Origin of the sequence: Plantibacter sp. CFBP 13570, assembly GCF_014841395.1 — a bacterium.
GTDB classification, from domain to species: domain Bacteria; phylum Actinomycetota; class Actinomycetes; order Actinomycetales; family Microbacteriaceae; genus Plantibacter; species Plantibacter auratus.
The window spans coordinates 57,101-104,217 of sequence record NZ_JACYTW010000007.1 but is presented as its reverse complement, the minus strand read 5'-3'; the positions used below and the strand labels follow the sequence as shown (position 1 = coordinate 104,217).

Annotated in this window: 43 protein-coding genes, 3 tRNA genes and 1 pseudogene (1 of these 47 cut by a window edge); 4 read left to right on the top strand and 43 right to left on the bottom strand. The window is 69.1% G+C overall.

The annotated features are described in order from the left end of the window. Positions 1-104 precede the first annotated feature (104 nt). The 26 genes and pseudogenes from fmt to IFT89_RS04355 form a co-directional block, all read right to left on the bottom strand. Positions 105-1,034, bottom strand: coding sequence for a methionyl-tRNA formyltransferase (gene fmt / locus IFT89_RS04480; RefSeq protein WP_202938336.1), 930 nt, complete (start codon positions 1,032-1,034; stop codon positions 105-107). Between the two features lie 28 nt (positions 1,035-1,062). Further along, positions 1,063-2,997, bottom strand: a complete 1,935-nt coding sequence (locus tag IFT89_RS04475) for a primosomal protein N' (RefSeq protein WP_307783431.1) — start codon at positions 2,995-2,997, stop codon at positions 1,063-1,065. A 26-nt stretch (positions 2,998-3,023) separates the two neighbouring features. Continuing rightward, entirely contained in the window at positions 3,024-4,217 is a 1,194-nt protein-coding gene (gene metK, locus IFT89_RS04470; protein ID WP_064293843.1) for a methionine adenosyltransferase, read from the bottom strand. A 203-nt stretch (positions 4,218-4,420) separates the two neighbouring features. After that, positions 4,421-4,678, bottom strand: coding sequence for a DNA-directed RNA polymerase subunit omega (gene rpoZ, locus IFT89_RS04465; RefSeq protein WP_056005756.1), 258 nt, complete (start codon positions 4,676-4,678; stop codon positions 4,421-4,423). Positions 4,679-4,746: 68 nt separating this feature from the next. After that, positions 4,747-5,625, bottom strand: a complete 879-nt coding sequence (gmk, locus tag IFT89_RS04460; RefSeq protein WP_191941313.1) for a guanylate kinase — start codon at positions 5,623-5,625, stop codon at positions 4,747-4,749. Between the two features lie 28 nt (positions 5,626-5,653). Next, entirely contained in the window at positions 5,654-6,499 is an 846-nt protein-coding gene (pyrF, locus tag IFT89_RS04455; protein ID WP_085510885.1) for an orotidine-5'-phosphate decarboxylase, read from the bottom strand. Then, complete coding sequence (gene carB / locus IFT89_RS04450) at positions 6,496-9,786, bottom strand: carbamoyl-phosphate synthase large subunit (protein ID WP_086473290.1); 3,291 nt, start codon at positions 9,784-9,786, stop codon at positions 6,496-6,498. The genes pyrF and carB overlap by 4 nt, the downstream gene beginning before the upstream one ends. Continuing rightward, positions 9,786-10,952: a glutamine-hydrolyzing carbamoyl-phosphate synthase small subunit gene (gene carA / locus IFT89_RS04445; RefSeq protein WP_085510883.1), complete on the bottom strand. Its 1,167-nt coding sequence runs from the start codon at positions 10,950-10,952 to the stop codon at positions 9,786-9,788. Before carA ends, carB begins: the two co-directional genes overlap by 1 nt. Before the next feature lie 2 nt (positions 10,953-10,954). Next, complete coding sequence (locus IFT89_RS04440) at positions 10,955-11,542, bottom strand: PH-like domain-containing protein (RefSeq protein WP_124769343.1); 588 nt, start codon at positions 11,540-11,542, stop codon at positions 10,955-10,957. Continuing rightward, a complete protein-coding gene (locus IFT89_RS04435; protein ID WP_374190788.1) occupies positions 11,542-12,909 on the bottom strand; it encodes a dihydroorotase in 1,368 nt (455 codons plus the stop codon). The genes IFT89_RS04440 and IFT89_RS04435 overlap by 1 nt, the downstream gene beginning before the upstream one ends. Next, positions 12,902-13,861, bottom strand: coding sequence for an aspartate carbamoyltransferase catalytic subunit (locus IFT89_RS04430; protein WP_071260160.1), 960 nt, complete (start codon positions 13,859-13,861; stop codon positions 12,902-12,904). Before IFT89_RS04430 ends, IFT89_RS04435 begins: the two co-directional genes overlap by 8 nt. Further along, positions 13,858-14,403, bottom strand: a pseudogene (gene pyrR, locus IFT89_RS04425) (bifunctional pyr operon transcriptional regulator/uracil phosphoribosyltransferase PyrR); the annotation flags it as partial. The gene IFT89_RS04430 and the pseudogene pyrR, both read right to left, overlap by 4 nt. Before the next feature lie 68 nt (positions 14,404-14,471). Then, positions 14,472-14,882, bottom strand: a complete 411-nt coding sequence (locus IFT89_RS04420) for a VOC family protein (protein ID WP_244650592.1) — start codon at positions 14,880-14,882, stop codon at positions 14,472-14,474. A gap of 2 nt (positions 14,883-14,884) precedes the next feature. After that, positions 14,885-15,301 carry a transcription antitermination factor NusB gene (nusB, locus tag IFT89_RS04415; protein WP_064293834.1) on the bottom strand — a complete coding sequence of 139 codons (417 nt, stop codon included), beginning with the start codon at positions 15,299-15,301 and terminating at the stop codon, positions 14,885-14,887. Beyond that, positions 15,298-15,861 carry an elongation factor P gene (efp, locus tag IFT89_RS04410; protein ID WP_056005785.1) on the bottom strand — a complete coding sequence of 188 codons (564 nt, stop codon included), beginning with the start codon at positions 15,859-15,861 and terminating at the stop codon, positions 15,298-15,300. The genes nusB and efp overlap by 4 nt, the downstream gene beginning before the upstream one ends. A 116-nt stretch (positions 15,862-15,977) precedes the next feature. Continuing rightward, positions 15,978-16,421, bottom strand: coding sequence for a type II 3-dehydroquinate dehydratase (locus IFT89_RS04405; RefSeq protein ID WP_194644610.1), 444 nt, complete (start codon positions 16,419-16,421; stop codon positions 15,978-15,980). Positions 16,422-16,473: 52 nt separating this feature from the next. After that, positions 16,474-17,571 carry a 3-dehydroquinate synthase gene (gene aroB, locus IFT89_RS04400; protein ID WP_079705926.1) on the bottom strand — a complete coding sequence of 366 codons (1,098 nt, stop codon included), beginning with the start codon at positions 17,569-17,571 and terminating at the stop codon, positions 16,474-16,476. Further along, positions 17,568-18,086 (bottom strand): shikimate kinase, encoded by a 519-nt coding sequence (locus tag IFT89_RS04395; protein WP_079705925.1) that lies wholly within the window; start codon positions 18,084-18,086, stop codon positions 17,568-17,570. Before IFT89_RS04395 ends, aroB begins: the two co-directional genes overlap by 4 nt. After that, on the bottom strand, positions 18,079-19,293 hold the full coding sequence (gene aroC, locus IFT89_RS04390) for a chorismate synthase (protein ID WP_064293830.1): 1,215 nt from the start codon (positions 19,291-19,293) through the stop codon (positions 18,079-18,081). Before aroC ends, IFT89_RS04395 begins: the two co-directional genes overlap by 8 nt. 92 nt (positions 19,294-19,385) lie before the next feature. Continuing rightward, entirely contained in the window at positions 19,386-20,285 is a 900-nt protein-coding gene (locus IFT89_RS04385) for a shikimate dehydrogenase (protein ID WP_202938333.1), read from the bottom strand. Positions 20,286-20,301: 16 nt separating this feature from the next. After that, positions 20,302-21,870 carry an endolytic transglycosylase MltG gene (mltG, locus tag IFT89_RS04380; RefSeq protein ID WP_307783429.1) on the bottom strand — a complete coding sequence of 523 codons (1,569 nt, stop codon included), beginning with the start codon at positions 21,868-21,870 and terminating at the stop codon, positions 20,302-20,304. Positions 21,871-21,883: 13 nt separating this feature from the next. Continuing rightward, positions 21,884-22,354, bottom strand: coding sequence for a Holliday junction resolvase RuvX (gene ruvX, locus IFT89_RS04375; RefSeq protein ID WP_138947071.1), 471 nt, complete (start codon positions 22,352-22,354; stop codon positions 21,884-21,886). Between the two features lies 1 nt (position 22,355). Further along, entirely contained in the window at positions 22,356-25,010 is a 2,655-nt protein-coding gene (gene alaS, locus IFT89_RS04370) for an alanine--tRNA ligase (protein WP_192004912.1), read from the bottom strand. Positions 25,011-25,079: 69 nt separating this feature from the next. Next, on the bottom strand, positions 25,080-25,313 hold the full coding sequence (locus tag IFT89_RS04365) for a hypothetical protein (protein ID WP_202938332.1): 234 nt from the start codon (positions 25,311-25,313) through the stop codon (positions 25,080-25,082). Positions 25,314-25,473: 160 nt separating this feature from the next. Beyond that, positions 25,474-26,103, bottom strand: coding sequence for a 30S ribosomal protein S4 (gene rpsD / locus IFT89_RS04360; protein WP_137241687.1), 630 nt, complete (start codon positions 26,101-26,103; stop codon positions 25,474-25,476). A gap of 222 nt (positions 26,104-26,325) precedes the next feature. After that, positions 26,326-27,777 carry a replication-associated recombination protein A gene (locus IFT89_RS04355; protein WP_082915828.1) on the bottom strand — a complete coding sequence of 484 codons (1,452 nt, stop codon included), beginning with the start codon at positions 27,775-27,777 and terminating at the stop codon, positions 26,326-26,328. A gap of 184 nt (positions 27,778-27,961) precedes the next feature. Between IFT89_RS04355 and IFT89_RS04350 the strand changes: the two genes are divergently transcribed. The 3 genes from IFT89_RS04350 to IFT89_RS04340 all read left to right on the top strand — a co-directional run bounded on the left by IFT89_RS04350 (position 27,962) and on the right by IFT89_RS04340 (position 30,903). After that, positions 27,962-28,768, top strand: a complete 807-nt coding sequence (locus IFT89_RS04350; protein ID WP_079705920.1) for a peptidylprolyl isomerase — start codon at positions 27,962-27,964, stop codon at positions 28,766-28,768. Positions 28,769-28,901: 133 nt separating this feature from the next. Beyond that, positions 28,902-30,131, top strand: a complete 1,230-nt coding sequence (locus IFT89_RS04345; RefSeq protein WP_369808437.1) for a DUF349 domain-containing protein — start codon at positions 28,902-28,904, stop codon at positions 30,129-30,131. Positions 30,132-30,225: 94 nt separating this feature from the next. After that, a complete protein-coding gene (locus tag IFT89_RS04340; protein ID WP_202938331.1) occupies positions 30,226-30,903 on the top strand; it encodes a hypothetical protein in 678 nt (225 codons plus the stop codon). Here IFT89_RS04340 and IFT89_RS04335 read toward each other — a convergent pair. From IFT89_RS04335 to thrS, 12 genes are all read right to left on the bottom strand, one after another. Next, positions 30,890-33,145: a RelA/SpoT family protein gene (locus tag IFT89_RS04335; RefSeq protein ID WP_079705918.1), complete on the bottom strand. Its 2,256-nt coding sequence runs from the start codon at positions 33,143-33,145 to the stop codon at positions 30,890-30,892. The two genes, IFT89_RS04340 and IFT89_RS04335, sit on opposite strands and share 14 nt — an antisense overlap. Positions 33,146-33,193: 48 nt before the next feature. After that, a complete protein-coding gene (gene secF, locus IFT89_RS04330) occupies positions 33,194-34,234 on the bottom strand; it encodes a protein translocase subunit SecF (protein WP_086473302.1) in 1,041 nt (346 codons plus the stop codon). Next, positions 34,234-35,985, bottom strand: coding sequence for a protein translocase subunit SecD (gene secD, locus IFT89_RS04325; RefSeq protein ID WP_064293819.1), 1,752 nt, complete (start codon positions 35,983-35,985; stop codon positions 34,234-34,236). Before secD ends, secF begins: the two co-directional genes overlap by 1 nt. 64 nt (positions 35,986-36,049) lie before the next feature. Then, positions 36,050-36,433 (bottom strand): preprotein translocase subunit YajC, encoded by a 384-nt coding sequence (locus IFT89_RS04320; protein WP_244650591.1) that lies wholly within the window; start codon positions 36,431-36,433, stop codon positions 36,050-36,052. A 72-nt stretch (positions 36,434-36,505) separates the two neighbouring features. Beyond that, positions 36,506-37,537, bottom strand: a complete 1,032-nt coding sequence (gene ruvB / locus IFT89_RS04315; RefSeq protein WP_079705916.1) for a Holliday junction branch migration DNA helicase RuvB — start codon at positions 37,535-37,537, stop codon at positions 36,506-36,508. Next, positions 37,534-38,160, bottom strand: a complete 627-nt coding sequence (gene ruvA, locus IFT89_RS04310) for a Holliday junction branch migration protein RuvA (protein WP_064293816.1) — start codon at positions 38,158-38,160, stop codon at positions 37,534-37,536. The genes ruvB and ruvA overlap by 4 nt, the downstream gene beginning before the upstream one ends. Beyond that, the gene (gene ruvC, locus IFT89_RS04305; RefSeq protein WP_064293815.1) at positions 38,157-38,789 is read right to left on the bottom strand and encodes a crossover junction endodeoxyribonuclease RuvC; all 633 of its coding nucleotides are present in this window, start codon (positions 38,787-38,789) and stop codon (positions 38,157-38,159) included. The genes ruvA and ruvC overlap by 4 nt, the downstream gene beginning before the upstream one ends. 96 nt (positions 38,790-38,885) lie before the next feature. Beyond that, positions 38,886-39,647, bottom strand: coding sequence for a YebC/PmpR family DNA-binding transcriptional regulator (locus tag IFT89_RS04300; protein ID WP_079705914.1), 762 nt, complete (start codon positions 39,645-39,647; stop codon positions 38,886-38,888). 99 nt (positions 39,648-39,746) lie between these two features. After that, the gene (gene pdxT / locus IFT89_RS04295) at positions 39,747-40,343 is read right to left on the bottom strand and encodes a pyridoxal 5'-phosphate synthase glutaminase subunit PdxT (RefSeq protein ID WP_202938329.1); all 597 of its coding nucleotides are present in this window, start codon (positions 40,341-40,343) and stop codon (positions 39,747-39,749) included. 30 nt (positions 40,344-40,373) lie between these two features. Further along, positions 40,374-41,279 carry a pyridoxal 5'-phosphate synthase lyase subunit PdxS gene (pdxS, locus tag IFT89_RS04290; protein ID WP_079705912.1) on the bottom strand — a complete coding sequence of 302 codons (906 nt, stop codon included), beginning with the start codon at positions 41,277-41,279 and terminating at the stop codon, positions 40,374-40,376. A gap of 97 nt (positions 41,280-41,376) precedes the next feature. After that, entirely contained in the window at positions 41,377-41,937 is a 561-nt protein-coding gene (locus tag IFT89_RS04285) for an HIT family protein (RefSeq protein ID WP_079705911.1), read from the bottom strand. Then, entirely contained in the window at positions 41,934-43,856 is a 1,923-nt protein-coding gene (gene thrS, locus IFT89_RS04280) for a threonine--tRNA ligase (protein WP_213014169.1), read from the bottom strand. Before thrS ends, IFT89_RS04285 begins: the two co-directional genes overlap by 4 nt. A 193-nt stretch (positions 43,857-44,049) precedes the next feature. Between thrS and IFT89_RS04275 the strand changes: the two genes are divergently transcribed. Next, positions 44,050-44,733, top strand: a complete 684-nt coding sequence (locus IFT89_RS04275; protein ID WP_202938328.1) for a lysoplasmalogenase — start codon at positions 44,050-44,052, stop codon at positions 44,731-44,733. A 96-nt stretch (positions 44,734-44,829) separates the two neighbouring features. Here IFT89_RS04275 and IFT89_RS04270 read toward each other — a convergent pair. The 5 genes from IFT89_RS04270 to IFT89_RS04250 all read right to left on the bottom strand — a co-directional run. After that, positions 44,830-44,901 (bottom strand) — tRNA-Val (locus IFT89_RS04270). Between the two features lie 21 nt (positions 44,902-44,922). Beyond that, positions 44,923-44,993 (bottom strand) — tRNA-Cys (locus IFT89_RS04265). A gap of 56 nt (positions 44,994-45,049) precedes the next feature. Then, positions 45,050-45,121, bottom strand: a tRNA-Gly gene (locus IFT89_RS04260). A gap of 355 nt (positions 45,122-45,476) precedes the next feature. After that, positions 45,477-46,748 carry an HNH endonuclease signature motif containing protein gene (locus IFT89_RS04255; RefSeq protein ID WP_137241691.1) on the bottom strand — a complete coding sequence of 424 codons (1,272 nt, stop codon included), beginning with the start codon at positions 46,746-46,748 and terminating at the stop codon, positions 45,477-45,479. Between the two features lie 294 nt (positions 46,749-47,042). Then, positions 47,043-47,117 carry the end of a hypothetical protein gene (locus tag IFT89_RS04250; protein WP_202938327.1) on the bottom strand. It continues 465 nt past the right edge of the window, so 75 of the gene's 540 nt are visible here — the last part of the coding sequence; its start codon lies beyond the right edge, outside the window; its stop codon occupies positions 47,043-47,045.

Genomic DNA, 47,117 nt, shown 5'->3' with positions numbered 1-47,117 from the left:
GGTCGCCGAGTCACGCGGACGCGTGGGACGCTGGCGTCCGCGTCGGGGTTCCTCGTCGCGTGGCCGTCGGTCGCGGCGTCGCTGGCCCTCGGGCTGCTGGCCGCTCACGCGGTGACCAGCCGATCGGTTCCAGCGGACGCGCCGCGCCACCAGTCGGCGGCGGGCATCGCCGTGCGCCCGGCCGGCTGCACCTGCAGCAGTTGCAACGGTGTGTCCGCCGTGCCGACCAGGACGAGGCCGTCGATGGACGCGATCGTCCCGGGCGCCGGTGGGTCCGTCGGCATGGTCGTCGCGGGGACGGCACGGTGCACCTTCAGCCGTGACTCGTCGAGGAGGGTGAACGCGCCCGGTTCGGGCGTCACCCCGCGGATCTGCGACCACACGTCGGCGACGGGGCGGTCCCAGACGATCCGACCGTCCTGGCCGTCGAGCTTCGGCGCGAGCGACACCTCGCCCTGCTGCGGGGCCGCGACCGCGGTGCCGGCGGCGATGGCGGCGACGACCTCCGCGGTGAGCGGTGCGCCGAGCTCGGCGAGGCGGTCGAGGAGCTCCCCCGAGGTCTCGCGCTCGCCGATCGGCGTCTCCACGGTCGCGAAGACGTCTCCGGCGTCGAGAGCCGGTACGAGCTGGAAGACCGACGCACCGGTGACCGCGTCTCCGGCCATCACGGACCGCTGGACGGGCGCCGCGCCGCGCCAGGCCGGCAGCAATGAGAAGTGCAGATTGATCCAACCGTGTGCCGGCGCGGACAGGAGGGGTTCACGGACGAGCCCGCCGTACGCGACGATCACGCCGAGTTCCGCACGGAGCGCGACGATCCGCGCGGTCGCGTCGTCGTCGAGCCGTGCAGCGCGGATGACCGGGAGCCCGAGCCGTTCGGCGGCCGCTGCCACCGGCGACGGGGTCAGGACCCGCTTGCGGCCGAGCGGGGCGTCGGGTCGGGTCACGACGGCCGCGATCTCGTGCCCGGCCGAGACGAGGGCGTCGAGCGTCGGTACGGCGACGGCGGGGGTGCCGGCGAAGACCAGCCTCATGCGGTTCGGACTTCGTGGACGGGGTGGATCATGACAGCATCTCCGGATCGTCGAATCGTACTCTGAGTGTAGGCGGGGCTTTCGGTGCTCGCCTGCCGGGGGTCGGACGTCGACGCTTCGCCGCCTGCGCGACGACGGTCGCCCGCAACTGCTCGGCGACCGCCCTGGCGTGGCCGTAGTCGACCCGCAGGATCGCGACGCTGTCGCCCGCTTCGTCGACGGTCGGGCCGAGCACGCGGCTCCGGTACTCGGTGGGTAGCGCGGCGAGAGCGGCATCGACGGCGTCGCGGGTGCCGGTGAGGGTCGCGCTCCGGACCGCGGGAGGGAACCCGAGCTCTCTGCGTTCGGCGAGCTCCTCGCTCGCGAACCGCGGCTGCTGCCACAGGGCGAAGGCGTTCGCCACGGGGGCCTCGACGCCGATCAGCAGCACCGGTGCACGCGCAGCGGCCAGGGCTGCGGCGTTCGACCACCACCGCAGGCAGTCCTCGGCGACGCGGAGCGACTCCCGCGCCAGCATGCGGTCGGCGTCGACCAGGAGGACGGCGGCATAGCCGCCCGCTGCGACGGGCTCCGCGCCTCGGGTCGCGATCACCAGCGCCGGCTCCGGGCCGACCTCGAACTTGGGGGCGTCGCCGTCCGACACCACGACCCGGTATCGGGGGAACGCCCGGCCCAGCTCCTCGGCGGTCCGGCCGGTGCCGGCGGCCGTGACGCGGAACGCGGTGTCGTGACAGGTCTCGCAGGACCACCCGGCCGCGAGGTGACCGCACCACCGGCAGGAGGGTTGCGAACGGGCTGTGGCGAGTTGGAGTGGACCGTGGCACACCGAGCAGTGGGCCCTCGTCCCGCACCGTCGACAGGCGAGGTGCGGCGCGTACCCCGGCCGCGCGACCTGGACCAGCACGGGTCCGTGATGCAATGCCTCGTCGACCGCGCGCCACGCGCTCGACGGGATCCTCGCCTGGCTCGTCATGGCGTCGTCGCCGCTCGCCCGGGACACGACGACTCTCGGTCGTACCGGCGGGGTCGGTGCGACCTCGCGCAGCCAGCCGAGTTCGACGAGTCGCTGCGTCTCGGTACTGCGTGAGTGCGCGGCGAAGACGAGGGCGGAGCCGCTCATCTCCTGCCGGGTCAACGCGACGTCGCGGGCGTGCACATAGGGGGCGAGCTGCTCCTGATGGAGGGGGTCGCCGTCGTCCCAGAGGGCGATGAGTCCGAGGTCGTGCGCCGGTGCGTAAACGGCCGACCGGTTGCCGACGACGATCCGGGGTACCGGATGCAGTCCGTCCAGGTAGGCGCGGTAGCGAGCAGCCGGGGTCTGCTTCGCGTCGGCCCTCGCGACCGCGTCACCGACACCGAGGTCGTCGAGCGCCGCCAGGAGGTGTTCGACGTCCCGGTAGTCGGGGACGCACAGGATCGCACTCCTCCCCTCGGACAGCTGGTTCACGGCGAGAGCCGCCAGCGTGAAGGACCAGTCGGGGAGCCAGACGCCCGCGCTCGTCGCGGTCAGGGTGGGGATCGCGCTGATCGCGTACCGCTCCCCCGGCGCGAGACGGTCGAGGGTGCCAGGGGCGAAGCCCGGGACGGTGCGCCGCTCGACCGACGGAGGCTCCGGCGGGGTCGCGGCGGTCCAGGTCTTCTCCACCCGGACCTGTCGCGGCGGAATGGCGAGACGCAGGACGTCCATCGCGCTCCCGGCGCTGCGATCCGCGACACGGCGTGCGAGCGTCCACAGGGTCGGGGTCAGGACCGGTACCGACGACACGACCGAGCTCAGCGGGCTGAGCGCTCCGCCGAACTCGCTCGAGTCGGCAAGGTCCACGATGAACCCGTTCGCCGACCGTCCGGCCGAGCGCAACGGCACCGAGACGCGCGCGCCGAGCACGGCGTCATCGGCCAGGTCGTCGGGGATGGCGTAGTCGAACAGGTGGTCGAGCTGTGGCAACGGGGAGTCGAGTACCACCCTGGCGACCCTCGCGCCGACCACGGCTACAGCCCGGCTGCTGACCGCAACGCCTCCACCCGGTCGAGACGCTCCCACGTGAAGTCGGGGAGCTCGCGGCCGAAGTGCCCGTACGCCGCCGTTGCGGCGTAGATGGGGCGGATGAGGTCGAGGTCGGCGATGATCGCGGCCGGACGGAGGTCGAAGACGTCGCGGATCGCGCGCGTGATGTCCGCCTCCGGCACATGGGCCGTCCCGAAGGTCTCGACGTAGAGCCCGACCGGCGCGGCCTTGCCGATGGCGTAGGCGACCTGCACCTCGAGACGTTCGGCGAATCCGGCGGCGACCGCGTTCTTCGCCACCCAGCGCATGGCGTATGCGGCCGAGCGGTCCACCTTCGACGGGTCCTTCCCGCTGAAGGCCCCACCGCCGTGTCGAGCCGCTCCACCGTAGGTGTCGATGATGATCTTGCGTCCGGTGAGCCCCGCGTCGCCCATCGGGCCACCGACGACGAAGATGCCGGTCGGGTTGATCAGGTGGGTCACGTTCGAGCTGTCGAGTTCGACCGTCGCGAGGACCGGTTCGATGACGTGACGCTGGACGTCGCGACGCAGCTGCTCCGTGGAGACACCCGGATTGTGTTGCGTGGAGACCACGACCGTCTCCACGGTCTTCGGGAGGAAGCCGTCGTATCCGATGGTGACCTGGGTCTTGCCGTCCGGGCGCAGATAGTCGAGCTGGCCGGACTTGCGGACCTCGGCGAGTCGCTCCGCGAGACGGTGTGCGATCCAGCTGGGCAGCGGCATGTACTGCGGTGTCTCGGTGGTCGCGAACCCGAACATGATCCCCTGGTCGCCGGCGCCCTGGAGGTCGTAGGCGTCGACACTGGACTGTTCGCGGGACTCAAAGGCATGGTCGACTCCGGCGGCGATGTCGGCGGACTGCGAGCCGATCGACACGCTCACGCCGCAGGAGTCGCCGTCGAATCCGATGTCGGACGAGGTGTAGCCGATGGACCGGATGCGCTCGCGGACGATCGTCGGGATGTCGACGTAGCCGCTCGTGGAGACCTCACCGGCGACATGGACGAGCCCGGTGGTGACGAGCGTCTCGACGGCGACTCGACTGCGCGGATCCACCTCGAGGAGCGCGTCGAGGATGCTGTCCGAGATCTGGTCGCAGATCTTGTCGGGATGCCCCTCGGTCACGGATTCGGAGGTGAACAGGCGCAGCTCGGTCATGCGGTCTCCCGTCGGAAGTGGTGGTGCGATGGTGGAGGGATCGGCCGTCGCGGTGTTCCGGGGCCCGACCGTTCATCACTCTAGTCGAGGCCTCGGACACGTCGTCCGTCCGTGACGCGGGGCGTCGGCGGCGGCGGGAACGGGCCCGACACGACGAATCCGCCGGTCGTCTGGCGCCCGGCGGATTCGTCGTGGTGAAGCGGTTATTCGGCGATCGGCTTGATCTGGAGCTTGTCCTCGTTGATCTCGTGCATCGCGATCGAGAGCGGCTTGTCCTCGACGGACGAGTCGACCAGCGGCCCGACGTTGTCGAACAGGCTGCCCTCGTGGAGGTCGGCGTAGTAGTCGTTGATCTGGCGCGCGCGCTTGGACGCGAAGATCACGAGTGCGTACTTGGACTCGACCTTGGTGAGCAGGGAGTCGATGGGCGGATCGATGATGCCCTTGAGCTTGTCAGCCATGCAGGTTCACACTCCTCGTGTGGTTGTGTTCGGGGAAGATCGGATCGATGCGGGGTGCGCGTCGGACGTCAATCCCCGTGAATCTTCATCAAGTCTACGACCTCTTGGGCCGCGCGGGCCACGTCGTCGTTGACGACACGGTGGTCGAACTCGTCCGCGGCGGCCAGTTCGACCTTCGCGGTGCGCAGTCGGCGCTCCCGTTCCTCCTCGTCCTCGGTGCCCCGTCCGACCAGTCGACGGACGAGTTCGTCCCAGTTCGGCGGCAGCAGGAACACCAGGGTCGCCTCCGGCATCGCCTCCCGGACCTGCCTGGCACCCTGGATGTCGATCTCGAGCAACGCGCTGTCGCCGGCCGCGAGCGCTCGCTCGATCGGCTCGCGTGGCGTGCCGTAGCGGTACGCGTTGTGGACCGTGGCGTGCTCCAGCAGGCGGTCGCCCTCGATGAGGCCGTCGAACTCGTCGTCGGTCACGAAGTAGTAGTTCACCTCGTGCTGCTCCCCCGGCCGGGGCTTGCGTGTCGTGGCCGAGACGGAGAGGTGGACCTCCGGGTAGTGGTCGCGGATGTAGGCGGCCACCGTCCCCTTGCCGACGGCCGTCGGGCCGGCGAGCACGACGAGTCGGCTGCGCGCGGTGCCCGGGTAGCGTTCGGCGATGAAGGCGCGGAGGCGATCCCGCTGCAGTCGGCCGAGACCGCCGAGGCGCTTGACCGAGGAGATGCCGAGCGATTCGAGGATCCGCCCCAGTTTGGTGACGCCGACACTCGGGATGCTGAGGAGGTACTCGGTGATGCGGATGCCGCCCTCGATGCCGTCCGGATCGGCGGTCGCGGCGTCGAGCACCTCCAACGGGGTGCGGGCGCCGGAGGCGATGGACGCCTTGACGGTCGCGCGGGCGCGGCGCTTGCGAACGGCCTCACGTGAGGCGGCGGCCCGGTCGACCTCCGGCATGTTCCTGCCGGGCTGGTCCTGCTCCTGGTCAACCACGGGCGCTCCTCACGGCTGCGACGGAACGTTCGACGGCGTCCGCGATCCCCGAGGGTCCGGCGGCGAGGATGCTCCGGGACTCGGAGACGATGACACCCGGTGCGAGGTCGCCGTAGATGGATCCGAGGTCGGCGACCGCAGCTCCCTGGTGGCCGAAGCCGGGTGCCAGGATCGGGAGCGTGGTCGTCGGCGGTACCTCCGTCAGGCCGAACTCCTCGAGACGGAGCGTGGCTCCGATGACCGCACCGATCGAACCGGTCGCCCCGGGGTGGTGCCGTGCGTTCCAGTGGTCGATCTCGTCGAGCATCGACGCCGCGACGGTGAGGCCGGCCCTGTCCTCGGCGAGCTGGACGTCGCGACCCTCCGGGTTCGAGGTCGCCGTCAGCACGAACACGCCCTTGCCGTGCTGCTCGGCGAGCTCGAGTGCCGGCTGCAGTGAGCCGAAGCCGAGATAGGGGTTCACGGTGAGGGCGTCGACCTCCAGCGGTGAACCGGGGGTCAGCCACGCTTCGGCATAGCCCTCCATGCTCGTCCCGATCTCACCGCGCTTGGCGTCGCCGATCACGAGGAGCCCGGCGTCGCGTGCCGCGGCGAGGACCCCTTCGAGGGCGATGTACCCGGCCGACCCGAACCGTTCGAAGAACGCCACCTGCGGCTTGACGATCCCGGCGCGACCGGCTGCGGCTTCGACGACGGCGAGGCCGAAGGCCCCCGCGCCGGCGGCGGTGTCGGGCAGTCCCCACGCCTCGAGCAGGAAGCGGTGCGGATCGATGCCGACGCAGAGTCGGCCCGACCGGACGAAGACCTCGTCCAGTCGGGTTCCGAACGAAGCCGTCACGAGCGCGCAGCCCGATCGAGTGCGTACTCCTGGAGCGAGCGGACCTCGAAGCCCCCGCCGAGCGCCTCGAAGGAGCCGACCGCGGCGGTGAGCTGCGCGATCGTCGTGAAGAGCGGCTTGTCGGCCGCGACGGCGGCCGCGCGGATCTCGTAGCCGTCCGCGCGAGCCGACCGGCCACTCGGGGTGTTGATGACCATGTCGACCTCGTCGCGGTTGATCAGGTCGACGATCGAGTCGTCCTCGCCCGCGGCCGTGGTCTCGCTGTACTTGCGCACCGTCCGGGCACTGATGCCGTTCCGGTTCAGCACCTCGGCCGTGCCGTCGGTCGCGAGGATGTCGAACCCGAGCTGCTGGAGGCGCAGCACCGGCAGGATGATCGAACGCTTGTCGCGGTCGGAGACCGAGACGAACACCGTTCCGCTCGACGGCAGGCCGCCGTAGGCCGCCTCCTGGCTCTTCGCGAACGCGCGCGGGAAGTCCTTGTCGATGCCCATCACCTCGCCGGTGGAGCGCATCTCCGGGCCGAGCACGCTGTCGACGATCTGGCCGTCCTTCGTGCGGAAGCGCTTGAAGGGCAACACGGCCTCCTTGACCGACACCGGGGAGTCGATCGGTACGCGGGATCCGTCGACCGGGGGCAGGAGCCCCGAGTCCTTGAGCTCGGCGACCGTCGCGCCGGTCATGATGAGTGATGCGGCCTTCGCCAGCGGGATGCCGAGCGCCTTCGACACGAACGGCACCGTGCGGGACGCACGCGGGTTCGCCTCGATGACGTAGAGGATGCCGGCGCCGATCGCGAACTGGACGTTCAGCAGACCGCGCACGCCGATCCCCTGGGCGATCGCGAGCGTCGCGTTCCGCACGCGGTCGATCTCGGCGCGACCGAGCGAGACGGGCGGGAGGGTGCAGCTCGAGTCGCCGGAGTGGATACCGGCCTCCTCGATGTGCTCCATGACGCCGCCGATGTAGAGCTCCTCGCCGTCGAACAGGGCGTCGACGTCGATCTCGATCGCGTCGTCGAGGAAGTGGTCGACCAGCAGCGGCTGGGCCGGGCCCACGATGCCCTGGTCCTCGATGCGCACGAAGTAGTCGGTGAGCGAGGCGCTGTCGTAGATGATCTCCATGCCGCGTCCGCCGAGCACGAAGCTCGGGCGGACGAGGACCGGGTAGCCGATCTCCTCGGCGACGCGCAGTGCACCCTCGATCTCCACCGCGGTGCCGTTCTTCGGTGCGACGAGGCCGGCGGCGTCCAGGATCTCCTGGAACTGGCCGCGCTCCTCGGCGAGGTCGATGGCGGTCGGCGTGGTGCCGAGGATCGGGACGCCTGCGGCCTCGAGACCCTTCGCGAGCCCGAGCGCCGTCTGGCCACCGAGCTGGACGACGACACCGACGAGTTCGCCCGACTCGCTCTCGGCGTGGATGACCTCGAGGACGTCCTCGAGCGTGAGCGGCTCGAAGTAGAGCCGGTCGCTCGTGTCGTAGTCCGTCGAGACGGTCTCCGGGTTGCAGTTGATCATGATGGTCTCGAAGCCGGCGGCCTGCAGCGCGAAGGACGCGTGCACGCAGGAGTAGTCGAACTCGATGCCCTGGCCGATGCGGTTCGGGCCGGACCCGAGGATGACCACCTTGCGGCGGTCGCTCGCGACCACCTCGGTCTCCGTGTCGTAGCTCGAGTAGTGGTACGGGGTGAGCGCCGGGAATTCGCCGGCGCACGTGTCGACCGTCTTGTAGACCGGGCGGACTCCCAGGATGTGCCGGACCTCGCGCACCTCCTGCTCGCCGAACCCGCGCAGCTGACCGATCTGCGCGTCCGAGAAGCCGTGGTTCTTCGCGGTCCGGAGCACCTCGGTGTCGAGGCGTTCCGCCGCGGCGATCCAGTCGGCGACGTCGTTGATCAGGACGATCTGGTCGATGAACCACGGGTCGATCTTGGTGGCCTCGAAGACCTGCTCGGCGGTGGCGCCCTTGCGGAGCGCCTGCTGCACGACGACGATGCGGCCGTCGGTCGGGGTCTTCATGACCTCGAGCAGCTCCTCGACACTGCGGGACTCGTCGCCCCAGTGGAAGCTGGAGCCGCGCTTCTCGAGCGACCGCAGCGCCTTCTGCAGTGCGGTGGCGTAGTTGCGTCCGATGGCCATCGCCTCACCCACCGACTTCATGGTGGTCGTGAGCGTCGGATCGGCGGCGGGGAACTTCTCGAACGCGAAGCGCGGCACCTTCACGACGACGTAGTCGAGCGTCGGCTCGAAGCTCGCGGGCGTGACCTTCGTGATGTCGTTCGGGATCTCGTCGAGGCGGTACCCGATGGCCAGCTTCGCCGCGATCTTCGCGATCGGGAAGCCGGTCGCCTTCGAGGCGAGGGCACTCGAGCGGGAGACGCGCGGGTTCATCTCGATGACGATGATGCGGCCGTCGGCCGGGTCGACCGCGAACTGGATGTTGCAGCCGCCGGTGTCGACGCCGACCGCGCGGATGATGTCGATACCGATGTCGCGGAGCTTCTGGTACTCGCGGTCCGTCAGCGTCAGGGCGGGAGCCACCGTGATGGAGTCCCCGGTGTGCACGCCGACCGGGTCGACGTTCTCGATCGAGCAGACGACGACGGTGTTGTCGGCCGTGTCGCGCATGAGCTCGAGCTCGTACTCCTTCCAGCCGAGGATCGACTCCTCGAGGAGCACCTCGGTGGTCGGGCTCTGGTGGAGGCCGTCGCCGACGATCCGGCGGAGCTCCGTCTCGGTGTACGCGAAGCCCGAGCCGAGGCCGCCCATGGTGAACGAGGGGCGGACGACCAGCGGGTAGCCGAGGTCCTCGGCGTAGCCGACGGCCTCCTCGACGGTGTGGGCGATGTAGGAGCGGGCCACGTCCGCGCCCGCGTCGAGCACGAGCTGCTTGAAGATCTGGCGGTCCTCGCCCTTGTTGATCGCCTCGAAGTTCGCGCCGATGAGCTCGACGTCGTACTTCTCGAGGATGCCGTGCTCGTGCAGCTGGATCGCGGCGTTCAACGCCGTCTGGCCGCCGAGGGTCGGCAGGATCGCGTCGGGCTTCTCCTTCGCGATGATCGTCTCGATGACCTGCCAGGTGATCGGCTCGACGTAGGTCGCGTCGGCGAAGTCGGGGTCGGTCATGATGGTCGCCGGGTTCGAGTTGACGAGGATGACGCGGACGCCCTCCTCGCGCAGCACGCGGCACGCCTGGGTGCCCGAGTAGTCGAACTCGGCGGCCTGCCCGATGACGATCGGCCCGGAGCCGATGACGAGGACGCTGTTGATGTCGTCGCGCTTGGGCACTAGTTGTTCTCCTTGGTGCTGGAAGTGGTGGCGTGGCCGGTCACGAGGTCGCGGAACCGGTCGAACAGGTAGACCGCGTCGTGCGGACCCGAGGCGGACTCGGGGTGGTACTGGACCGAGAACGCGGGGATGTCGATGCAGTTGATGCCCTCGACGACCTCGTCGTTCAGGCTGTAGTGGCTGACCTCGGCGAGGCCGAACCCGGCGGGCGTCTCGTGACGGCCCTCGATCGGCAGGTCGACCGCGAAGCCGTGGTTCTGCGAGGTGATCTCCACCCGGCCGGTCGCCTTGTCGAGGACCGGCTGGTTGATCCCGCGGTGACCGAACGGCAGCTTGTAGGTCTCGAAGCCGAGCGCGCGGCCGAGCAGCTGGTTGCCGAAGCAGATGCCGAAGTACGGCACGCCCGCGCGGAGCACGTCCTGCAGGAGGGCGACGTGCGCGTCGCTCGCAGCCGGGTCACCGGGGCCGTTGGAGAAGAACAGGGCGGACGGTTCGAGCGCGAGGACCTCGGCCGAGGTCACCGACTGCGGCAGCACCACGACGTCGAAGCCGCGAGCGGCGAGGTGGTTGAGCGTCGACGTCTTGACGCCGAGGTCGAGGACCGCGACGGAACCGACGCGCTCGCCCACCGCCGGTACGGTGTACTGCTCGGTCGTGGAGACCTGGCTCGACAGGTTCAGACCGGCCATCTGCGCGCCGGCTCGGACGAGACTGAGCTGCTCGGCGCCGGACAACTCGAAGTCCTCGCCGGAGAACACGCCGCCGCGCATGGAACCGGCGGAACGGATGTGCCGGGTCACCGCGCGGGTGTCGATGCCGCTGATGCCCACGACGCCGTCCTGGACGAGTTCGTCGTCGAGCGAGCGGTCCGCTCGGAAGTTCGAGACGACGCGCGACGCGTCACGCACCACGTATCCGGCGACCCAGACGCGGGCGGACTCCATGTCCTCGCGGTTGACGCCGGTGTTGCCGATGTGCGGCGCGGTCATCAGGACGATCTGTCCGGCGTAGGACGGGTCGGTCAGCGTCTCCTGGTAGCCGGTCATGCCGGTGGCGAAGACGACCTCGCCGAGCGTGCGGCCGGTCGCGCCGTAGGCGTGCCCGACGTAGCGGTTGCCGTCCTCGAGGACGAGTACCGCTGGACTGGGTGGGGTGAAGGAGGTCATGGTCAAGCCCTCTCGTGAGGCGGTGGGGTGGAGTCGTCGGCCGAGGTGATGTCGGCGACGGTGTCTGGGGTGCCGGTCGGCCGGAGTCCGGCGTCCGCGGCGGGGATGAGGCTCGTGACGGTGTCGATGATGCGGGCGCGGTCCGCCTGCTCGAGGACGCGGAAGGTGCTGTCCGCGATCACCGTCGGGACGGGGCGCCAGCTCAGGCGGATGAGCCCGCCCGGCTCGACGACCCGGTCGATCGTGAGGTTGGTCTGGTCGACGCCGACGATGCTCGTCGCCGGGATGAACGTCGGCCGCTCCCCCGGGACGTCGACGACGACTCCGGCGGCACCGAGTTCGAGCGTGACCCGGGATCGGTAGCGCAGTCCCTGCAACGCCAGCCGTTCGAGCGGCTGGTCGTGCTTCGACGTCGCGACGTAGAGGACCTCGACCGTCAGTGACGGGACCGGCCGCGGGTCGGGGAGCTCCGCGAGGGGACCGACCTGGGCGTCGCGCGCGACGCGGCGTCGCCAGGCGAAGGCCATGAGGGCGAGGATGCCGAGGAGGACGAGGGCGACGAGGACGGCCGCGAGGATCCGCCCGTCCATCAGTGCTCGACCTCGGCGGATCGCGCGGCACGGCGTGCTGCGGCCGCGACCTGCTCCGTCGGGAGCACGGCGCCGTCCAGGACGGTCGCGTAGCCCCGGTGGAAGGTGGCGACGACGCGGCCGGGCAGCTCCAGGCCGAGGTAGGGCGAGTTCACGCCCTTGCCGGCCAGGTCGGCCGTGCCGAACGGACGGGTGGCGGCGGTGTCGTAGAGCACGACCTCCGCCGGAGCGCCGGCCTCGATCGAAGCCCCCTGCCCGGTGATCCGTCCGATCCTCGCCGGCGTCGCCGAGAGCACCCGGGCGACGTCGTTCCAGTCCAGGAGCCCGGTCGCGACCATCGACGAGTGCACGACGGAGAGGGCGGACTCGAGGCCCACCATGCCGTTCGCGGCGGCGTCCCACTCGCAGTCCTTGGCCTCGACCGGGTGCGGTGCGTGGTCCGTCGCGACGATGTCGATCGTGCCGTCCGCGAGGGCCTCGCGCAGCGCCTGGACGTCCTCCGCCCGTCGCAGCGGCGGGTTCACCTTGTACCGGGCGTCGTAGCTCGCCACCAGCTCCTCCGTGAGCAGCAGGTGGTGCGGCGTGACCTCGGCCGTGACGGGGATACCGCGGGCCTTCGCCCAACGGATGACGTCGACGGAACCGGCCGTCGAGACGTGGCAGATGTGGAGTCGGGAACCCACGTGCTCGGCGAGGAGCACGTCGCGGGCGATGATCGACTCCTCGGCGACCGCCGGCCACCCGGTCAGCCCGAGTTCGCCGGAGAGGGCGCCCTCGTTCATCTGCGCGCCGACGGTGAGCCGGGGTTCCTGCGCGTGCTGGGCGATCACGCCGTCGAAGGCCTTCACATACTCCAGCGCACGGCGCATGAGCAGCGGGTCGGACACGCAGAGGCCGTCGTCCGAGAAGACCCGGACCTTGGCACGCGAGGAGGCCATGGCGCCGAGTTCGGCGAGTCGTTCCCCGCCGAGTCCGACCGTCACGGCACCGATCGGCTGCACCGTGGCGTAGCCCGCGCGTTCACCGAGCGACTGCTCCTGCTCGACGACCCCGGCCGTGTCCGCCACCGGCGAGGTGTTGGCCATCGCGAACACCGCGGTGAAGCCGCCGGCGGCTGCGGCACGCGTGCCGGTGAGCACCGTCTCGCTCTGCTCGAACCCGGGTTCCCGGAGATGCGTGTGGAGGTCGACGAGCCCGGGGAGAGCGAGGAGGCCGTCTGCATCGACGACGGTCGCGCCGACGGCGCTCAGCCCGGAGCCGCGTTCCGCGATCCGTCCGTCGCGCAGGAGGAGGTCGGTGCGCGTCCCGTCGGCGAGCGTCGCTCCGGTGATCAGGGTGACGTCGTGGTTCGAAGTGGGCTCAGACACGGGTGGATTCCTCTCGATCGCCGGACAGCAGCAGGTACAACGCGGCCATCCGGACCGACACCCCGTTGGCGACCTGTTCGAGGACGGTCGACCGGGGTGAGTCGGCTGCCCCGGACGAGATCTCCAGACCGCGGTTCATCGGCCCGGGGTGCATGACAATGCTAGCCGGATCGAGGCGGGCGAGCCGCTCGTCATCGAGCCCCCAGCGCCTGGAATACTCCCGGCTGTTCGGGAAAAAGGCGGCATGCATGCGTTCGGACTGGATCCGGAGCATCATCAGCACGTCGGGACGCTGGGCGATCGCGTCGTCCAGGTCGTAGCGGACGGTGGCCGGCCAGGGGCCGAGGTCCACCGGAAGCAGTGTCGGCGGGGCGACGAGGGTGACCTCGGCGCCGAGCGTGTCGAGCAGCCAGACGTTCGAGCGGGCGACCCGGGAATGCAGGATGTCGCCGACGATCGTCACCGCCACCCCGTCGAGCGCGCGACCGCGGGACCGCTCGCCGTGGAGGCGCTTGCGCATCGTGAACGCGTCCAGGAGGGCCTGCGTCGGGTGCTCGTGCGTCCCGTCCCCCGCGTTCAGGATGCCGGCGTCGATCCAGCCGCTGTCGGCGAGGGTCTGCGGCGCACCGGAGGCGGAGTGTCGGATCACGACGGCGTCGGCATGCATCGCGGCGAGGGTCTGTGCGGTGTCCTTCAGGCTCTCTCCCTTCGAGACGCTCGACCCCTTCGCGCTGAAGGTGATGACGTCTGCGGACAGCCGTTTGGCGGCAGCCTCGAACGAGATGCGCGTGCGGGTCGAGTCCTCGAAGAAGAGGTTGACGACCGTCTTCCCACGGAGGGTCGGGAGCTTGCGGACCTCACGGAACTGCGTCTCGGCCATGTCCTCCGCGACGTCGAGGATCTCGATCGCCTCGTCGCGGGTGAGGGTCTTCGTCGACAGCAGGTGCCTCATTCGCCGCTCCCCTCGATCGTCACCGAGTCGTCACCGTCGAACTCCGTGAGCCGGACGAAGATGCGTTCCGCCTGCGAGGAGGGCAGGTTCTTCCCCACGAAGTCGGGTCGGATCGGGAGCTCGCGGTGCCCGCGGTCGACGAGCGCGGCGAGCCGCACGACGCGCGGGCGGCCCAGGTCGGTCAGGGCGTCGAGGGCGGCGCGGATCGTGCGTCCCGAGTACAGGACGTCGTCGACGAGGACGACCGTGCGCCCGTCGATCCCCTGTGGCGGCAGCGTCGTGGGTTGCGGTGCACGGGTCGGGTGCTTCGCCAGGTCGTCGCGGTACATCGTGACGTCGAGTGCACCCGAGACGATGGTCGCGCCCGAGATCGAGGAGATCGTGGCGGCGATCCGCTTCGCGAGGATGACTCCGCGCGTCGGGATGCCCAGGATCACGAGGTCGTCTGCTCCGCGGTTGGACTCGAGGATCTCGTGGGAGATCCGAGTCAACGCCCGCGCGATGTCAGCTTCGTGCAGCACGGTACGTGCGCTCATCGCCGACTCCCTTCTCCGCCTCTCTGGACGGTCTTAAAGGTTGTCTTGGTCAACACCCGAGCCTAGCAGTCGGATCAGGCCTCGTAGAGCTCCAACGGGAGGCCGTCGGGATCGAAGAAGAACAGCATCTTCCGCGAAGTGTGGGGGTCGATCCGGACGTCTTCGACGCGGACACCCAGCTCCACCAGACGGGCGTGGCCGGCGTCGACGTCGTCGACCGCGAAGGCGAGGTGCCGCAGTCCGAGCGCTTCGGGTCCGGATGCGCGCGCCGGCGGGTCCGGGAAGGAGAACAGCTCGATGAGGTATTCACCGTTCAGGGCGAGGTCGCCCATCCAGGAGTCGCGCTCGGCCCGGTACACCTCGGTGAGCAGCTCGCAGCCGAGCACCGAGGTGTAGAAGCGCTTCGAGGCCTCGTAGTCGCTGGCGATGATCGCGATGTGGTGCACGCGCTTCACCGGCAGGGCCGGACCGGTCTCGTCGCTCATCGTCACCGCGGGTTGATCTGCGAGATCTTGCCGAGCAGGCCGTTGATGAAGCCGGCGGAGTCGTCGGTCGACAGCGTCTTGGCCGCCTCGACCGCTTCGTCGATGGCCACGCCGTGCGGCACCTCGTCGTTGAACAGGATCTCCCAGATCGCGATCCGGAGGATGGCCCGGTCGACCGTGGGCATCCGCGCGAGCGTCCAGCCCTGCGCGTACGTCTCGATCTGTTCGTCGATCTCCTCGGCGTGGTCACCGACGCCGTCGACGATCTCCCGCGCGTACAACCAGGAGGCCTGGCGGTCGGGCTCGCTGACGGCGCGAGAGGCTTCCGCGGAAAGGACTTCAGCGAGGGTCTGCTGACGGACGTCGGCCTGGTACAGCAGATCGAGGGCGCGCTTGCGCGCCTTGGTACGAGCGCTCACTCGTTGACGCGACCGAGGTAGTCACCGGTGCGGGTGTCGACCTTGACCTTGGTGCCGGTCTCGAGGAAGAGCGGGACCTGGATCTCGTAGCCGGTCTCGACGGTCGCCGGCTTCGTGCCACCGGTCGAGCGGTCGCCCTGGAGCCCCGGTTCCGTGTAGGTGACCTCGAGGATGACCGACGCGGGGAGCTCGACGTACAGCGGGTTGCCGTTGTTGAGCGCGACCGTGACGTCCTGGTTCTCGAGGAGGAAGTTCTTGGTGTCGCCGACGACGACGGCGGGGATGGTGATCTGGTCGTAGTCGCTCTTGTCCATGAAGACGAAGGAGTCGCCGTCCGCATACAGGTAGGTGAAGTCGCGGCGGTCGACGTTCTCGACGTCGATCTTCGTGCCGGCGTTGTACGTCTTGTCGACGACCTTGCCGGTCATGATGTTCTTCATCTTGGTGCGGACGAACGCGCCACCCTTGCCCGGCTTGACGTGCTGGAACTCGATCACCGTCCAGAGCTGCCCGTCGATGTTCAGGACGATGCCGTTCTTGATGTCAGCGGTAGAAGCCATGCGCGAGAATGTCCGTTCGTGGAAAGTGTGCGGCCGGATACGACCCAACGAACGAGTGTAACCGCTGCGAGGACCCGTGACCAACGCGCCCGTGGTGGATCAGGGCGCCGCGCATGTCACTCGGCGCTGCGGCGCACCACGAGGTCGAGGGCGAGGCGGTACGAGTCGAAGCCAAAACCGGCGATCACGCCGGTCGCGACACCGGAGATCACGCTCGTGTGACGGAAGGCTTCGCGGGCGTGCGGATTCGAGAGGTGTACCTCGACGAGCAGGAGGCCAGCCTTCGTGACCATGGCCGCAGCGTCGCGGAGCCCGTAGCTGTAGTGGGTGAACGCCGCGGGGTTGAGGATCACGGACGTGCCGGCGTCGACGGCCTCGTGGAGCCAGCCGATCAGCTCGCCCTCGTCGTCCGTCTGACGCAGGTCGATCCGCGTCCCGTCGCCCGCGTCGGCCTCGAGCATGGTGCGCAGCGCTTCGAGGTCGGCCGAGCCGTAGACGTCGGGTTCACGGCTGCCGAGGCGTCCGAGGTTCGGTCCGTTGAGGACGAGCACGGTGGTCATGAGTCGAGGGTATCCGTTCGGGACGAGCGCTCGCGGAGCGCACCGGCGTCGGTCAGGAGCCGATCTCCTGGTAGGCGGCGAAGAGCAGCGAGGTCTCGGGCCCCTGGAGCACGGTCGGCTTGGCGAGGTCGTCGAGCACGATGAACCGCAACATCGAACCACGCGTCTTCTTGTCGCGCTGCATCGTCGCGAGCAGCGTGTTCCAGCGGCCAACCGGATAGGCGATCGGCAGGCTGAGCAGCTCCAGGACACGACGGTGGCGGTCGACGACTTCGTCCGACAGTCGGCCGGCGAGGCGGGACAGCTCGGCGACGTACATCATGCCGATCGCCACCGCGGCACCGTGTCGCCACTGGTACCGCTCGGCGTGCTCGATGGCGTGCCCCAGCGTGTGCCCGTAGTTGAGGATCTCGCGGAGCCCCTGTTCGGTGAAGTCCTCGCTGACGACGTCGGCCTTCATCCGGATCGCGAGCTCGATGCAGCGGCGGAAGGCGGGCGTGTCGGGGTCGGTCGCGGCGTCGACGTCGGCCTCGATGAGGTCGAGGATCTCCGGGTAGCGGATGAACCCGGCCTTCGCCACCTCGGCGAACCCGGCGAGGATCTCGTTCTTCGGGAGGGTGTCGAGCGTGTCGAGATCGCAGACGACGGCGGCCGGGGCGTAGAAGGCGCCGACGAGGTTCTTGCCTTCCGCGGTGTTGATGCCCGTCTTGCCGCCCACGGCCGCGTCGACCATGCCGAGGACCGTCGTGGGGACCTGCACGAGGCGGACGCCGCGCAGCCAGGTGGCGGCGACGAAGCCGGCGAGGTCGGTGACCGCGCCACCGCCGAACCCGATGACCGCGTCGGAGCGCGTGAAGTCGGCCTGCCCGAGGACTCCCCAGCAGAACGCGGCGACCTCGACCCGTTTCCCGGCCTCGGCGTCCGGCACCTCGGCGAGCAGTACCTGGTACCGGTCGCTCAGGGTCTCGCGGAGCTTGGCCGCCTTCTCACCCAGCGTCGCCGGGTGGACGATGAGGACCCGCTGCACGCCGGTCCCGAGGGCGTCGACGAGCACGTCCTCCAGCCCTCTCCCGATCGTGATGGGGTACGGGGAGGATCCCGTCACCTCGATGACGGTCCGCTCGGTCGGGGTGGTCGGTTCGGTGCTCATGCAGGCTCCTTCACCCAGGCGACGAGCTCGTCGACGATGCCTGAGATGGGTCGGTGCGAGGTGTCGAAGGTGACATCCGCGAGTCGTTCGTACACGGGACGCCGGGCGGCGGCGATGCGCGACCACGCGCCGGGGTCGTCGCGGAGCAGTGGACGCTTGTCGAGGTTGGCCCGTGCCAGCACGGCCTCCTCGGTGACCGTCAGCAGCACGACGCGTGCATCGGCGAGCTCACGCTGCGTGTCCTCGTCGAGGACCGCTCCCCCGCCGAGCGACACGATCGCCGGCTGCTCGAGCGCGGCGGCGACGGCCGCCCGCTCCAGGGCGCGGAAGTGAGGCTCGCCGTGTTGCTCGAAGATGCGCGCGATCGCGCCGTGCTCGCCGGACACGACGCTGTCGGTGTCGACGAACGGCAGGCCCAGGCGCTTCGCCAACTGCTTGCCGACCCGGCTCTTCCCCGACCCCATCGGTCCGATGAGGACGACGGGGAGTCGGAGATCGGCGGCCTGCTCAGGCATCGGCGCTGGAGGCGTGGTCGCCTCGCGTGCGCAGGTTCGACGGGATCGCTGCCAGGTATCCGTCGAGGTTGCGCTTCGTCTCGGGGACCGAGTCGCCACCGAACTTCTCGAGCACCGCTTCGGCGAGGACCAGCGCCACCATGGCCTCGGCCACGACACCGGAGGCCGGGACCGCGCAGACGTCCGAGCGCTGGTGGTGCGCGGTGGCGGCCTCGCTCGTCGCGACGTCGACCGTGCGGAGCGAGTGCGGGACGGTCGCGATCGGCTTCATGCCGGCACGGACGCGGAGGACCGTACCGGTGGTCATGCCGCCCTCGGTGCCGCCGGCGCGGTCGCTCTGTCGGGCGATGCCGTCGCTCTCCTGGACGAGCTCGTCGTGGGCCGCGGAACCGCGACGTGTCGTCGTGAGGAAGCCGTCGCCGACCTCCACGCCCTTGATGGCCTGGATGCCCATGAGCGCTGCTGCGAGCCGTGCGTCGAGTCGTCGGTCCCAGTGGACGTAGGAGCCGAGCCCCGGCGGGAGCCCGTAGGCCAAGACCTCGACGATGCCGCCGAGGGTGTCGCCGTCCTTCTTGGCCGCGTCGACCTCGGCGACCATGCGCTCCGAGGTCGCCTTGTCGAAGCAGCGCAACGGATCGGCGTCGAGCGCGTCGACGTCGGCCGGGACCGGCAGCGGGCTGTCTTCGGGAACGCGCACCGGGCCGATCGACAGCGTGTGGCTGACGAGGGTGATGCCCAGCTCGCCGAGGAAGGAGCGCGCGACGGCACCGAGGGCCACGCGCGCAGCGGTCTCGCGTGCGCTGGCGCGTTCGAGCACGGGACGCGCCTCGTCGAAGCCGTACTTCTGCATGCCCGTCAGGTCGGCGTGCCCGGGACGCGGACGGGTGAGCGCGGCGCTGCGGCCACGAGACTTGTCGGAGATCTCGGTCGGCTCGGGGCTCATGACCTCGGCCCACTTCGGCCACTCGGTGTTGCCGATGCGGATCGCGATCGGGCTACCCATGGAGAAGCCGTGGCGGACGCCGCCGGACAGGTTGAGCTCGTCCTCCTCGAACTTCATGCGGGATCCTCGGCCGTAGCCGAGCTTCCGTCGGGCGAGGTCGGCGCGGACGCCGTCCATGGAGATGGGGACGCCGGACGGGAGTCCCTCGAGGACGGCGATGAGTTCCGGGCCGTGAGACTCTCCGGCAGTGAGCCAACGAAGCATAGTCCTATCCTTCCATAGAGCCGGGACGCGACCGTGCGCCTTCGGTCGACGGCCCGGCGGGTGTGCAGGTGGGCCGGATGCGTCCGGAGCGGTCAGTGCGAGGCGACCGGCGCCCCGGTGTGATCGAGGTGGACCGTGTCGAGCATCGCCCCGAGCACCGTCGTCTCGTCCTCGAGCGGCAGGAGCGGATCGCCGAGGACGAAGATCCGGACCTGGAGCAACGCCTGGTGCACGAGCATCGACAGCCCACTGAGGACCGACCCGCCGGCCTGCGACCACGCCTCCGCGAGCACACTCGGCCACGGGTCGTAGGCGACGTCGAGGAGGAGCGCGCCTGGAGCACGGGACAGGACCGGACCCGGTTCGGTGAGGGCGCCGCCGGGAAGGGTGCTGATCACGAGTGGTGCGTCAGGCGTCTCACCGTCGAGCGGCCCTGAGGCGAACCGCAGCCCCAGCCGGCCGGCGAGGTCCTCGAGTGGTCGCGCCTGAGCTGGTCGTCGGAGCGCCACGTGGACGTGCTCGGCACCGAGGTCCGCCGCCGCCATGATCGCCGAGGAGGCCGTCGCTCCCCCGCCCAGGACGACCGCGGACGCGATCGTGTCGACGCCGGCCGCCCCGATCGCGCGGACGATGCCGCCGACGTCGGTGTTGAACCCCTCGATCCGACGGGATCCATCCTCGGCTCGGCGGAGACGCAGCGTGTTGACCGCCCCGGTCTCGGTTGCGGCGCGGTCGGCCACGTCGGCCAGCTCGAGCGCGCGATGCTTCAGGGGCATGGTCAGCGAGAGCCCCCGCCAGTCAGAACCGAGGTCGTCGAGGAAGGCCGAGAGGCCGGCCGCCTCGAGTTCGTGGCGACCGTAGTCCCAGTCGAGCCCCAGCACCCGGTAGGCGGCCTCGTGCAGTGCCGGGGACTTGGAGTGGGCGATGGGCGCGCCGAGCACGGCGAGCCGCGGCTGCCCGTCCTCGCCGTGACCCGCCCCTGTTCCACTCATGTGCGCCACGCTCCCGCTACTGGTACTCGGGGTGCTCGTCCATCCAGGACAGCCACTTGTCGACCGCGGCCTCGTGCTCCTCCTGGGTGGTGGAGAAGATCGTCTCGCCGGAGTCGAGGTTCCAGGTGACGAAGTAGAGCCATGGTCCGTCGGCCGGGTGCAGCGCGGCGTCGATCGCGAGGTCACCCGGGTTCGAGATCGGTCGCACGACCATGCCCGGGTGGACGTAGGTGTTGTACGGGTTCGAAGCGTCGGCGCGCTCGGCGTCCGTGGTCGACACCCGGTGGGTGTTGCCCGTCCCGTACGCGACCGTCGCGTCGGACTGGAGCAGACCGCTCTCCCACTGGGCCGGGTCCAGCCGGTTGAGGAAGACCCGCGACACCTTGTAGTAGTCGTCGCGGAGGCCCGCCTCCTTCTGGATGAGCGAGGCCAGGACGATGGTCTTCCAGCGGTCCTCGGGCTTCACCCCGGCGTCGTCGAGCGCCTGGAACGACCGGTTCACGAGGGTCTGGAGGACGGCGTGCGCATCGCCGCCGTCGGGGAGGCTGTAGGTCGCCGGGAAGAGGAACCCCTCGAGCGAGGTCGCCTCGGCGGGGAGACCGAAGGACGCGACGTCGGCGGCCGCCGCCTGGAGTTCCTCCAGCGGGATGCCGGTGCCCTCCGCGATCGACGGCAGGGCGTCCTGCTCAGCGGTGCCCTCGGGGATGACGAAGGTGTCCTCCATGCGGTTCGCCTCATCGGTCAGCGCAGCAAGGGCGGATTCGGCGCTCATCTTGAGCTTCAGCTTGTAGGCGCCCGGGAAGAACTCCGGCTGGGTGGGCTGTGCGAGGAGGAGGTCGTAGAAGGCGTCGAACGACTTCGTGACCCCGGCGTCGTGCAGGCTCGTCGCGATGTCCTCGCCGATGTCGCCCTCGTTGACCATGACGACGGCCTCGCCGCTACCGGCACCCTCGTAGTCGTTCGGTTCCTCCCAGCCGAGCACCTTGCGGATCTGCGGCTCGTAACTCGTCCACACGACCGCGGCGCACGCGACGAGACCCCCGACGACGACGATCGACACGATGAGCGCGATGAGCCCTCGACGACCACGTCGGCGCTTCGGCGGTTCCCCGCCGGCCAGCGCACGACGGCGCCCCCGATGGATCGGCTGTGGCCCGCTGTCGTTCGCCGTGTCGCCCTCAGCGAGCAGGTCCTCGAACGCGGGGATGGTCATGGTCCTGGCCCGGGACGCTGAGGACTCGGTGTCGTCCGACTCGGGGGCACGTGAGGTCGGCCCGCTCAGGAGTGTGTCGCTCGCGGCCGGCTCGCTGACGCTGGAGCCACTCGACGACGCGGTCGTGGGGGCGTCGACCGAGGAGGCGTCGATCGACGTGGCGCCGGTCGGGGCCGGTTCGGCCGTGTCGCTCGGAGCATTCCCGTCGACGGGCTCGGACGGCGACGAAGCGGCTTCCGCGGCCTCCCGCTGCTGACGTGCCTCGCGTCGGGACAGTGGCACCGGCTGCTCCCCCGCGGCGTTCCGCTCGGACGTGAAGAGGTCGGCGAGCGGATCGTCTGCTGGGTTGTTCTGAGGTGTCAGATTCGACACAGGCACGTCCTGTTCACGGGTCGACGGGGCTTCCGGGGGGTCGCCCCGAACCGCGTTCGGCGTCGAGGGCGTACTGCAAGAGTATGACGGCCGCCACCTGATCGACAATCGAGCGGGTCTGCTTCTGTCGTTTCCCAGCGGAGCGCAAGGCGCTGTGGGCGGTCACCGTCGTCAGCCGCTCGTCGACGAGACGGGCCGGGACACCCGTGATCGACCTGAGTCGGGCGGCGAACTCCCGGGCGTCCTGCGTGGATGCCGTGTCCTTCCCCGACAGGGCGATCGGGAGACCGACGACGAGCTCCACGGCGCCGAGTTCTTCGGCGATGACCGCGATCGCCCGGATGTCGGCGTCGCCGCCGAGGTCCCGTGGGACCGTCTCCACCGGCGTGGCCAACAGGCCGTCGGGATCGCTTCTCGCGACCCCGACCCTGGCCTTCCCGACGTCGATCCCGAGTCGGACTCCGCGACGGAAGCCGTCCGTCATCTCAGGCGATCTCGCGGGCGATCGCCGCGAGGGCGTCGCCGAGTGCGGTGGCGTCGACGCCGCCACCCTGTGCGAGGTCGTCCTTCCCACCACCGTTGCCGCCGAGGACACCGGCCGCGACCCGGACGAGGACGCCTGCCTTGAGTCCGGCGTCGCGGGCACCCTGGTTCGTCGCGACGACGATCGCGGGCTTCCCGCCGACGACCGCGCCCAGGGCGACGACCGCCGGGCTCGCGCCGAGCTGCTCGCGGAGCTGCGTGACGAGCGTCCTGACGTCGTTCGGTGACCCGAGCTCGCCCAGGTGCTCGGCGACGAGCGACACCGGGCCGACGCGGTGAGCGGTCTGCGCCAATGCCGGGAGGCGTTCGCTCAGCCCACGGGCTTCGAACGCGGCGATCTTCTTCTCAGCGGCCTTGAGGTTCGCGACCAGTTCGGCAATGCGGTCGGGCAGCTGCTCCTTCGGCGTCTTGAGGCTGCCGGAGAGCTGTGACACGAGCGCCCGCTCGGCGGCGAGGTCGCGGAAGGCCTCGAGTCCGACGAGCGACTCCACCCGACGGTTCGTCGAGCCGACGGACGACTCGCTGACGAGGTTGATCAACCCGATCTCGGCACTTGAGCTGACGTGCGTGCCCGCACACAGCTCACGCGACCACGGCCCGCCGATGTCGACGACGCGGACGGTCTCGCCGTACTTCTCGCCGAACAGCGCCATGGCGCCGAGCGCCTTCGCGTCGTCGAGCGCCATCTCGCGGGTGCTCACCTGCAGGTTGTCGCGGATGGCGTTGTTGGAGATCTCCTCGATCTCCGACTTCGTCGCCGGTGACAGCGGCTGGTTCCAGGTGAAGTCGAGCCGCAGGTACCCGGCCTTGTTCGACGAACCGGACTGGTGGGCGCTGTCGCCCAGGACCTGTCGCAGGGCTGCGTGGATGATGTGCGTGCCGGAGTGCGCCTGCTGCGCGCCGCGGCGGTAGCTCGCGTCGACGATGGTCGTCGCCGGTGCGTCCACGCCGACCTCGCCCTGGCTCACCTGCACCTTGTGCGCGATGAGACCCTTGACCGGCTTCTGCACGTCGAGCACCTCGAGCTCGTATCCGGGACCGACGATGACGCCCTGGTCGGCCTCCTGCCCGCCGGACTCGGCGTACAGCGAGGTCTCCGCCAGGATCACCTCGGCGATGTCACCGGCGACCGCGCGCTGCACCGGGTGTCCGCCCACGATGATGCCGAGGATGCGGCTCTCGGTCTCGAGCTCGGTGTAGCCGGTGAACACGGTCTCGCCCTTGGCGCGGATGTCGCTGTAGACCGAGAGGTCGGCGAGGACGCTCTTCTTCGCCTTCGCGTCGGCCTTCGCCCGCTGGCGCTGCGCGGTCATGAGCGAATCGAACGCGTCACGGTCGACTGAGAGGCCGGCCTCCTCCGCGATCTCGAGGGTCAGGTCGATCGGGAAACCGTAGGTGTCGTGCAGGAGGAACGCGGAGTCGCCGGCGAGGGCCGTCCGGCCCGTGCCCTTGGTCTGCTCGAGCGCGAGGTCGAGGATGGTCGTGCCGCTGGCCAGCGTCCGGAGGAAGGTCTCCTCCTCGGCGTAGGCGCTCTGCGAGATCCGGCCGAAGTCGGTCTCGACCTCCGGGTAGGCCGCCTTCATGGCGTCGCGCGACGCGGAGAACAGCTCGGGGAACGTCGCGGTGTCGACGCCGAGGAGGCGCATCGCACGGACGGTCCGTCGCATGAGGCGGCGGAGGATGTACCCGCGTCCCTCGTTCGACGGCGTGATGCCGTCGCTCATGAGCATGAGCGACGAACGCACGTGGTCGGCGATGACGCGCATCCGGACGTCGTCGTCGTGGTCGGCGCCGTAGCGACGGCCGCTCAACTCGGCGGCGCGATCGAGGACCGGGCGCACCTGGTCGATCTCGTACATGTTCTCGACGCCCTGCTTGAGGAAGGCGACCCGCTCGAGCCCCATGCCGGTGTCGATGTTCTTCTTCGGGAGTTCGCCGACGATGTCGAAGTCGACCTTGCCGCGCACGTTCTCGATCAGGTACTGCATGAAGACGAGGTTCCAGATCTCGACGTACCGGTCGTCGTCGGTCGCCGGGCCGCCGTCGGCTCCGTACGCGGGACCGCGGTCGAAGAAGATCTCCGAGCACGGGCCGGCCGGTCCGGGCTGACCCGTCGACCAGTAGTTCGTGTCCTTGTCGAGCCGCTGGATGCGGTGCTCGGGGAGCCCTGCGACGCGCTTCCAGAGGTCGATCGCTTCGTCGTCGTCCTTGTACACGGTGACCCAGAGGTCCTTCTCGTCGAAGGCGAGGCCGCCGCTCGACTCACTGCCGGTCAGGAGCTCCCACGCGTAGGTGATCGCCCCCTCCTTGAAGTAGTCGCCGAAGGAGAAGTTGCCGTTCATCTGGAAGAAGGTGCCGTGCCGGGGCGTCTTGCCCACCTCTTCGATGTCGTTGGTGCGGATGCACTTCTGGACGCTCGTGGCGCGATCGAACGGCGCGGGGACGACGCCGGTGAGGTACGGCACGAACGGCACCATGCCGGCGACCGTGAAGAGGAGCGAGGGGTCGTCGCTGACGAGGGAGGCGGAGGGGACGACGGTGTGCCCCCGATCGCCGAAGAAGGTGAGCCAGCGGGAGCGGATGTCAGCGGTGTCCATGGTGTCCGTACGTCAGGGGTGTGCGTGTCGATGTTCGTGCGCTGCGGCGATGCCCGTCCGGGCGTGCCGCTACGGCTTGGTGAGGTCTTCTGCGGCGTCCTCGACGCGCGCGACGACGGACTCAGCCGCGTCGCGCAGCTGCGCCTCGCGCTCCTTGTAGGCGTCGCCGACGGTGTCGGTGAACTCCCTGACGCGTGAGTCCAGCTCGGAGAAGAACCGCTTGCCGGACTGTGTCTTGTTGATCTCGTGGGCGACGACGAAGCCGGCGCCGATGCCGACGATCAGCCAGAACACGTTCTTCATGGGGAACTCCTCATCTGCGGTGCGACCACCCGGGCGTCGCCGGGCGTACCAAGCATCCATCGTAGTCGAGCGCGGTGGACCGATGGCGTCGTACAACGACGAAGAGGCACCGGCCGGAGCCGATGCCTCTTCGTGTGGTGCCCGGAGCCGGGCCGCAGGCCTAGCGGGCTGCGTAGTACTCGACGACGAGCTGCACTTCACAGGTCACAGGGACCTCGGCGCGCTTCGGGCGACGCTCGAGACGCGCCTGGAGCTTGTCGAGCTCGACCGAGAGGTACGCGGGCACCTTCGGCAGGACGTCGACGTGACCGCCGGCAGCGGCGACCTGGAAGGGCTCGGTGCCCTCGGAGCGCGGCTTGACGTGGATGAGCTGGCCCGGCTTCACGCGGAAGGACGGGCGGTCGACGAGCTGGCCGTCGACCATGATGTGGCGGTGCACGACCATCTGGCGAGCCTGAGCCGTGGTGCGGGCGAAACCGGAGCGGAGGACGAGCGCGTCGAGACGGGTCTCGAGGATCTCGACGAGGTTCTCACCCGTCAGGCCCTGGGTGCGACGTGCCTCCTGGAAGGCGATCTTGAGCTGGGCCTCGCGGATGCCGTACTGGGCGCGCAGACGCTGCTTCTCGCGCAGACGGACGGCGTAGTCGCTGTCGGCCTTGCGCTTGCTGCGGCCGTGCTCACCGGGAGCGTAGGGACGCTTCTCGAGGTACTTGGCGGCCTTCGGGGTGAGGGCGATGCCGAGTGCCCGCGAGAGGCGGGTCTTGCTGCGGGTACGTGACTTGGTAGACACGGTTTCCTTTCGATGAAGTCTCAAACGATGAATGACCGGCGCGAAGACGCGTCGGTGATCCGGAATCACACCGGACAAAGTCAGAGGGGTCCGCCGGGGCTGTTCGGCTACAGAACACGCCCGTCGAACACGGTGATCGAGCAGCCGCGCAGTCACACCGGTTCTAGGCGGATCAATACTAGCACGACGTGCCCCGGTCGCCGGGCCGCCGCGACCCGACGTTCACTCGCCCCGGACGATCTTCCGGAGTTTGTCCAACCGTGCCGAGATGTCGCGTTCGTGGCCGTGGTCGGTGGGCTGGTAGTACCGGACGTCGCGGAGCTCGTCGGGCAGGTACTGCTGGGCGACGACACCGATCGGGTGGTCGTGCGGGTAGCGGTAGCCCTTGCCGTGTCCGAGGCGCTTGGCGCCCGCGTAGTGGGCGTCGCGCATCGGCTTCGGCACACGTCCGAAGGCTCCGGCCCTGACGTCGGCGATGGCCTGGTCGATGGCGACGTAGGCCGCGTTCGACTTGGCGGCGGTGGCCAGGTACACCACGGCCTCGGCCAGCGGGATGCGACCCTCGGGCATGCCGATGAACTGGACGGCGTCGGCGGCCGCCACGGCGATGGGCAGCGCCTGCGGGTCGGCGATGCCGATGTCCTCGGCCGCGGAGATGATGATGCGGCGGGCGATGAAGCGCGGGTCCTCCCCCGCCTCGATCATCCGAGCGAGGTAGTGCAGCGCGGCGTCGACGTCGGATCCGCGGATGCTCTTGATGAACGCGCTGATGACGTCGTAGTGCTCGTCGCCGTTGCGGTCGTATCGGAGCAGGGCGCGGTCGACCGCCTGCGAGACGAGCTCGTCGGTGATGACGGGACCGCGGGGCGCCCGCGTCGCGGTGTCGGAGTCGTCGTCCACCCCGTCTTCGTCGTCTTCATCATCCTCATCGCCGACGTCGAGGAGGCCCGCGTCGTCGAGATCGAGCTCGTCGGGGTCGACCGGAGCGCCGAGATCGGAGTCGGCGGCGATCGCGGCCGCCTCCAACGCAGTCAGGGCTCGTCGGGCATCGCCGGAGGACAACTGGATGATCGCGGCGCGGGCCTCCGGCGTCACGGTGAAGCGACCGGCCAGGCCGCGAGGGTCGGTCACGGCGCGGTCGATGAGGATGCCGAGGTCGTCGTCGCTCAGCTGTTCGAGCGTGAGGAGCAGCGAACGCGAGAGCAGCGGGGAGATGACGGAGAACGACGGGTTCTCGGTCGTCGCGGCGACCAGGATGACCCAGCCGTTCTCCACGCCGGGGAGCAGGGCGTCCTGCTGGGCCTTCGTGAACCGGTGGATCTCGTCGAGGAAGAGGACGGTGGAGCTGCCATAGAGGTCGCGGCTCGACATCGCCTCCTCCATGACCTGCCGGACGTCCTTGACGCCCGCCGTCACGGCCGAGAGCTCGACGAACCGGCGACCGGAGCTGTGCGCGATGGCCTGCGCCAGCGTCGTCTTCCCGGTGCCCGGTGGGCCCCAGAGGATGACGGACACGGCCGCCTGCGTCCCCTCGTTGTCGCTCGCCAGACGGACGAGCGGCGAGCCGGGACGGAGCAGGTGCTGCTGGCCGGCGACCTCCTCGAGGCTGCGGGGCCGCATGCGCACCGCGAGCGGGACCGGTGCGCCGGCGATGCCGGGTCCTCGACTGAACATTCCACCAGGCTAGCCGCAGCCTGCGACACGCGGACCCGCTGCAGAACGGGGTCGCCGCCGTCGTGCGCCGTTTGGTCCGCGCGGAGCGCTCCCCGTAAGGTTCTCCTGGGCAGTCCGCCGCGGGCGTGGTGCCAGATGACAGCGCGATGCCGCCGCTCGGCCGACGGCACCTGGAGGGAACGACGTGGCAACGAGCAAGGGTCCGGACAAAGAGGCACGCGCAGCACGCGCACGACTGCGCGCCTACAACGCCCGGCGCACCGTGCACGAGCACCGCTCCAAGCGCCGCGTCCGCGACAACGTGATCGCCGCTGCGGCGCTCGTCGTCATCCTTGCCGGTGCCACGGCTGCGCAGGTGTTCTTCTTCGCCGGCGGTCCGGGCACCCCGGTCGCGACGCCCACCGCCTCCGCCGAGGCCGGGGCCTGCGGTGTCACCGGGGCCACGGACGGCGCCAACACCGGCGAGGTCCCCGCGAGTACGATCGCCGAGGACCGCGACTGGAGCGGTGAGATGACGATCAACGACGTCGTCATGAACCTCACCCTCGACGGCGCCTGCGCGCCGCAGGGTGTCTCCTCCTTCATCTCCCTCGCCCAGTCCGGCTTCTACGACGGCGTCACCTGCCACCGCCTCACGACGAGCGGCATCTACGTCCTGCAGTGCGGCGACCCCGACGGCACCGGCACCGGCGGCCCCGGGTACAGCTACGGCCCGGTCGAGAACGCACCGACGGACGACGTCTACCCGGCCGGCACCATCGCCATGGCGCGCCAGGGCGGGAACGGCTACAGCAACGGTTCGCAGTTCTTCCTCGTGTACCAGGACTCCACCATCCCGTCCGACGCCGCCGGCGGCTACACCGTGCTCGGCCAGATCACGAGTGGTCTCGACCAGCTCGTCTCGGGCGTCGTGTCCGGCGGCGTCGCGGACGGCAGCGGTGACGGTGCTCCAGCGGTCCCGGCCACCATCACCTCGGTGACGGTCCAGTAGCGCGTGCAGTAACCTGCACCAGACGGAACCGACCGGCGCAAGCGGTCGCCCCGAGCAGGACTCGGGGTAATAGGCTTGTGGATCGATCACGATCGCCACGAACGGCGGTCAACACACAGCAAGGGTGATGCGCGTGACCAGTCCAGAGATCGAACCGTGGGGTCGTGTCGACGACGACGGCACCGTCTACGTCCGTGAGGCCGACGGTGAACGAGCGGTCGGACAGTACCCCGACGGTTCCAAGGAGGAGGCGCTCGCGTACTTCGAGCGCAAGTTCACGGACCTCGCCGGACAGGTGACGCTCCTCGAGCAGCGCGCGAAGCGCGGTGCACCGGCGACGGACGTCGCGAAGGCTGTGAAGTCGATCACCAAGCAGGTCGAGTCCGCCAACGCGGTCGGCAACCTCCAGGCGCTCCTGACCCGCCTCGCGGCGCTCGACGGCACCGTGAGCGAGCTGACCGAGGCGCAGAGCCAGGAGACCAAGGCAGCCCTCGAGGAAGCGGCACGTGCGCGTCTCGCGATCGTCGAGGAAGCCGAACAGCTCGCGCAGCAGGATCCGGCACGGGTGCAGTGGAAGCAGACCTCGGCGCGACTCGACGAACTCTTCGCCGAGTGGCAGCGCCAGCAGCACGACGGACCTCGTCTCGCGAAGAACGACGCCAACGACCTCTGGAAGCGGTTCCGGACGGCGCGCGCGACGATCGAGCAGCACCGTCGTGCGTTCTACACGGAGCTGGACTCGGTCCACAAGGAAGCACGCGCGATCAAGCAGAAGCTCGTCGAGCGCGCCGAGGCCCTCATCGCCAAGGGCGCCGAGGGCATCCCCGCCTACCGCAGCCTGCTCGACGAGTGGAAGGCCTCCCCGCGTGCCGGGAAGCGCCAGGACGACGCGCTCTGGGCGAAGTTCAAGGCCGCGGGCGACGCGATCTACGGCGCGAAGGCCGAGATCGACGCGCGCGACAACGAGGAGTTCCAGGGCAACCTTGATCTGAAGCTCGCGGTGTTGGCGGATGCAGAGCCGATCCTCGCCGACACGAACCGGGACTCGGCGCGCAAGGCGCTCACCGACATCCAGCGTCGGTGGGACGAGATCGGCAAGGTCCCGCGCGAGCAGGTCCGCGTCGTCGAAGACCGTCTCCGCAAGATCGAGACCCACGTCAAGCAGCTCGAGGACGAGCACTGGAAGCGCAACAACCCCGAGACGAAGGCGCGGACCGAGGGGCTCGCGAGCCAGCTCGCCGACGCCATCGCCAAGCTCGAGGACGAGGTCGAGGCGGCACGAGCCTCCGGTGACGCCGACCGGCTCACCGCGGCCATCGAGGCGCTGGATGCACGCAAGGCGTGGCTCGGAGCGATCCGCTAGGCGGATCCGCTCCACCAACCGCGTGACGGTCGCGGTTCTCCACAGATCCGTCGACGATCCTCCTGCTGCCGGACGGCTGCAGGAGGATCGTCGTATGTCCACGGCACTCCAGACGTCCTCCCCCATCGAGCCAGGCTGCGCGACGGATCCCTCGGCCTCCAGGAACCGCCTCCCCGCCTACCTCCAGCCACCTGAGCTCTCCGTCGCCGAGCTCGCCGCCGCGCGGCTCGACGGCGAGCTCTTCGCCTTCGAAGATGGCTACTGCAGTGTCGACGAACCCGACACCGTCAGGCTGCGCGCGGCGGTCCTCGAACAGCTGCCCGGGCTGGCCGGCGCGGTCATCGCTGAGACGAGTGCCGCCTGGCTGCACGGCGCGGCGCTCATCGCGCCGAGGGTCCACACGGGCTTCGTGTCGATGGAACGGCGAAGCGCGCGTTCGCCCCGATTGCGTCTGCGTCAGGTGTCACTCCGCGCCGACGACAGCGAGCGGTGCGGCGCACTGCGGGTCACGACGCCCACGCGCACGGTCGCGGATCTGGCACGGCGCACCGGGGCCGAAGCTGAGGAGGCCATGACGACGATCCGCAACTACTTCCTGCTCGGGCTCACCAGCCCTGAGGAGGTCGTCGCATGGGTCCGCTCCGTCCCGCGGGTCCTCGGCGGCACACGGATCGTCCGTGTCGTGTCGAGTGCCACCGAGGTGATGCTCCCCGGCCTCGAGCCGACTCGGAGTGAACTGGCGTCCTGGTCGCTCCCGCTCAGCCGCCGTTGACCCGGTAGACGTCGTAGACGGTGTCGATCCGCCGGACCGCGTTCAGCACGCGGTCGAGGTGGGTGGTGTCGCCCATCTCGAACACGAAGCGGCTGATGGCCAGGCGGTCGCTCGAGGTGTTCACCGTCGCCGACAGGATGTTGACGTGGTACTCGGACAGCACCCGCGTCACATCCGACAACAGTCCGGCTCGATCGAGCGCCTCGACCTGGATCTGGACGAGGAACACGCTCTTCGAGGACGGCGCCCATTCCACGTCGATCATGCGCTCGGGCTCCTGCAGGAGTCCCTGGACGTTGTGGCAGTCCGAACGGTGGACGGAGACGCCGGAGCCTCGCGTGACGAACCCGACGATCTCATCACCCGGCACCGGGGTGCAGCACTTCGCGAGCTTGACCAGGATGTCGGGAGCACCGAGCACGAGGACCCCGGAGTCGCTGTTCTGCAGCCGCTCACGGCGGCTCCCGCGGACCGGGACGGTGTACTCGGCGTGCTCGCTGTCGGCGTCCTTCTGCAGGAGCGCGACGACCTTCTCGAGCACGGACTGCGTCGAGACGTGGCCCTCGCCGACGGCCGCGTAGAGCGCCGTGACGTCCTCGTAGCGCAGCTGCGCCGCGACCTCGGCGAACGAGTCCTGGTTCATGAGCTTCTGGAGCGGCAGGTTCTGCTTGCGCATCGCCCGCGCGATCGCGTCACGGCCCTGCTCGATGGCCTCGTCGCGTCGCTCCTTCGTGAACCACTGGCGGATCTTGTTCCGCGCCCGTGGGCTCTTGACGAAGTTCAACCAGTCCTGGCTCGGACCGGAGTCGGGGTTCTTCGAGGTGAAGACCTCCACCACGTCGCCGGTGTTCAGCGAGCTCTCCAGCGGCACGAGCCGCCCGTTGACCCGGGCGCCCATCGTCCGGTGGCCGACCTCCGTGTGGACGGCGTAGGCGAAGTCGACCGGCGTCGCGCCGGCGGGCAGGCCGACGACACGCCCCTTCGGGGTGAAGACGTAGACCTCCTTCGCGCCGATCTCGAACCGCAGCGAGTCGAGGAACTCCCCCGGGTCCGCCGTCTCCGCCTGCCAGTCGGAGATGTGGGCGAGCCAGGCCATCGAGCTGTCGGGCTCGGCGGAGGACGCGGTCTTCCCGCTGTTCATCCGCTCCTTGTACTTCCAGTGCGCGGCGACACCGAACTCGGCTCGCTGGTGCATCTCGTTCGTGCGGATCTGGATCTCGACGGGCTTCCCGCCCGGTCCGACGACGGTGGTGTGCAGCGACTGGTACAGGTTGAACTTCGGCGTGGCGATGTAGTCCTTGAAACGCCCTGGGACGGGCGTCCACCGTGCGTGGATCGACCCGAGGACCGCATAGCAGTCGCGCAGCGAGTTGACGAGGACACGGATGCCGACGAGGTCATAGATGTCGTCGAACTCGCGGCCGCGGACGACCATCTTCTGGTAGATCGAGTAGTACTGCTTCGGGCGACCGGCGACCTTGCCGCGGATCTTCTGCGCCTTGAGGTCCTCGTTCACCGCGTCGATGACGTGCTGGACGTACTCCTCGCGCTGCGGTGTGCGCTGCTTGACGAGCGATTCGATCTCGGCGTAGAGCTTCGGGTACAACACGGCGAAGGACAGGTCTTCGAGCTCCCACTTGATCGCCTGGATCCCGAGGCGGTGCGCGAGTGGTGCGTAGATCTCGAGGGTCTCCGTGGCCTTCTTCGCCGCCTTCTCGGCCGGGACGAATCCCCAGGTCCGGGCGTTGTGCAGCCGGTCGGCGAGCTTGATGATGAGGACGCGGATGTCCTTCGACATCGCGACGATCATCTTCCGGACCGTCTCGGCCTGGGCGCTGTCGCCGTACTTGACCTTGTCGAGCTTCGTGACGCCGTCGACGAGCATGGCGACCTCGTCGCCGAAGTCGGCGTGGAGTTGGTCGAGCGAGTAGTCGGTGTCTTCGACGGTGTCGTGGAGGAGGGCCGCGACGATCGTCTTCGGTCCGATGCCGAGGTCGGCCAGGATCTGGGAGACGGCGACCGGGTGCGTGATGTACGGCTCGCCGCTCTGGCGCTTCTGGCCCGAGTGGGCCCGCTCGGCGACCGTGTACGCACGTTCGATGAGCGCCAGGTCGGCCTTGGGATGGTGCTGCCGCACCGTCCGCATCAGGGTGTCGACGGCGCCGGCCGGCTGTGCCTTCGAGAAGATCCGTGGGACGAGACGGCGCAGGGAGGCCGTCGAGGATGTCGTGGTGTCCGCCATCTCAGGCCTCCCTGCGCTCGTGCACGCGGTTGTCGGTCGCTGTCAGGGTCAACGCGCCAGCGGCGCGTCTGCTTCCGTGCGTTCGCCCTCGGCGTCATCCGAGGTCTGAGCGCGCTCGCGCGCCTGCAACACGCGCTTGTCGTGCTTGGCGATGCGGGGCTCGTTGTGCCGGAAGTTGGCGTAGAGCGGTGCGGCGACGAAGATCGTCGAGTACGTGCCGACCAGGATACCGACGAGCAGGGCGAGCGAGATGTCGCGCAGCGTGTCGGCACCGAGGACGAAGGCACCGAAGAACAGGATCGCCGCGACCGGGAGCGCCGCCACGACGCCGGTGTTGATCGAGCGCACCAGGGTCTGGTTGACCGCGAGGTTGACCGACTCCCCGAATGTCCGGGCCGCGCCGTCGGCGTCGAGCGTCGTGTTCTCGCGGATCTTGTCGAACACCACGACGGTGTCGTACAGCGAGAAGCCGAGGATGGTGAGGAAGCCGATCATGGCGGCCGGCGTGATCTCCCAGCCCGTCGCGGCGTAGACACCGGCCGTGATGATGAGGTCGTGCATGAGGGAGAGCAGCGCGGCCGCGGACATCTTCCAGGTGCGGAAGTACAGGGCCATGAGGATCGCCGCGAGCACGAGGAACACGATGAGGCCGACGATCGCCTGCTTGGAGACGTCCTGACCCCATGACGGGCCGATGAACGAACTCGTGATGTCGGACTGTTCGACGCCGTAGGCCTCGGCCAAGGCTGCCGACACCTGCTGGGTGACCTTGTCGTTCTTCAACTGGTCGGTCTGCACGCGGACCGAGTTGCCGCCCACGACGGTCACGTGGGTGGTCGCGCCGCTGACGACGGACGCGACCGCGTCTTCGGCCAGCGTCTGATCGGTGCTCTTGACGTCGGCGATCTGGAACTGCGAACCACCGCGGAACTCGATGCCGAAGTTGAATCCGCCCTTGACGACCGGGATCAACACCGAGAGGACGACCGCGATGATGGCGATCGTGTACCAGATCTTGCGCTTGCCGACGAAGTCGTAGGAGCGCTTCCCGGTGTAGAGCTCGTTTCCGAACCGTGCGAACGCACCCATCAGGAGTCCTTCCCATCGGTCGGCAGATCGTCTGCTCTGGTGTCGGAGCCGCCTCCGACGAGGGCCGCCTGCTTGCGCTCGGCGATCGTCTGGCGCTTGGCCGCCTCACGGCTACTGGACGCGGCCTTGGCGCCAGGCACCGAGACGGGCTTCCGGAACTCTGCACGACCGCGGTAGATGGCGCCGAGCGCCGACGGGTCGAGACCGGTGAACGGCTTGCCGCTGTTGAAGAGCTTCGTCTGGCCGAGGAGCTGCATCATCGGGTGCGTGAACAGCAGCACGACGATGACGTCGATGATCGTGGTGACGCCGAGGGTGAGGGCGAAGCCGCGGACGTTACCGATCGCGAGGACGTACAGCACCACGGCGGACAGGAGGTTGACACCCTTCGCCGCGTAGATGGTGCGCTTGGCGCGCTTCCAGCCGGCTTCGACGGCGGACTCCAGACCGCGGCCGTCGCGGAGTTCGTCCTTGATGCGCTCGAAGTACACGATGAACGAGTCCGCGGTGAAACCGATGGCGACGATGAGGCCCGCTATCCCGGCGAGGGAGAGGCGGAAGCCCTGACGCCAGGACATCAGCAGGATCACCACATACGTGAGCACCGCGGCCGCGACGAGCGAGGCGATGGTCACGGTGCCGAGGAGCCGGTACTGGAACAGTGTGTAGATGACGACCAGGATGAGCCCGATGAGACCGGCGATGAGGCCGCTCTCCAGCTGCGTCGAACCGAGGGTCGCCGAGATGGTGTCCTGGCTCTGCACGACGAAGCTGATCGGCAGGGCGCCGAACTTGAGCTGGTCGGCGAGGGTCTTGGCGGACTCCTCGGTGAAGGAGCCGCTGATCTCCGGCTTGCCGTCCGAGATGACGGCGAGCGACTGCGGTGCGGAGATGACGTTGCCGTCGAGCACGATCGCGAACTGGTTCTGCGGGCTCTGCAGCGAGGTCAGGCGGCCGGTGACGTCGGCGAAGAGCGCGGTGCCCTTCTCGTTGAAGACCGGGTACACCGCCCACTCGCCCGTGCTGGCACCCGACGACGTCGTCTTGATGCCGGCGCTCGCGTCGGACAGGTCTTCTCCGGACACCTCGACCGGGCCGAGGACGTACTTGAAGGTGCCGTCGACGTCGCACGTGATGAGCGGGTCGGCAGCGGGCGCTGCGGTGGCGTCGAGCGAATCCGCGTTCGCGGCGCAGTCGTAGGCCTGGAAGGCGGCGTACAGCGCGGGCGTCACCTGCGACAGGTCGCTCGCGTTGGTCGGCGACGCGGTCGGCGTGCTCTCGAGGCCCGGATCCGGCGTCGGATACGGGGTCGAGGCGCCGTCTTCACCGATGAAGGTGTTGGACGGCTGACCGGGAGTCAGCTGCTGCGAGGTGAGGACCGGACGGAACTCGAGCTTCGCGGAGCTCTCGATCCGGTTCAGCGTCGCTTCGTCGGGGGTTCCCGGGATCGAGACGACCACGTTCTGACCCTGCGTCGTTATCTCCGCTTCTGAGACGCCGGACGCGTCGACGCGCTGGCGGATGATCGCCACGGCCTGGTTCAGCTGTTCGTTGGAGACCGTCTGGCCGGACTCCAGCTTCGGCGCGAGGATGATCTGGGTGCCACCCTCGAGGTCGAGGGCCAGCTTGGGCGCCCATGAGCTGTTCCCCCAGAGGACCCCGGCCGCGTTGATCGCGAACAAACCGATGAGGATTACGCCAAGCCAGGTGAGCGAACGCCACGCTTTCTTGACCGGAGTCGACTTTGCCAAACTCGGAACTCAGCTTTCTCTGCCGGCGGTGGCACGACGGCCACCGCCCGGGAAGGGGTTGGGACTAGTCGTCGCTCTTCTGCGGCTTCGAGGTGTCCTCGACGCGCTGGCCGAATTCGGGCTTGGAGAGGTCGAGCGATGAGGCGTCGTCGGGGATCGACTCGACGACCGGAGCCTCCTCCGCGGTCTCGGCGACCGTCGGGGCGACGACCGCACCCGCGTAGCGGGGGTCGATGGTGACGATGACGCCGGGGGCGATCTCGACATCGGCCTTGCGGGAGTCGCGGTCCATCGAGATGAGGGTGCCGTAGACACCGAAGCCGGTGAGCACGTCGGCGCCGGGGACGAGCTTCTGCTCGGTCTCCGCGGCTTGCTTCTTCCGCTTGTTGTTGCTCACCATCATGAACACGATCATGACGCCGGCGAGGCCGAACAGGACGAGGGTCATTGCATCCACGATGGGAACCTTCCAGAGGAGATTGAGGGCGGGAGACGTTGGGAACGCACCGCCAAAGGGAAATTATAGGCCATCGAGGGTCGAGCCATGCTGAGAAGGTGTTCTGCCGAAGTGCCGCCAGGCGGCCGGGGTCGCCACGCGGCCCCGTGGCGTGCGCGTGATGAGGCCGATCCGGACGAGGAACGGCTCGACGACGGACTCGATCGTCTCCGCTTCCTCGCCGACCGAGACCGCGAGTGTGCTGAGCCCGACCGGGCCTCCGGCGAAGCGGTCGAGCATGCCTTCCATGACCGATCGGTCGAGTCGGTCGAGACCGAGGGCGTCGACGTCGTAGAGCTCGAGCGCGGCCTGGACGGTCTCCAGGTCGGCGCGGCCACCGTGCACGAGCGCGTAGTCCCTGACCCGGCGGAGAAGTCGGTTCGCGATGCGCGGCGTACCCCGACAGCGTCCGGCGATCTCGGCGACGGCCCGACCGTCGATGTCGAGCCCGAGCATGTCGGCGGTGCGGTGCAGCACCTGCTGCAGTTCCGGCTCGTCGTAGAACTCGAGATGGGCGGTGAACCCGAAGCGGTCGCGGAGCGGGTTCGGCAGCAGACCGGAGCGGGTGGTCGCCCCGACCAGGGTGAACGGTGCCAGCTCGAGCGGGATGCTCGTCGCGCCGGCGCCCTTGCCCACCATGATGTCGATGCGGAAGTCCTCCATGGCGAGGTACAACATCTCCTCGGCAGGGCGGGCCATGCGGTGGATCTCGTCGATGAAGAGGACCTCACCCGGGGTCAGCGACGACAGGACGGCGGCGAGGTCGCCGGCGTGCTGGATGGCCGGACCGCTCGTGAGCCGGAGCGGTTTCCCGGTCTCGTGCGCGACGATCATCGCGAGGGTCGTCTTGCCGAGTCCAGGAGGGCCGGCCAGCAGGATGTGGTCCGGGGTGCGGTTCTGCATCCCGGCGGCCGTGATCAGGAGCTGCAACTGACCGCGGGCCTTGGACTGACCGACGAACTCGGAGAGCGACCGCGGACGGAGCGCCCCCTCGAACGCCAGTTCCGCGTCGGACTCGGCGGCGGGATTGGTGAGGTCTTCTGGAGCGTCCGTCACGAGGTACGGCCTCCGGCGTGCGCCGGGCCGAGTCTGCCGAGGGCCAGGCGGATGAGCGACGGCACGGTCGAGAGGTCGTCCGCACTTGCGGAGGCGGAGGCCTCCACGACCGCCTGCGTCGCCGTCTTCTCCGGCCAACCGAGCCCGATGAGCGCCGTCACGACCTGATCGGCGATCGCGGCCGCGTTCACGGTGGTCGCCGGAGCTTCAGGCGTCGTCCTGGTGACGCGGAGCTTGCCGGCGAGCGAGACGGTGATGAGCTTCGCCGTCTTCGGCCCGATCCCCGAGACCTTTCGGAACGGGGCGTCGTCGTCCGCGGAGATGGCGGCGGCGATCTGCTCCGGCGTCAACGCCTCCAGGACGCCGAGTGCCGACTTCGGGCCGACCCCGGTGACGCTCACCAGGAGCTCGAACACGGACAGCTCCTCAGCGGATCGGAACCCGAACAGGGAGAGCGAGTCCTCCCGCACGATCAGTGTCGTCGAGAGGAGTGCTTCGGTGCCGACCCGGAGTGAGAGCGCATGGGCCGGCGTGACCTGGACGGCGAATCCGACTCCGCCCACCTCGATCACGACGAGGTTGCCGACCGCGCTCAGGACGGTGCCGCGGAGGGAGGAGATCATGCTTCCAGCCTAGGGCTCCGCGCTGCCCGGGCCCGGACGGCCGCCTCGCGCGGAGCGCCGCCGCGTTCCGCAGCAGCCCAGGCACGCTGGGCCGGGGTGAGTGCTCCACTCCCCTGCGGCGGTGCGCCGACGGGTGTCGCAGCAGTCGACACGACTGGTCGCCAGGCGTGGCAGATCGCGAGCGCGAGCGCATCAGCGGCGTCAGCGGGCTTCGGGAGTTCGTCGAGACCGAGGATCCGCGCGACCATGGTCTGCACCTGGAGCTTGTCCGCCCGGCCGTATCCGGTCACCGCGGCCTTGACCTCGCTCGGGGTGTGCAGGCCGACGGGGATCCCGTTCGCGGCCGCAGCGTGCAGGGCGAGCCCACTCGCCTGAGCGGTGCCCATGACGGTCCGGACGTTGTGTTGCGCGAACACCCGCTCGACGGCCATCGCGGTCGGCGAGGTGCGCTCGATCGCCTCGGCGATGCCCTGCGCGATCATGAGGAGTCGCTGCTCGAGCGGGGCGTGCGCGTCCGTCCGGATGACGCCGTACTCGACCATCGTGGCCTGCCGTCCCGGCAGGACGTCGACGACCCCCACCCCGCATCGGGTCAGGCCGGGATCGATGCCGAGGACGCGCAGAGTCATGTTCCGACCCTAAGCGCGGGCGATGCGCCGAGCACTCCGCGAGGGCGGAGTGTCGTACATCCGTTCGAACGAGCTTCGCTCGGCACGCGTGCCGGACTATTCGTCGTCGGCCTCCAGTTCGGCCTGCACCTCGGGGGTGAGGTCGAAGTTGCTGTAGATGTTCTGGACGTCGTCGTTGTCCTCGAGGGCGTCGATCAGCTTGAAGACCTTGCGCGCCGTGTCGGCGTCGATCTCGACCTTGAGGTTCGGGACGAAGGCGACGTCGGCGGAGTCGTAGTCGATACCGGCCTCTTGCAGTGCGGTCCGGGTCGCGACCATGTCGCTCGGCTCGGTGACGACCTCGAAGGTCTCGCCCTCGGTGTTCACCTCTTCTGCGCCCGCATCGAGGACGGCGCCGAGGACGTCGTCCTCGGTGGTCCCCTCGGCCTGGACGACGATGAGGCCCTTGCGCTGGAAGTTGTAGGCGACGGAGCCCGGGTCGGCCATGGTGCCGCCGTTGCGGGACATCAGCGTCCGGACATCGGCTGCTGCACGGTTCTTGTTGTCGGTGAGGCACTCGACGAGCAGGGCGACGCCGTTCGGACCGTAGCCCTCGTACATGATCGTGGTGTAGTCGACGACCTCACCGGTGAGGCCGGCACCGCGCTTGACGGCGCGGTCGATGTTGTCGTTCGGGACCGAGGTCTTCTTCGCCTTCTGGATGGCGTCCTGCAGCGTCGGGTTGCCCGCGAGGTCTGCGCCGCCCATCTTGGCCGCGACCTCGATGTTCTTGATGAGCTTGGCGAACGACTTCGCGCGACGGCCGTCGATGACCGCCTTCTTGTGCTTGGTCGTCGCCCACTTGGAGTGTCCGGACATGTGCTCCCTAACTGCGTGAAAAGAACCTGACCAGTCTAGGCCAGCGGCCCGGAACTCGCGATCACGCCGGGACGGGTGGCGGGAGCAGGCAACGGTGCCTCAGCGGGATCGCTCGACCTTGTCGAGGAAGTAGGCGTGGAACCGGGTGTCGCCCGTGACCTCGGGGTGGAATGACGTGCCGAGGAGGTTCCCCTGCTCGACGGCGACCATCCGACCGTCGGGCAGTGAGGCGAGTGGTGTCACCGCCGGTCCGGCGGCCTCGACCACCGGCGCGCGGATGAACACCGCGTGCACGGGCGGGTCGCCGAGGACCGGGATCGAGAGGTCCGTCTCGAAGGAGTCGAGCTGCGACCCGAAGGCGTTGCGCCGGACGGAGACGTCGAGCCCGCCGAGACTCTGCTGGCCGGCGATCCCGTCGAGGATCCGGTCGGCCAGGAGGATGAGTCCGGCGCAGGTGCCGTACACGGGCAACCCGGCGGTGATCGCTTCGCGTAACGGTCCGGCGAGGTCGAAGGAGCGAGCGAGCTTGTCCATCACGCTCGACTCCCCGCCGGGGAGGACCAGTCCGTCGATGTCGGTCAGTTCCGAGGGACGCCTGATGAGGCTGACGTCCGCCCCGAGGCCGGTGAGGACGGCCGCATGCTCGCGGAAGTCCCCTTGCAGGGCGAGGACGCCGACGCGCGCCGACCCGGTCACGACGTCACCTGGTTCAGGGCGGACGCGGGGCTACCAGCCACGCTCAGCGAGGCGGTGCGGTGCCGCGAGGTCGGCGACGTTGATGCCGACCATCGCCTCACCGAGACCACGGGACACCTCGGCGATGACCTGAGGGTCGTCGAAGAAGGTCGTCGCCTTGACGACGGCCGCCGCCCGCTGAGCCGGGTTGCCGGACTTGAAGATGCCGGATCCGACGAACACGCCGTCGGCACCCAGCTGCATCATCATCGCGGCGTCGGCCGGCGTCGCCACTCCCCCGGCGGTGAACAACACGACCGGGAGCTTGCCGGTCTCGGCGATCTCCACGACGAGGTCGTACGGGGCCTGGAGCTCCTTCGCCGCGACGTACAGCTCGTCCTTCGACATCGACGACAGGTGCGCGATCTCGGAGCGGATCTTGCGGATGTGCTTCGTCGCCTCGGACACGTCGCCGGTGCCGGCCTCGCCCTTCGAGCGGATCATCGCGGCACCCTCGTTGATACGCCGCAGCGCCTCTCCCAGGTTGGTGGCACCGCACACGAACGGGACGTCGAAGCCCCACTTGTCGATGTGGTTCACGTAGTCGGCCGGGCTCAGGACCTCGGACTCGTCGATGTAGTCGACGTCGAGCGCCTGGAGGACCTGGGCTTCGACGAAGTGTCCGATGCGAGCCTTCGCCATGACGGGGATGGACACCTCGGCGATGATGGATTCGATGAGGTCAGGATCGCTCATCCGAGCCACGCCGCCCTGGGACCGGATGTCCGCCGGGACGCGCTCGAGGGCCATCACGGCGACGGCCCCGGCGTCCTCCGCGATACGGGCCTGCTCGGCGGTGACGACGTCCATGATGACGCCGCCCTTGAGCATCTCCGCGAGTCCGCGCTTCACGCGGTTCGAGCCGTGCTGTCCAGTGGTCGTGCTGCTCTCGGTCATGATGGCGAGCGTACCGGCGGGTGGCCTGACGGTGCTCCGTCCACAGGCCGGAAATTGGACTTGGGTGGACCGGTCCAGATGGACCGGCCCCGACGGATCAGGCCGAGGTCGGCCAGGCGTCCGCGATCGCCTGTCGGACATCGCCGAGCAGCTGCGGGAGCGCTTTGGTCTGGGCGATGATCGGGAAGAAGTTGGCGTCCGTCGCCCAGCGCGGCACGATGTGCTGGTGCAGGTGCGCCGCGATCCCGGCGCCGGCCACGGCACCCTGGTTCATCCCGAGGTTGAAGCCGTCGTTCCTCGAGACGGACCGGACGACCCGCATCGCCGTCTGCGTCAGGGCGCCGATCTCGGCGACCTCCTCCGTCGTCGCGTCGTCGTACATCGCGACGTGGCGGTACGGGCAGACGAGCAGGTGCCCGGAGTTGTACGGGAAGAGGTTCAGCAGCACGAAGGCGTGCTCGCCCCGATGCACGATGAGCGCTGACTCGTCGTCGAGCGTCGGCGCGATGCAGAACGGACAACCGTCGTCGGATGGCTGGCCCTGCTTGATATACACCATCCGGTGGGGCGTCCAGAGACGCTGGAATGCGTCCGGGACGCCCACCAGGTGGGAGGTGTCGATCGACTCGAACGACTCCGGTTCGGTGCCCGGGGTCATGCCGGCAGCTCCGCTGCGGTGTTCACCTGCAGTTTCGCGGCGATGGCGGCGCGGATCCGGCGCACGGCGTCGGCGACGGGGACACCGTTCTCCTGGGTGCCGTCGCGGAATCGGAAGCTCACCGCGCCGTTGGCCTGGTCCTCCTCGCCGACGATCAGCTGCAGCGGGGTCTTCGCCTTGGTGTGGTTGCGGATCTTCTTCTGCATCCGATCGTCGGAGGCGTCGAGTTCTGCCCGGACCCCGGACGAGCGCAGCTCGGCGACGACTCCGCCGAGGAACTCCTCGTACTGCTCGGAGACGGGGATCCCGACGACCTGCACAGGGGCGAGCCACACCGGGAAGGCACCCGCGTAGTGCTCGAGCAGGATCGCGAAGAAGCGCTCGATCGAGCCGAGGAGTGCGCGGTGGATCATCGCCGGACGCTTGCGCGTGCCGTCAGCAGCCGTGTACTCCAGCTCGAACAACTCGGGCAGGTTGAAGTCGAGCTGCACGGTGGACAGCTGCCACGTCCGACCGATCGCGTCGCGCGCCTGCACCGAGATCTTCGGACCGTAGAAGGCTGCGCCGGCGGGGTCGAGGACGAGCTCGAGACCGGACTCGACCGCCACCTGGCGGAGGGTCTCGGTCGCTTCGTCCCAGACCTCGTCGGTGCCGACGTACTTATCGGGGTCCTTCGTCGAGAGCTCCAGGTAGAAGTCGTCGAGACCGTAGCCGCGGAGGGTCTCAAGGACGAACTGCAGCTGGCGGCCGACCTCGTCCTTGACCTGGTCGTCGGTGACGTAGATGTGGGCGTCGTCCTGCGTGAGGCCACGGACGCGCGTGAGCCCGGAGAGGGTGCCGCTCTTCTCGTACCGGTAGACCGTGCCGAACTCGGCGAGACGCAGCGGCAGTTCGCGGTAGCTGCGCCCTCGAGCCCGATAGATCAGGTTGTGCATCGGGCAGTTCATGGGCTTCAGGTAGTAGTCCTGGCCCTGACGGGTGACGTGGCCGTCGGCGTCGACCTCCTGGTCGAGGTGCATCGCCGGGAACATGCCGTCCTTGTACCAGGCCAGGTGCTGGCTGACCTCGAACAGGTGCCCCTTCGTGATGTGCGGGGTGTTCACCAGCTCGTAGCCGGAAGCGAGCAGGCGCTCGCGCATGTAGTTCTCGATCTCGTTGCGGATGATGCCGCCCTTGGGGTGGAACACCGCGAGACCCGAGCCGATCTCTTCGGGGAAGCTGAAGAGATCGAGCTCGGCACCGAGCTTGCGGTGGTCGCGCTTGGCAGCCTCCTCGATCCGCGTCTGGTACGCGCGCAGCTCGTCCTTGGTCGCCCAAGCGGTGCCGTAGATCCGCTGCAGCTGCGGGTTCTTCTCGCTCCCCCGCCAGTACGCCGCGGCGAGGCGCGTCAGGGCCCAGCCGTTGCCGATCATGCGCGTGTTCGGCAGGTGTGGACCGCGGCAGAGGTCCTTCCAGACCGTCTCCCCTGTCTTCGGGTCGACGTTGTCGTAGATGGTCAGCTCCGCGCCGCCCACCTCGACGTTCTCGTCGTCGGCTGCCGATCCGCCCTTGAGGCCGATCAGTTCGAGCTTGTAGGGCTCCCCCGCGAGTTCTGCGCGAGCCTCGTCCTCGGTGACGACGCGTCGCACGAAGCGCTGGCCCTGGCGGATGATGCGGTCCATCGTCTTCTGCAGCACCTTGAGCGCCTCAGGCGTGAACGGTGCGGCGACGTCGAAGTCGTAGTAGAAGCCGTCGGTGACCGGCGGGCCGATGCCGAGGTTCGCGTGCGGGTCGACCTGCTGCACGGCCTGCGCGAGCACGTGGGCTGCGGAGTGCCGGAGGATGTTGAGACCGTCGGGCGAGTCGAGGTGCACCGGCTCGACGGTGTCCGTCTCCGTCACCGTGGCGGCGAGGTCCTTCAGTTCGCCGTTGACGCGCATGGCGACCACGGATCGGTCGGTGAACAGTGCGAACCCGTCACTCACGGATGATCTCTCTTTCTCAGGTGAAACCTTGGCCGTGCAAGCCTATCGTCGTCCACGACGAGGAGACGCTGCCGTCGGTCGGCGGCCATGGTTCGTGCTCGGTCGCATCGCTAGAGTGAAGGCCTACGACGTGACGGGGGTGGCGCTGATGACGGCTGTGCAGAGGGGCGGGGCTGCGACGGCGCTGTTCGCCGCGCTGCCCGTGGTCGCACTCGTGCACATCATCGCCCTCGCATCCGGTCAGGAATGGCTGTCGCTCCTCACCAAACCGTTCATCATGCTGGTCCTCGCGCTGGCGCTCGTGTGGTCGGTCCGACGGCTTTCGGTCGCTGCGGTCACGGCGCTCGTCGCGATCCTCTGCAGCTGGCTGGGCGACGTCGCCCTCATGGTTCCGGGCGAACTCGCGTTCGGCGTGGGGATCCTGTTCTTCATGCTCGCGCAGGCCGGCTATGTCCTGCTCTTCGTGCGGCATCTGCGTACCAGGAACCGTCCGCCGGTCTGGGCGCTCGTGTACCTGGTGTGGCTCGTCGCCGGCATCTCGCTCCTCAGTCAGCAGGACATGGGGGCGCTGTATCCGGCGGTCGTCGTCTATGCCGTCGTGATCGGGGCCATGGCGGCGTCATCGACGATGACGACGCCGACGATCGCCGTGGGCGGTGCGCTGTTCCTGGTCTCCGACTCGTTGATCGCGCTCGACCGCTTCGTGCCTGCAGTGACGATCTGGGCGGCAGACGAGATCATCATGGCGACCTACGCCGCGGGCCAAGGCCTCATCGTGTGGGGGGTCGCGGAGGTCCTGCGTCGCCGAGAGCGGGCGGTCCTCGCCGTCTGAACGGACGTCCGGGCGTGCGACGGGTGGTCTGCGCAATGGGTGGTCTGTGGAACGAGGGAGGGCCCGAGCTGTTCGCTCGGGCCCTTCGTGTTCCTGTGGGCGATACTGGGATCGAACCAGTGACCTCTTCCGTGTCAGGGAAGCGCGCTACCGCTGCGCCAATCGCCCAGGTGAGTGGTGTTGCCAGCGAGGTGGCGACGGGATTCGAACCCGTGTGGACGGCTTTGCAGGCCGCTGCCTAGCCTCTCGGCCACGCCACCACGTGTGATGAAACACACTGTCGAGCGGAACGCTTGCACGTTCTCACTGACACTCGAGCGGATGACGAGATTCGAACTCGCGACCCTCACCTTGGCAAGGTGATGCGCTACCACTGCGCCACATCCGCATTACATCCCGTTTCTGGGTGCTTGGAAACTCTAGCCGATGTTGAGGGCGCTCGTTGACACCTCGGCGCGGGCGAGTCGGCCCAACCCTTGATGTTCCGCGGAAAATCGGGCCGAAATTCCATCTTCCTCGGCGCGTCGGCCTGTGACGACGTCCTGAGTGGCACCGTCCAGGCCGAACCACCCTTCGACAGACTCCGGGTTCGGAGCGGTCCGGGTGCACTCCCCCGGTCGCTGAGCTTCTCGAAGTGGGGCACGGCTCGGGGACTGAAGCGATGCGGGCGGACGTTTCCCGGTCACTGAGCTTGTCGAAGTGCCCACGAGGAACCCTTCGACAGGCTCAGGGACCGGCGGGGGTCAGAACGGTGCGGGGTCCGGTTCGGTCCGGTGGTGTTTGCCGTCGGGTGTTGTCCAGTCGAGCACCCCGCCAGGCCCGTGGTCGAGGTTCCACCCGGGGAGATGTTTCATTCGGTGGTGATGTCGACACAGGCAGGCGAGGTTCCCGACATCCGTTGTCCCGCCGTCCTCCCACGCGACCGAATGATCGAGATCGCAGGCCCGGGCTCGCCTGCCGCAGCCCGGTGCCCGACAGGTGCCGTCCCGAAGCCGGACCGCGCGCTGCAGATCGGCCGGAACCCGGTACTGATTCCGCCCGACGGAAAGGACCGCACCGGTTTCCGGTTGGACGAGGATCCGGGTGAAGCTGGGGGCGTTGACCGCGATACGGGCGGCGGTCTCCGGGTCGATCGGGCCGTACCCGTCGAGGGTGGCCGGGGCGTCGCTGACGCCGGCCATGCTGAGCGCCGGGACGGTGATCTGCACGGTGGGCTTGATGTGCTCCTGGACCTCGATGGGGTGCGGCAGGACTGGGCTGGACATGACGTCTTCCGGGGTCACACCGGTGAGAGCGAGGGCTGCGAGGGCGTCCGCCTGCAGCTGCGCGCAGGTGCGAGTGTCGCCGGCGGCGCGTGCCTTGGCCGCTGCGGCTTCGACCCGTTCGACGATGCCCTGCGCGATCGGCGCGGTGGTGAAGAGGTGCACCCAGGCCATGCCGTCGGCGGCCGGTTCAAACTCCACCCGGCGGTCGGCCTCTGAGCGGGTTGCTCGGGCGGTGATGGATTCCGGGTGGAGGCGCTCGCGCAGGACGCGGGCGCGGTTCTTGAGTCCTGCGGCCGTCAGGCGCTCCGCCTCTGGAAGGACTTGGTCGAGGAACACCGCCCGGCCCGCGGTCGGGACGTCGCACAGCTGGTCGGTGATCACCCGCGCATGCCGCGCCGAGATCCTGCCGGCCTCCAGCGACTCGAGCACGGCTGGTGCGTCGTTGACGAGACGTTCGGCGTCGTTGGTCGCCCGCTGGATCGTCCGCTCCGGCGTCCGGGTCGCCATCGCGAGGGCCGCGCAGGTCGACCGGCGGGACAGCGCCTGACGCTCGGCCGGCGGGAAGATCGCCGGGACCGTGGCGTCTGCGAAGGCGTCCGCGTAGGCGGCGGAGCGGGCGAGGAGGCGCGCTTTCCGTGCGTTGAGGACGGCCTGCTGCCGGTGGAGCTCCGCCCACGCATCCGAGAACTCCGCGAGCTGCGCGGCGTAGTCGTCGCCGACGCGGGTAGCGGTGAGGGTGGTCTCGGTCATGGAGCAAGTCCATCATGGACCACTGACATTCCAGATGGTGAGTGGGATCGGTCGGGGAAGTCGCTCGTGTGCCCTTCGACAATCTCAGGGACCGGTGGGGGTTGCTCAGGGACCGGTGGGGGTTGCTCAGAGACCGGTGGGGGTTGCTCAGGGGTTCGGCGGGGCGTCGCTCTCAGGGACCGGTGGGGTGTCGGTGGTTGTGGAAGTTGCTGGTCTGCCCGCCGACAAGCTCGGAGACCGAGCGCGTCGGCCCGGTGGTGGGACGGTACGTGGCTGCGCAGTGGGTGGAGCCACTCACCGGCGCTCCTGCTGGCTCCAGTCGTCGTTCGCATCGGCGAGGTGCGGGTAGATCTGGAGCATCCGAATCGA

Excerpts from the sequence above, each read along its gene's own strand:
- IFT89_RS04385 (WP_202938333.1), bottom strand. The coding sequence starts at position 20,285 with ATGAGTGGAACAGGGGCGGGTCACGGCGAGGACGGGCAGCCGCGGCTC.
- thrS (WP_213014169.1), bottom strand. The coding sequence starts at position 43,856 with ATGCGCGTCAACGGCGAACTGAAGGACCTCGCCGCCACGGTGACGGAG.
- IFT89_RS04285 (WP_079705911.1), bottom strand. The coding sequence starts at position 41,937 with ATGACCCCGGGCACCGAACCGGAGTCGTTCGAGTCGATCGACACCTCC.
- IFT89_RS04420 (WP_244650592.1), bottom strand. The coding sequence starts at position 14,882 with ATGAGCGACGAGACCGGTCCGGCCCTGCCGGTGAAGCGCGTGCACCAC.
- metK (WP_064293843.1), bottom strand. The coding sequence starts at position 4,217 with ATGACCGAGCTGCGCCTGTTCACCTCCGAATCCGTGACCGAGGGGCAT.
- IFT89_RS04365 (WP_202938332.1), bottom strand. The coding sequence starts at position 25,313 with ATGAAGAACGTGTTCTGGCTGATCGTCGGCATCGGCGCCGGCTTCGTC.
- ruvC (WP_064293815.1), bottom strand. The coding sequence starts at position 38,789 with ATGACTCTGCGCGTCCTCGGCATCGATCCCGGCCTGACCCGATGCGGG.
- rpoZ (WP_056005756.1), bottom strand. The coding sequence starts at position 4,678 with ATGGCTGACAAGCTCAAGGGCATCATCGATCCGCCCATCGACTCCCTG.
- IFT89_RS04300 (WP_079705914.1), bottom strand. The coding sequence starts at position 39,647 with ATGTCCGGACACTCCAAGTGGGCGACGACCAAGCACAAGAAGGCGGTC.
- gmk (WP_191941313.1), bottom strand. The coding sequence starts at position 5,625 with ATGCCGGAGGTCGACCGGGCCGCCGCCTCACGTGAGGCCGTTCGCAAG.
- IFT89_RS04355 (WP_082915828.1), bottom strand. The coding sequence starts at position 27,777 with ATGTTCAGTCGAGGACCCGGCATCGCCGGCGCACCGGTCCCGCTCGCG.
- IFT89_RS04440 (WP_124769343.1), bottom strand. The coding sequence starts at position 11,542 with ATGGACGGGCGGATCCTCGCGGCCGTCCTCGTCGCCCTCGTCCTCCTC.
- efp (WP_056005785.1), bottom strand. The coding sequence starts at position 15,861 with ATGGCTTCTACCGCTGACATCAAGAACGGCATCGTCCTGAACATCGAC.
- IFT89_RS04395 (WP_079705925.1), bottom strand. The coding sequence starts at position 18,086 with ATGCCTGAGCAGGCCGCCGATCTCCGACTCCCCGTCGTCCTCATCGGA.
- IFT89_RS04255 (WP_137241691.1), bottom strand. The coding sequence starts at position 46,748 with ATGACCGAGACCACCCTCACCGCTACCCGCGTCGGCGACGACTACGCC.
- IFT89_RS04340 (WP_202938331.1), top strand. The coding sequence starts at position 30,226 with ATGTCCACGGCACTCCAGACGTCCTCCCCCATCGAGCCAGGCTGCGCG.
- secF (WP_086473302.1), bottom strand. The coding sequence starts at position 34,234 with ATGGGTGCGTTCGCACGGTTCGGAAACGAGCTCTACACCGGGAAGCGC.
- IFT89_RS04320 (WP_244650591.1), bottom strand. The coding sequence starts at position 36,433 with ATGACCCTCGTCCTGTTCGGCCTCGCCGGCGTCATGATCGTGTTCATG.
- fmt (WP_202938336.1), bottom strand. The coding sequence starts at position 1,034 with ATGAGGCTGGTCTTCGCCGGCACCCCCGCCGTCGCCGTACCGACGCTC.
- alaS (WP_192004912.1), bottom strand. The coding sequence starts at position 25,010 with ATGGACACCGCTGACATCCGCTCCCGCTGGCTCACCTTCTTCGGCGAT.
- pdxS (WP_079705912.1), bottom strand. The coding sequence starts at position 41,279 with ATGACCGAGAGCAGCACGACCACTGGACAGCACGGCTCGAACCGCGTG.
- IFT89_RS04335 (WP_079705918.1), bottom strand. The coding sequence starts at position 33,145 with ATGGCGGACACCACGACATCCTCGACGGCCTCCCTGCGCCGTCTCGTC.
- ruvX (WP_138947071.1), bottom strand. The coding sequence starts at position 22,354 with ATGACGGACGGCTTCCGTCGCGGAGTCCGACTCGGGATCGACGTCGGG.
- aroC (WP_064293830.1), bottom strand. The coding sequence starts at position 19,293 with ATGCTTCGTTGGCTCACTGCCGGAGAGTCTCACGGCCCGGAACTCATC.
- ruvA (WP_064293816.1), bottom strand. The coding sequence starts at position 38,160 with ATGATCTCCTCCCTCCGCGGCACCGTCCTGAGCGCGGTCGGCAACCTC.
- carA (WP_085510883.1), bottom strand. The coding sequence starts at position 10,952 with ATGACCTCCTTCACCCCACCCAGTCCAGCGGTACTCGTCCTCGAGGAC.
- IFT89_RS04275 (WP_202938328.1), top strand. The coding sequence starts at position 44,050 with ATGACGGCTGTGCAGAGGGGCGGGGCTGCGACGGCGCTGTTCGCCGCG.
- aroB (WP_079705926.1), bottom strand. The coding sequence starts at position 17,571 with ATGAGCACCGAACCGACCACCCCGACCGAGCGGACCGTCATCGAGGTG.
- IFT89_RS04430 (WP_071260160.1), bottom strand. The coding sequence starts at position 13,861 with ATGAGGCACCTGCTGTCGACGAAGACCCTCACCCGCGACGAGGCGATC.
- IFT89_RS04405 (WP_194644610.1), bottom strand. The coding sequence starts at position 16,421 with ATGACCACCGTGCTCGTCCTCAACGGACCGAACCTCGGACGCCTCGGC.